Source organism: Runella salmonicolor, assembly GCF_024158025.1.
Classification (GTDB): domain Bacteria; phylum Bacteroidota; class Bacteroidia; order Cytophagales; family Spirosomataceae; genus Runella; species Runella salmonicolor.
In genome coordinates this window covers 57,672-115,342 of record NZ_JAMZEL010000002.1, presented here as the reverse complement: position 1 = coordinate 115,342, position 57,671 = coordinate 57,672, and the positions used below count along the sequence as shown (strand labels likewise).

Annotated in this window: 47 protein-coding genes (1 of these 47 only partly in view); 19 read left to right on the top strand and 28 right to left on the bottom strand. The window is 46.1% G+C overall.

Annotated features, from left to right (window positions below):
• From NCI00_RS06325 to NCI00_RS06290, 8 genes are all read right to left on the bottom strand, one after another.
• Positions 1-505, bottom strand: partial view of a GumC family protein gene (locus NCI00_RS06325; RefSeq protein WP_253526126.1) — the beginning only. It extends 1,868 nt beyond the left edge of the window; the window shows 505 of its 2,373 coding nt (coding positions 1-505); its start codon is at positions 503-505; its stop codon lies off the left edge, out of view.
• A 96-nt stretch (positions 506-601) separates the two neighbouring features.
• Positions 602-1,432: a polysaccharide biosynthesis/export family protein gene (locus NCI00_RS06320; RefSeq protein ID WP_253526124.1), complete on the bottom strand. Its 831-nt coding sequence runs from the start codon at positions 1,430-1,432 to the stop codon at positions 602-604.
• A gap of 700 nt (positions 1,433-2,132) precedes the next feature.
• Positions 2,133-3,449 (bottom strand): adenosylhomocysteinase, encoded by a 1,317-nt coding sequence (gene ahcY, locus NCI00_RS06315; RefSeq protein WP_166561167.1) that lies wholly within the window; start codon positions 3,447-3,449, stop codon positions 2,133-2,135.
• A 340-nt stretch (positions 3,450-3,789) separates the two neighbouring features.
• The gene (locus NCI00_RS06310) at positions 3,790-5,049 is read right to left on the bottom strand and encodes an asparagine synthetase B (protein WP_166559109.1); all 1,260 of its coding nucleotides are present in this window, start codon (positions 5,047-5,049) and stop codon (positions 3,790-3,792) included.
• 414 nt (positions 5,050-5,463) lie between these two features.
• Positions 5,464-6,066 (bottom strand): Uma2 family endonuclease, encoded by a 603-nt coding sequence (locus tag NCI00_RS06305; RefSeq protein WP_253526122.1) that lies wholly within the window; start codon positions 6,064-6,066, stop codon positions 5,464-5,466.
• Positions 6,067-6,176: 110 nt separating this feature from the next.
• Positions 6,177-8,369 (bottom strand): S9 family peptidase, encoded by a 2,193-nt coding sequence (locus NCI00_RS06300; RefSeq protein ID WP_253526120.1) that lies wholly within the window; start codon positions 8,367-8,369, stop codon positions 6,177-6,179.
• 58 nt (positions 8,370-8,427) lie between these two features.
• Positions 8,428-9,216 (bottom strand): M48 family metalloprotease, encoded by a 789-nt coding sequence (locus NCI00_RS06295; protein WP_114065824.1) that lies wholly within the window; start codon positions 9,214-9,216, stop codon positions 8,428-8,430.
• A gap of 118 nt (positions 9,217-9,334) precedes the next feature.
• The gene (locus NCI00_RS06290) at positions 9,335-10,573 is read right to left on the bottom strand and encodes a NupC/NupG family nucleoside CNT transporter (protein ID WP_253526119.1); all 1,239 of its coding nucleotides are present in this window, start codon (positions 10,571-10,573) and stop codon (positions 9,335-9,337) included.
• Positions 10,574-10,772: 199 nt separating this feature from the next.
• Between NCI00_RS06290 and topA the strand changes: the two genes are divergently transcribed.
• Both topA and NCI00_RS06280 read left to right on the top strand, forming a co-directional pair.
• Complete coding sequence (topA, locus tag NCI00_RS06285) at positions 10,773-13,235, top strand: type I DNA topoisomerase (protein WP_253526118.1); 2,463 nt, start codon at positions 10,773-10,775, stop codon at positions 13,233-13,235.
• Between the two features lie 131 nt (positions 13,236-13,366).
• A complete protein-coding gene (locus NCI00_RS06280; RefSeq protein WP_253526117.1) occupies positions 13,367-14,227 on the top strand; it encodes a dienelactone hydrolase family protein in 861 nt (286 codons plus the stop codon).
• Between the two features lie 86 nt (positions 14,228-14,313).
• Here the strand turns inward: NCI00_RS06280 and NCI00_RS06275 are convergent, their stop codons facing one another.
• Both NCI00_RS06275 and NCI00_RS06270 read right to left on the bottom strand, forming a co-directional pair.
• On the bottom strand, positions 14,314-16,998 hold the full coding sequence (locus NCI00_RS06275) for a TonB-dependent receptor (protein WP_253526116.1): 2,685 nt from the start codon (positions 16,996-16,998) through the stop codon (positions 14,314-14,316).
• A gap of 144 nt (positions 16,999-17,142) precedes the next feature.
• Positions 17,143-19,083: a putative porin gene (locus NCI00_RS06270; protein ID WP_253526115.1), complete on the bottom strand. Its 1,941-nt coding sequence runs from the start codon at positions 19,081-19,083 to the stop codon at positions 17,143-17,145.
• A 213-nt stretch (positions 19,084-19,296) separates the two neighbouring features.
• Here NCI00_RS06270 and NCI00_RS06265 point away from each other — a divergent pair, with 213 nt between their 5' ends.
• Positions 19,297-20,091: a pesticin C-terminus-like muramidase gene (locus NCI00_RS06265; RefSeq protein ID WP_253526114.1), complete on the top strand. Its 795-nt coding sequence runs from the start codon at positions 19,297-19,299 to the stop codon at positions 20,089-20,091.
• A 91-nt stretch (positions 20,092-20,182) separates the two neighbouring features.
• On the opposite strand, the gene NCI00_RS06260 is transcribed toward NCI00_RS06265, so the two are convergent.
• Positions 20,183-20,827: a 3-keto-disaccharide hydrolase gene (locus tag NCI00_RS06260; RefSeq protein ID WP_253526113.1), complete on the bottom strand. Its 645-nt coding sequence runs from the start codon at positions 20,825-20,827 to the stop codon at positions 20,183-20,185.
• Positions 20,828-20,965: 138 nt separating this feature from the next.
• A complete protein-coding gene (locus NCI00_RS06255) occupies positions 20,966-23,833 on the bottom strand; it encodes a T9SS type B sorting domain-containing protein (protein WP_374758833.1) in 2,868 nt (955 codons plus the stop codon).
• Between the two features lie 313 nt (positions 23,834-24,146).
• Between NCI00_RS06255 and NCI00_RS06250 the strand changes: the two genes are divergently transcribed.
• The 7 genes from NCI00_RS06250 to NCI00_RS06220 all read left to right on the top strand — a co-directional run bounded on the left by NCI00_RS06250 (position 24,147) and on the right by NCI00_RS06220 (position 31,318).
• Complete coding sequence (locus NCI00_RS06250; RefSeq protein ID WP_166559099.1) at positions 24,147-24,932, top strand: succinate dehydrogenase cytochrome b subunit; 786 nt, start codon at positions 24,147-24,149, stop codon at positions 24,930-24,932.
• 74 nt (positions 24,933-25,006) lie between these two features.
• Positions 25,007-26,995, top strand: a complete 1,989-nt coding sequence (locus NCI00_RS06245; RefSeq protein ID WP_253526110.1) for a fumarate reductase/succinate dehydrogenase flavoprotein subunit — start codon at positions 25,007-25,009, stop codon at positions 26,993-26,995.
• 103 nt (positions 26,996-27,098) lie between these two features.
• Positions 27,099-27,851 carry a succinate dehydrogenase/fumarate reductase iron-sulfur subunit gene (locus tag NCI00_RS06240; protein ID WP_253526857.1) on the top strand — a complete coding sequence of 251 codons (753 nt, stop codon included), beginning with the start codon at positions 27,099-27,101 and terminating at the stop codon, positions 27,849-27,851.
• A 90-nt stretch (positions 27,852-27,941) separates the two neighbouring features.
• The gene (locus NCI00_RS06235; RefSeq protein ID WP_253526109.1) at positions 27,942-28,802 is read left to right on the top strand and encodes a LytR/AlgR family response regulator transcription factor; all 861 of its coding nucleotides are present in this window, start codon (positions 27,942-27,944) and stop codon (positions 28,800-28,802) included.
• Between the two features lie 142 nt (positions 28,803-28,944).
• Positions 28,945-30,285: a hypothetical protein gene (locus NCI00_RS06230; RefSeq protein ID WP_253526107.1), complete on the top strand. Its 1,341-nt coding sequence runs from the start codon at positions 28,945-28,947 to the stop codon at positions 30,283-30,285.
• A gap of 153 nt (positions 30,286-30,438) precedes the next feature.
• The gene (locus NCI00_RS06225) at positions 30,439-30,720 is read left to right on the top strand and encodes a hypothetical protein (protein ID WP_253526106.1); all 282 of its coding nucleotides are present in this window, start codon (positions 30,439-30,441) and stop codon (positions 30,718-30,720) included.
• Between the two features lie 253 nt (positions 30,721-30,973).
• Positions 30,974-31,318, top strand: a complete 345-nt coding sequence (locus tag NCI00_RS06220) for a DUF7678 domain-containing protein (protein ID WP_253526105.1) — start codon at positions 30,974-30,976, stop codon at positions 31,316-31,318.
• 61 nt (positions 31,319-31,379) lie between these two features.
• On the opposite strand, the gene NCI00_RS06215 is transcribed toward NCI00_RS06220, so the two are convergent.
• Positions 31,380-32,060, bottom strand: a complete 681-nt coding sequence (locus tag NCI00_RS06215) for a DUF2461 domain-containing protein (RefSeq protein ID WP_253526104.1) — start codon at positions 32,058-32,060, stop codon at positions 31,380-31,382.
• 74 nt (positions 32,061-32,134) lie between these two features.
• Here NCI00_RS06215 and trpS point away from each other — a divergent pair, with 74 nt between their 5' ends.
• From trpS to NCI00_RS06195, 4 genes are all read left to right on the top strand, one after another.
• Positions 32,135-33,112 carry a tryptophan--tRNA ligase gene (gene trpS, locus NCI00_RS06210; protein WP_253526103.1) on the top strand — a complete coding sequence of 326 codons (978 nt, stop codon included), beginning with the start codon at positions 32,135-32,137 and terminating at the stop codon, positions 33,110-33,112.
• Positions 33,113-33,154: 42 nt separating this feature from the next.
• On the top strand, positions 33,155-33,730 hold the full coding sequence (locus tag NCI00_RS06205) for a phosphatase PAP2 family protein (RefSeq protein WP_253526102.1): 576 nt from the start codon (positions 33,155-33,157) through the stop codon (positions 33,728-33,730).
• Between the two features lie 75 nt (positions 33,731-33,805).
• A complete protein-coding gene (locus NCI00_RS06200; RefSeq protein WP_114462363.1) occupies positions 33,806-34,750 on the top strand; it encodes a ribose-phosphate pyrophosphokinase in 945 nt (314 codons plus the stop codon).
• 56 nt (positions 34,751-34,806) lie between these two features.
• Entirely contained in the window at positions 34,807-35,370 is a 564-nt protein-coding gene (locus NCI00_RS06195; protein WP_253526101.1) for a 50S ribosomal protein L25/general stress protein Ctc, read from the top strand.
• Between the two features lie 85 nt (positions 35,371-35,455).
• Here NCI00_RS06195 and trxA read toward each other — a convergent pair whose 3' ends face one another.
• The 4 genes from trxA to NCI00_RS06175 all read right to left on the bottom strand — a co-directional run bounded on the left by trxA (position 35,456) and on the right by NCI00_RS06175 (position 38,983).
• A complete protein-coding gene (gene trxA, locus NCI00_RS06190; RefSeq protein WP_114065843.1) occupies positions 35,456-35,791 on the bottom strand; it encodes a thioredoxin in 336 nt (111 codons plus the stop codon).
• A 118-nt stretch (positions 35,792-35,909) separates the two neighbouring features.
• Positions 35,910-37,166, bottom strand: a complete 1,257-nt coding sequence (locus NCI00_RS06185) for a serine hydrolase domain-containing protein (protein WP_253526100.1) — start codon at positions 37,164-37,166, stop codon at positions 35,910-35,912.
• A 6-nt stretch (positions 37,167-37,172) separates the two neighbouring features.
• Positions 37,173-38,096 carry a tRNA (adenosine(37)-N6)-dimethylallyltransferase MiaA gene (gene miaA / locus NCI00_RS06180; protein WP_253526098.1) on the bottom strand — a complete coding sequence of 308 codons (924 nt, stop codon included), beginning with the start codon at positions 38,094-38,096 and terminating at the stop codon, positions 37,173-37,175.
• On the bottom strand, positions 38,093-38,983 hold the full coding sequence (locus NCI00_RS06175; RefSeq protein WP_253526096.1) for a hypothetical protein: 891 nt from the start codon (positions 38,981-38,983) through the stop codon (positions 38,093-38,095). Before NCI00_RS06175 ends, miaA begins: the two co-directional genes overlap by 4 nt.
• Positions 38,984-39,118: 135 nt before the next feature.
• Here NCI00_RS06175 and NCI00_RS06170 point away from each other — a divergent pair, with 135 nt between their 5' ends.
• The 5 genes from NCI00_RS06170 to NCI00_RS06150 all read left to right on the top strand — a co-directional run bounded on the left by NCI00_RS06170 (position 39,119) and on the right by NCI00_RS06150 (position 43,450).
• A complete protein-coding gene (locus NCI00_RS06170) occupies positions 39,119-39,916 on the top strand; it encodes an SDR family NAD(P)-dependent oxidoreductase (protein WP_253526094.1) in 798 nt (265 codons plus the stop codon).
• Positions 39,917-39,918: 2 nt separating this feature from the next.
• Positions 39,919-40,815 (top strand): ROK family protein, encoded by an 897-nt coding sequence (locus NCI00_RS06165; protein WP_253526092.1) that lies wholly within the window; start codon positions 39,919-39,921, stop codon positions 40,813-40,815.
• Between the two features lie 47 nt (positions 40,816-40,862).
• Entirely contained in the window at positions 40,863-41,675 is an 813-nt protein-coding gene (locus NCI00_RS06160; protein WP_253526091.1) for a sugar isomerase domain-containing protein, read from the top strand.
• 16 nt (positions 41,676-41,691) lie between these two features.
• On the top strand, positions 41,692-42,180 hold the full coding sequence (locus NCI00_RS06155; protein ID WP_253526090.1) for a GNAT family N-acetyltransferase: 489 nt from the start codon (positions 41,692-41,694) through the stop codon (positions 42,178-42,180).
• Between the two features lie 241 nt (positions 42,181-42,421).
• The gene (locus tag NCI00_RS06150; RefSeq protein ID WP_253526089.1) at positions 42,422-43,450 is read left to right on the top strand and encodes a cobalamin-independent methionine synthase II family protein; all 1,029 of its coding nucleotides are present in this window, start codon (positions 42,422-42,424) and stop codon (positions 43,448-43,450) included.
• 53 nt (positions 43,451-43,503) lie between these two features.
• Here NCI00_RS06150 and NCI00_RS06145 read toward each other — a convergent pair whose 3' ends face one another.
• The 11 genes from NCI00_RS06145 to truA all read right to left on the bottom strand — a co-directional run bounded on the left by NCI00_RS06145 (position 43,504) and on the right by truA (position 57,490).
• A complete protein-coding gene (locus NCI00_RS06145) occupies positions 43,504-45,726 on the bottom strand; it encodes a DUF4175 family protein (protein ID WP_253526087.1) in 2,223 nt (740 codons plus the stop codon).
• Positions 45,723-46,943 carry a BatA domain-containing protein gene (locus NCI00_RS06140; protein WP_253526084.1) on the bottom strand — a complete coding sequence of 407 codons (1,221 nt, stop codon included), beginning with the start codon at positions 46,941-46,943 and terminating at the stop codon, positions 45,723-45,725. Before NCI00_RS06140 ends, NCI00_RS06145 begins: the two co-directional genes overlap by 4 nt.
• A gap of 94 nt (positions 46,944-47,037) precedes the next feature.
• Positions 47,038-47,898, bottom strand: coding sequence for a DUF58 domain-containing protein (locus NCI00_RS06135; RefSeq protein WP_253526082.1), 861 nt, complete (start codon positions 47,896-47,898; stop codon positions 47,038-47,040).
• A 2-nt stretch (positions 47,899-47,900) separates the two neighbouring features.
• Entirely contained in the window at positions 47,901-48,878 is a 978-nt protein-coding gene (locus NCI00_RS06130) for an AAA family ATPase (RefSeq protein WP_253526080.1), read from the bottom strand.
• Positions 48,879-48,881: 3 nt separating this feature from the next.
• Positions 48,882-49,499 (bottom strand): DUF4159 domain-containing protein, encoded by a 618-nt coding sequence (locus tag NCI00_RS06125; RefSeq protein ID WP_253526079.1) that lies wholly within the window; start codon positions 49,497-49,499, stop codon positions 48,882-48,884.
• 65 nt (positions 49,500-49,564) lie between these two features.
• Entirely contained in the window at positions 49,565-50,902 is a 1,338-nt protein-coding gene (locus tag NCI00_RS06120; protein ID WP_253526078.1) for a TldD/PmbA family protein, read from the bottom strand.
• Between the two features lie 37 nt (positions 50,903-50,939).
• Positions 50,940-52,580, bottom strand: a complete 1,641-nt coding sequence (locus tag NCI00_RS06115; protein WP_166559076.1) for a TldD/PmbA family protein — start codon at positions 52,578-52,580, stop codon at positions 50,940-50,942.
• A 255-nt stretch (positions 52,581-52,835) separates the two neighbouring features.
• Positions 52,836-54,152, bottom strand: a complete 1,317-nt coding sequence (locus NCI00_RS06110; protein ID WP_253526076.1) for a TldD/PmbA family protein — start codon at positions 54,150-54,152, stop codon at positions 52,836-52,838.
• Positions 54,153-54,171: 19 nt separating this feature from the next.
• Positions 54,172-55,818 carry a TldD/PmbA family protein gene (locus NCI00_RS06105; protein ID WP_166559074.1) on the bottom strand — a complete coding sequence of 549 codons (1,647 nt, stop codon included), beginning with the start codon at positions 55,816-55,818 and terminating at the stop codon, positions 54,172-54,174.
• Positions 55,819-56,047: 229 nt separating this feature from the next.
• Complete coding sequence (locus tag NCI00_RS06100) at positions 56,048-56,665, bottom strand: nucleotidyltransferase family protein (RefSeq protein ID WP_255455446.1); 618 nt, start codon at positions 56,663-56,665, stop codon at positions 56,048-56,050.
• A gap of 69 nt (positions 56,666-56,734) precedes the next feature.
• The gene (gene truA / locus NCI00_RS06095) at positions 56,735-57,490 is read right to left on the bottom strand and encodes a tRNA pseudouridine(38-40) synthase TruA (protein ID WP_253526075.1); all 756 of its coding nucleotides are present in this window, start codon (positions 57,488-57,490) and stop codon (positions 56,735-56,737) included.
• Positions 57,491-57,671: the final 181 nt, after the last annotated feature.

The window sequence follows — 57,671 nt, the reverse complement described above, 5'->3', positions numbered from 1 at the left end:
CTTTGGCCGCCCCGCCTTCGTCCTGTAATTCAAACTGATTGCGGTTGATGACTTTGATCCATAGTGGGTCTTTGTAAGCGGCCTCGGTGAGTTCTCCCGCCTGTACCCAAATCGGAGAGGTGCCAAATATTTCAACCGTGGGACGAATATCCCCTTTTTCAAAATAAGAAACCATCAAGTTTAGGTCGGTCACGACCCGTTCCAACAACGCCCGTGATTTCAAGACTTCCACTTCGTTTTCCACGAGTTTGTTGCCTGAGAAAAGCTCCAAATCTTTCAGCGCATCCATGCCCCCTAGGCCGCCTTTCTTCTCATCCTTGATGAGCAAAACGGCACTGGTACTGTAAATAGGCGTGGCATAACGCAGGTAGAAAAACGCCCCCAGCACCGCAAGCGCCACCGAGAGCACAAACCAGTACCAGTAACGAAGGTATTTGCCGATAACCAACTTCAGGTTAAATTCTTCCTCCCGTTCTTCCCAAAACTTTGATTCGTTATTCGTCATTTTTATTTCTTTTTCGTTGAGTATTCGATTGCTGTTAGGAGCTCATGGCTTCGGAATATCCCAGTTAGTAACCTTCACTGGTCTCCGTATGTTATTCTATTTCAACAAGTTCAAAATCACCACAATCGTGGTAGCAATGCCCGTGAAAATGGGGATGAGTTGCAATTGCTGAACGCGTTGGTCGGTAAATGTTACTTTCCCTTTACTTACATCCACATAAATCACGTCGTTGTTGCGTAGATAGTAGTAAGGTGAGTTAAAAAACTCTCGCGAGGTGAGGTCAATGCGTACCACTTCACGCTTATCTTTTTCAGTCCTAATCAACATGACGTTTTTACGCATACCATAAATGGTTAAATCTCCCACCATACCAAGAGCCTCTGGCAAGGAAGTGTGGTCATCAAGAAGGCTTATGACTGATGGACGATTAACCTCCCCAATGACAGTAAACTTATGGTTTAAGTACCGCACGTTTACTGTAGGCTCTTTTAAATAATTGAGTAGTCTTAGTTTGATACTATCACCTGCTTGTGCAAGATTCAAACCCATAACCTTGACTTTTCCCACCAACGGCATTTCAATTTGTCCTGTTGAGTCCACTAAGTAGCCTAAGGGTTGACGTCCTGTTTGCCCACCTCCTATTACTCCTGGATACACCGTCGTATTGAGGGCGTTGATGTTGGGGAAATTAAACACTACATTGGATTCTTCGCTCAAACTACTTACGGTCACGGCGAGGATATCATCGGGCTGAATGCGGGTTACCTGCGGGGTAATGGGCGGAAGTACCTGATAAGGCAGTGTATCTGCGCTTTGGAAATAGGTAATCTTGCGCGTATCTACGGTCACACAGGAAGTAAAAAACGTTGAGCTGATTATACCAAGGCAAATGCTCCAACCGCCCAGTATTTTAAAAAATTTACGCATGTATAGTTTGTATTATTTCAATAAATTTTCATAACAATCTCATGAAACCAAGTAACAACCCTGCACCAAAATGCACGGAATACTTTGTTCAGCCCCCTAGAAACTATTGGACTACCTGATTGAAAACAGTACGGATAGAAAAAAGCACAAATAGCCCTAAAAAGCTAATTTTAGCTTGTTTTCGTTCGATTTTGCGAAAGAACGTTTTAAAATACCCGTAAAGAACAAATGAATGATTTTAACGAAAGAAGTAGGGAAGTCGCCTTTGCTGGAAAGAGCGAGTGTGAAAGGACTAGAAATACTTTTCATAACGTTTAATTTTACCATAACAAGAGTGGAAGTACTTAATAGTAAAAAACAAATATGGACAAATATACGCTTATGTCAAGCAACAATGGTAAAAATATTTAAAAAATTTACCGAATGAAGGTCAAGTGCCCCCCAAATACGTATATTGAATATCCCAAAAAGTAAAGCAAAATGGGCTTCTGCGCTTCTATTGAAGGGGTTTTCTGGAAACACAATTTATTTACTAATCCGAATGGTATCTTTTTGAAATTTTGAAGCAAAATCGGCATGAGTCACCCTTTAGCACCTTTGCTCCTCCCCGCCTCTGCGTGAAAATGAAAGTCGACATTAGTCCAAAAAAAAGGTGTCGGCTCTAAAGAACCGACACCCAACAGAAGAAAAATGATAACTCCTAGTAACGATACAAATCAGACTTGAACGGTCCTTCCACGGTTACCCCGATGTAAGAAGCCTGCTCTTCATCCAAGGTCTCAAGCTGAGCACCGATGTGAGCCAAGTGGAGTTTCGCCACTTTTTCGTCCAAGTGTTTTGGTAAGATGTATACTTGCTTGTCGTATTTACCGGGGTTGGTGTACAGTTCAATCTGCGCCAAAGTTTGGTTACAGAAAGAGTTTGACATCACAAACGACGGGTGGCCCATGGCGCAACCTAGGTTCACCAAACGACCTTCGGCCAATACGATGATTTCTTTGCCGTCGATTTCGTACAAATCCACCTGAGGTTTGATTTGAATCTTGGTCTGTCCGTAGTTGGCATTCAACCAAGCCATGTCGATTTCGTTGTCGAAGTGGCCGATGTTACACACCACGGCTTTGTCGCGCATGGTTTTGAAGTGGCGTGGCTTGATGATGTTGATGTTACCCGTAGCAGTTACAAAGATGTTGGCGCGCGGAGCGGCTTCGTCCATTGTTACAACCTCAAATCCGTCCATTGCCGCCTGCAACGCGCAGATTGGGTCAATTTCGGTCACCAATACGCGGCAACCTGCTCCGCGAAGCGATTCAGCCGAGCCTTTACCTACGTCGCCGTAACCTGCCACCACGGCTACTTTACCCGCCAACATCAAGTCAGTAGCGCGACGGATAGCGTCTACCAATGACTCTTTGCAACCATATTTATTGTCGAACTTCGATTTTGTCACCGAGTCGTTTACGTTGATGGCTGGCAAATACAAGGTGCCGTTTTTCATACGCTCATACAAACGGTGAACGCCCGTGGTTGTTTCTTCCGACAAACCGCCGATTCCGGCGATCAATTCAGGATAGTTGTCAAACACCATGTTGGTCAAGTCACCACCGTCGTCCAAAATCATGGTGAGGGGATGGCGCTCTTCGCCAAAGAACAAGGTTTGCTCGATACACCAGTCAAATTCTTCGGCGGTCATGCCTTTCCACGCGTAGACCGAAATACCAGCGGCGGCGATAGCAGCGGCGGCATGGTCTTGGGTAGAGAAGATATTACAAGATGACCAGGTTACTTCCGCACCCAAAGCCGTGAGGGTTTCAATCAAAACGGCCGTTTGGATGGTCATGTGCAAACATCCAGCGATGCGTGCACCTTTCAACGGCTTTGATTCGCCATATTCTACGCGAAGGGCCATCAAGCCGGGCATTTCGGCTTCGGCCAAACGAATTTCTTTCCGGCCCCACTCGGCCAAGGTAATGTCTTTTACTTTGTACGGTACGTACGTTCCAGTTGCTGTTGACATGTGATTTATTTGGGATTTCTAATTTTCGATTTCTTAATGCTAATTTCCGACTTCTTATCTTGGGATTCAGATAAAAATCTCACAAAATTAACCGATAAATGAATGTGAATGCTACTTTGGAAGTGGATAAAACAGGGGGTAATTCTAAAAAAAGATATTTTTTGGCATAATTACCCCTAAAAGCCCCCGTTAATTAGACATTTAGTGGAGAATATAAAAATTAGAAAGATATTTTATCTATTTTAGGTTTTGCCATTGTTGGTGTTTTTTCACCAACAATTCGTAGCAGGGAAAAAGGGTTGGCGGAGAAAACTCCGCCAACGGCAGCAGGATGGTTTTTCTACGTTTTCCGTTTCTTTTTCTTTGCCGAAGGGAAAAGCACATTGTTCAGAATAAGCCGATACCCCGGGGAGTGCGGGTGGAGATTGAGGTCGGTGGGCATCCGGTGAAAACCACGCTGCCCTTCGGGGTCGTGGCCGCCGTAGAAAGTAAACTGTCCTCGGCCTAACTCACCGTAAATATAGCGGTCGGAGGATTTGCTTTGCCCCATCACCAACGCACTTGACTTAACGGTTTTCTTGTTGAAGGCGGTTGTTTGTCCCATAAACTCCCGAATCAGTGTTTCGTGGTTTTGGACGAGCATGGCAGGAATCACATCCCATTTGGCCGAAAAATCAAACAATGAAAAAAAGCTGTTGCTTTCGTCGTTCCATCCTTGGCCAGAAGAAGAATTGATGCTAGAAAATGACATCCCTCCGCGGTATTCGTCGTCACCAAGCTCCAATTTAAAATCTTCAAAGGCCAATGTTTTGCTAAAATCAAGTTTAGATTGCGCATTAGGGTCGATGCCATCCCCGTCAAAAATGGACGGTACGATGTCAACCCCCTCGGCCGCCAGGGCCACGTCCAGCGACTCCGCCCCTGAGCACATGGCAAACAAATACCCGCCGCCCGCACAAAAGCCCTTGATGGTACGGGCTACGTCGAGCTTGAGCTGGGAAACTTTCTTATAGCCGAATTTCTTAGCGATATTTTCCTGCGCCTGTAAATCTTCAAGGCTCATCCGGCGGCGATTGCGGCCAAATTGCCCCGTAAAATCTTCGTGGTGGAGGTGCAGCCAATCATATTTGGCCAAATCGCCTTTCATAATTTCTTCATCGTACACAATCTCAAACGGGATTTCGGCGTATTTGAGCACCAGCAAAACGGCGTCGGTATCCTCAAACGAGGCCCGCCCCACTTTGATGGGACTATACACCACGATTTTGGCGGCCTTGTGGAGCTTTACGGCATCCATGTTTACGTCGGGACTGGTAATGTAGGTCATCATCGAATTGACCGTGGCGTCGGAGATGACCTCATAGGATACCCCCCGCAAACGGCATTCTTTTTCCACCGCTGAGGAATATTTAATCAAAAAACTACCACCCCGGTAATTGAGCAACCAATCCACCTCTAAATCTTCTTTCAATACCCAATAGGCAACGCCGTACGCTTTTAGGTGGTTGGATTGCTTGTCGTCCATCGGAATGAGGACCGCGTTGGCTAGGCTTTTGGTGGCCGTCGCCAGAAGCAAAAAGAACAGATACCAAGTTTTCATATCGTCCGTGAGAGTTAACAGGTTTGTGGACTGGTCGTGTGGGGACTGTAAACGAAATGGTTAACGGGAATTGGGCCTTACAGAAACAGTGTACTGAGAAGGAACAACGGTGTGCATTTATGCCGCCTCAGTACCCGAAATTTCCTTAACAAAAATAGCAGAAAATTTTATTTTTTCAAGGAAGAAAAGGATTATACTTTTTCTGAAAATTAATTTAAAATGTCAGAATGACAAAAAGGCAAAAACGCTGGCAGTGAAGCAAATAGGCAGTAGAGATGCTCACGAGAGTTCCTTGCCTCAACGTGTGGCGGGCAAAGAAGAAAACAGACAACAATTATTGACGGAGACAACTACCCAAAAAGGGAAAAGAAGAAGCTAAATTTTGGCGGTGTTGTCACCGCCAAAAAGGGAAAGCTATAACAATTGCAAATTTTCAGGGTCAAAAGGCAGAAAATCAACGCCCATGTAAATATCAGCCATTGGAATTTCGATGTCCAATGAATGCAGCGGAATCATCCCTTCTAAGTCTGTATAAGCCCGGTATTCCCACGTATTCAATTCATTTTTATAGAATACTTCCACAAAAGGCAAGCTTTGGTCAATCAAGACATATTCCCTAAAGGACTCCATCATGCGGTAACGCATAAATTTACCCCCACGGTCGTAGGCCCTGGTTTCTTCCGACAGTACCTCAACAATCAACACGGGATTATTGGCCGCATTTTTAAGTTCCTCAAAAAAAGAAACCCTCCCGCACACCACAGACACATCTGGGTACACATATTTATTGCGCGACGTGGCCACGCGCAAATCGCTGTTGTACGCGAAACAACGTTTACCTAAAAGTGCATTTCCTAAGCTACGTCCTGCATTATTGGCAATCAGACTATGCGTAGGGGTTCCGCCGGCCATTGCATACACCTCGCCATCGTGGTATTCGTATTTTGTATCGGTTTCCTTTTCTAGCGCTAGGTACTCTTCAATACTTAAACGCTGCTGATATTCGGGCTGTCCCATAGTACTTTATGATTTCTTACCGTAAAAGTACAAAAAAAACCGATGGCTCTTTCGGTTTGAACAAACCGAAAGAGCCATCGCAAATCTCAAAACAAATCCCCTCTAACGCTCTACTTTGCGCCGGGTGGGCAATGCTCTTTTAAAAATTTAGTAAAAAGCGTATTTAAGTGGCGCGAAGTACCCTCACCTTCGTAAATACCATGCGAACGGTTGGGATAGGGCATAAATTGGAACTGTTTGTTGTACTTTATCAACTCATTGACCAATTTTTCGGCATTCTGATAATGCACGTTGTCATCGCCCGTACCGTGAATATACAAGAGATTTTGGGTAGGGCGTAGGTTCTTGGCATGGCTGAGTGGCGACCCACTAACAAAATCCTCCCGATTTTCCTGCGGAATTCCCATGTACCGTTCTTGATAAATATTGTCATAACTCAATTGATCAGCCACTGCTGCTACGGCAATGCCCGTTTTGAACAGGTCAGGGTATTGAAACAATAGGTTGAGGGTCGAAGAACCTCCCCCGCTCCAACCATGCACTGCTACGCGGCTGGTATCGATGAAGGCATTTTGCGCAAATAAGGTTTTGGCACCCATCGCCAAATCACGAATGTTAACGATGCCAATTTTACGGTAAATGGCTTTACGCCAAGCCCGTCCCTTCGGAGAAGGCGTACCACGGTTGTCGACGGAAGCATAAATGTAGCCATCTTTGGCCATATCTCCGATGTAAAGACCATTGCGGCCCGTGCCCCAACGGTCCATGACGGTAGAGCTAGCGGGTTCTCCGTAAACCGAGAATACAATCGGGTATTTTTTTGTCGGGTCAAAATTATCTGGCTTCACCATCCATCCGTCCAACTCCGTACCATCTTCGGTTTTTATCCGAAAGAATTCCACTTTTTTCTTAGCCGACGTTTGCGCGGCCAATTTTGCCGTAATATCATCACTCTCCTTCAGGGCTTTGTGGTCCGGAAGGCGCAACCACTCGTTCATGGGAGCCGTATTGGCATTGGAGAAAGAATGAGACGCCCACGCGCCGTTGGGCGAAATATCGTAGCGATGAGACCCCACCTGACTTGCAGGTGACATCCGTTCTGCTTTCCCACTTCCGTCCAATCTTACCCGAAACAGGTAGGTTTGGGTAGCGTTATCAGGCGACGCCATGAAGTACGCATAATTGTTTTTCTCATCAATTCGCACAATTCCAATCACATCGTAGCCGCCCACCGTGAGGCACTTTTCTGTTTTACCATCACGCGACACGCGGTAGAGGTGACGCCAGCCGTCTTTTTCACTCATCCACAAAAACTCTTTCCCACCGTTTAGCCAATCCCAACCCGCGGGGCTGTCGGCCCATGAGTAGCTGCTTTTGGTTTCGACCCAAGCATCGTCACTGTCGGCATAAAACTCGGTAGTGCGGCCCGTTTTTACGTCGGCATAGAGGCATTTTGCTTGATTCTGCTTCCGGTTGAGCTGTTCCAACACCAGTTCGTTGGCGCTGGCCCATTCCATGCGAGGAATGTACGTATTGCCCGGGTCGCCGGGGGTACTCATCCACTTAGTAGCACCACCGCTCGCACTCACCACGCCAATTTTATACGGAGAGGGGCGCTCTCCCACTTTCGGATATTCTACAGGCACATTGAAAGCGTAGGTAGAATCTGTATTATTAATCATCAGAAAATTACGAATCTTGGTAGCATCAATCTGCCAATAGGCTATGTTTCGGCTGTCTGGACTCCAACGGAAACCATCGCGGCAGTCAAATTCTTCTTCGTACACCCAGTCAAAGGTTCCGTTGATGAGGCGCGTGGTACCATCTTTGGTCAGCGGGGTGATTTTTCCCGTTGCGAGGTCTTCGGCAAAAATATTACGTTCGCTTACATAGGCTACCTTCTTGCCGTCGGGGGAGAATTTGGCAAACATCAAAGAAGAAACGGGACGTCCTTTCCCCACTTGGGTCAGGGTATTTTTGTCCAAATCCAACACCCAATAATCGCCCCGCGTGTCGTAGCGCCACACACGCGCGGTGTTGGTATAAATCAATGCTTTACGACCATCTTCCGAAAACTCGTAGCTCCGAACGGTCAAGGGTTCACTTTTCCCCGCAGGGGTCAACTGCTTAGCAGAAATCAACACCGTTTTTTGCAAATCGGGCAATGAATACTGGACAATTTCCTTGTTTTCAATACGGCGATAACCGTTGCCGTCTTCGGTCCACTGAACACCTCGGTTAAATTGCGCCCGCAGCGAAAGTTGTACAAGAAGAAAAAGTAGTAAGAAATGGATGCGTTTCATTCCAAAGGGTTTATTGATTTGTTGATAGAAAAATGATAAACGTAGGGGCAGGCTTCCCCTACGGGTTACGGTATTTAGCCATTGCGGCTTTTATTTTTGCAACTCGGTTCTCAGGACTTGGGTGGGTACTCTGAAATTCAGCGGGGCGATTCGGCCCACCTGCGGCGGCCAAAATTTCCATCACCTCCACCATAGCTTCGGGATTTCGGCCCGTTTGTATCATGTACTTTACGCCAAAATCATCCGATTCCAGCTCATCGTCACGACCGTATTTTAGGTTCATCAGGTTGGCTACGTATTGCGCAATGTAGGCACTGCCATTGGGAGAGTTGGGGTCGGATAAAGCCACCGATGCCGCCCCTGCCAATCCACCTACTAGCTCTTGCTTGGCCATTTGCTGCGCCGAATGTCGGCCTACCACGTGCCCAATTTCGTGACCAAGTACGCCTGCCAGTTGGTCTTCGGTTTTGAGGCGCTTCAACAGGCCCATCGTAATAAAAATCTGCCCTCCCGGAACGGCAAACGCATTGACCGTTTCGGCATCAGCTAAGACATGAAAATCAAATTGGTAAGGGCCGTCTTTTACTTCGGTATTCTGCACAATCCCCTGCCCCACTTTCTTTACCAGCGCCTGTACTTGTTCATCCTGATACAAGCCTCCAAATTCGGCAGCCATTTGCGGTGCGCTTTGAAGACCCAGCGTAATTTCTTCCTGAGGGGTAAGGCTTACCCGTTGCGTTTTGCCAGTAATTGGATTTACCTGCGACTTGTTAAAGTAACCAAACAATGCAACCACGGCCATGATTAGTCCAATCAGTAGCCTTCCACCAATACGAGAACGTCCCATTGTGTTAAAGTTTAAAGTTGAATAGTGTAGCCTTTGTTATAAAGGCATGTATTCGATAAGCGATAAAAAAATCATACCTGACTTTAATCGCTCTGTATTTTTTGTAAAAAGTCTATGATTAAATGAGCAACCCCGCCAAGGTTGCCGACATATAAGACGCTAAAGTTCCGCAAATAAGTGCTTTAAAGCCCAAACGTGCTAAATCCGAACGACGCGTCGGGGCCAATTCGCTGATACCACCCACCTGAATAGCAATCGAACTGAAATTGGCAAAACCACACAAGGCAAAGCTCGTAATGGCGATTGTTTTGGCATCTAGGGTATCTTTGATGTGTACCAAATCCAAGTACGCTACAAACTCGTTGATTACCATCTTGGTCCCCATCAAGGCCCCCGCTACTTCCACATCTTTGGAAGGCACGCCCATGGCCCAGGCAAATACCGAGAAAACTTTTCCGAGCAAAAAGTTAAGGCTCAACGTAGGAAAAGCAAAAAGGCCCCCTGCTTTCCCCAACAGAAAATCGACCAAGCCAATCAGGGCAATAAATCCAATTAACATAGCAATCACGTTAAAGCCCACTTTGAGTCCTTCGCTGGCTCCCGCTGCGATGGCATCCAACAGGTTGGCGTGCGCTTTTTTAATTTCTAGTTTCACCACTCCCTTCGTTTCGGAAGTTTCGGTTTCGGGAAACACAATTTTAGCAATCACCAACGCCCCCGGCGCCGCCATCAAACTCGCCGCAATCAGGTACGACGCAGGCACGCCCAACTTAATATAGGTAGCCATTACCCCACCTGCAATACAGGCAAAACTTCCCGTCATGGAAGCGAGCAGCTCGGAGTTGGTCATGCCTTTGAGGTAAGGCTTAATCATGATTTGGGCCTCTACTTGCCCCACAAACGCCGATGCCACGTTTGACAAGGCCTCGGCTCCACTTACGCCCATCAGCCATTTCATCAACTTAGCCAACACCGCCACGACTCGCTGCATGAGACCAATATGGTACAAAATATTAACGAGAACGGCCACAAAAATAATGGTTGGAACAATGCTGAAGAAAAAGATAAAATCGTTGCCTGCTCCGAAGGCCTTATTAAGTACGGAAGGTTTTACCAATGGACTAAACACAAACTCGGCACCGCGATCCGAAAAACCCAAAACTTTCTGAACACCCTTGCCTAGCCAATCGAACATTGTTTGTCCAATGGTGGTTTTAAGAATAAAGACGGCTAGTCCGAATTGAAGCGCCAGTCCTACACCAACGGTGCGGTAGTTAATCGCTTTGCGGTTGTTGGAGAGCGCGTAGGCAATACCTAAAATTAATACAATCCCAATAAGTCCAGTGAAACGTTCCATGAAGTGTGTCAGTAATATCTCTAAAGTGTAGGTTAGTTTTGGTTAAATCAAGTGGGTAAAGATAGGAATGACGTTTTATTTTTCGGTAATTATATCCTCATTTTACAAAAAATAAAGTCATTTACCCTCCGTTCAATTTTGTTTCCACTCAGATTCCCCCCTATATTTGACGGCAATATTGGGACTAAACACACCCACCATGTCAAAAAACTTAGTTATAGTTGAGTCACCGGCCAAGGCCAAAACCATCGAAGGATACCTCGGAGCAGATTTCACGGTCAAATCCAGTTTTGGCCACGTTCGCGATCTACCCGACAAAGATTTAGGGGTAGATGTTAAAAACGGATACGAACCTGCCTACGAAGTTTCTGCCGATAAAACAAAGGTTATCAATGAGTTAAAGAAGCTAGCAAAGTCTTCCGACGAGGTTTGGCTTGCAACTGACGATGACCGCGAAGGAGAAGCCATTTCGTGGCATTTGAAAGAAGCACTCGGCTTACCAAAAGATACAAAACGGATTGTTTTTCGGGAAATTACCAAAACAGCCCTGCAAAAGGCCATCCAAAATCCACGCCTTATCGACATGGATTTGGTCAATGCCCAACAGGCTCGCCGCGTACTTGACCGGCTTGTGGGCTATGAATTATCCCCAGTTTTATGGCGAAAAATAAAAATAGGCAACAGCAGCGCGCTGTCGGCGGGACGGGTGCAGTCCGTAGCGGTGCGCCTCATTGTTGACCGGGAGCGGGAAGTGGAAGCCCACGAGTCCAAATCCTCCTTTAAAGTCGTTGCCAAGTTTATTCTGGAAGGTGGAAAAGTCCTCGAAGCCGAGCTGCCCAAGAACTTCGAAACGGAAGCACAAGCCCGAACATTTTTAGAAAAATGCAAAGGCGCTACCTTTAAAATCAAAAATCTGGAAGTAAAACCTGGTAAAAAATCACCCGCACCGCCATTCACCACTTCTACTTTACAACAGGAGGCTTCGCGTAAATTGAGCTTTTCGGTATCGCAAACGATGACCGTGGCCCAAAAACTCTACGAAGCGGGTAAGATTTCATACATGCGTACCGACTCCACCAATCTATCGGAGGAGGCATTGCAAAAAGCAACCGACCAAATCAACAGCGAATACGGCGAAAAATACCACCAAAAACGCGTATTCAAAACCAAATCCGAATCGGCTCAGGAGGCCCACGAAGCCATCCGTCCGACCAACTTTGGGGAACTGAAAGCCAGCAGTGACCGCAATGAGCAACGCCTGTACGAATTAATCTGGAAACGCTCTATTGCCTCCCAAATGGCCGATGCGCAGCTCGAACGCACCATTGCCACCATTACCATTTCAACCACCAGCGAAGAATTGGTAGCCCAAGGTGAAGTCATTAAGTTTGACGGGTTTTTGAAAGTATACCTAGAATCTAAAGACGACGAGGAAGAAGACACCAAAGGAATGTTGCCTCCGCTCAACATTGGGCAAATCCTGAATTTGGATTTTCTGAAAGCAACGGAGAAATTTTCGCGCCCCAAACCCCGCTACACGGAAGCAAGTTTGGTGAAGCAACTGGAAGAAATGGGCATCGGACGTCCTTCTACCTATGCACCCACCCTCTCGACCATTATCAAGCGTGAATACGTGGTCAAGCAGGATAAAAAAGGGCAAGAACGGGATTATAAAGAACTGATACTAAAACAAAACGAACTAAAAGAGTCGGTTGGAAAAGAAAATTACGGCGCCGAAAAAGCAAAGTTATTTCCGACCAACACGGGCATGGTGGTGAACGACTTTTTGGTCGAACTGTTTCCCAACGTCGTTGATTTCTCTTTTACGGCCAACGTGGAGAAAGAGTTTGACGAAATTGCCGAAGGAAAACTACCTTGGCAACAAATGATTGATGGTTTTTACCAAGGATTTCACCAGAAAATCGGTGAAGTAGAAGGTTCAAAAGTACTCAAAAGAGCCGAAGCCCGTGAGCTAGGACTTGACCCCAAATCTGGGAAACCGATTTTTGCCAAGATTGGCAAATTCGGCCCGTACGTCCAAATCGGCGAAGCAACCGAAGACGCTAAACCCCAATACGCCAACCTCAAAAAAGGCCAACTCGTAGAAACCATTACCCTCGAAGAAGCCATTGAGCTGTTTTCGCTGCCCCGTGAAGTAGGGTTCTTTGAAGACAAACCGATGGTGGTAGGCGTGGGTAAATACGGGCCGTACGTTAAGCACGACGACAAATTTTACTCTCTCGACCGCGGTGACGACCCCTATACCATCGAAGCCGAGGCGTGCATTGCCGCCATCCGCCTCAAACGCGGCGACTTGGCTGGCGAAGGCGAAGGACTGGGATTTTTGGAAGAGAAACCCATCACCACGGGTATGGGCAAGTATGGGCCGTTTATCAAGCACGACGACAAGTATTATTCCCTCCCCAAGGGCATGAGCTTGCAACGCGTGACGCGGGAAGAAGCCCTCGAAATCATTCAGAAAAAACGGGAAGCCGAAAGCAACAAGGTCATTCGGGAATTTGCTGAAAACACCACCGTTAAAGTATTGCGTGGACCGTACGGCCCTTACGTAGCGGTTGGAAAACGAAATATCAAAATCCCGAAAGACACCGATCCCGCCGCCCTTACGCTGGAAGATTGTTTGAAACTAGCGGGAGGATAGTTTTTTTTAGGAGTCAGTGTTCAGAAGAGAGAACGCAACAATGAGTAGTTTATAAGTGGTAAATTGCTTTAGTTATTTACCGATTGTACTTATTTTCACTGCTTTCTACTCACTTCTCACTCCTACAAAACATGGACCAACGCATTATTAATCTCTTTGACGAGTATACACACAAGCCCCTCAAACGGGACGACTTTTTCAAGCGATTGACCCAACTCACTGGAAGCACGGCCGCAGCAATGGCCGTGCTTCCTTTGTTAGAAATCAATTATGCACACGCCTCCACCGTCAAACCCAACGACGAGCGTTTGACCATCGAAAACATTACCTACGAAGGAGATGGCACGCAAATGAAAGGCTATTTGGCGCGGCCAGCGGCCCCTGGCAATTACCCTGCGGTGGTGGTCATTCACGAAAATCGGGGCATTAACCCCCACATTGAAGATGTAACCCGCCGCGTGGCTTTGGCGGGCTTTATCGCCCTTGCGCCCGACGCCCTTTCTCCGTTTGGCGGCACACCTACCGATGCCGAGCAGATTCGCACGTATTTCGGACAGCTTGACGCCAAGAAAAACCTCAATAATTATATCAAAGCCTTTGATTATCTCAAGTCTCGCAAAGACTGTACGGGCAAAACAGGTTGCGTAGGGTTTTGCTGGGGTGGTGCGATGGCTAACCAACTGGCCGTAAACGTCCCTTCTCTCAACGCTGCCGTCGCTTATTACGGACGGCAAGCTGATGCCGCCGATGTACCTAAAATCAAAGCAAAACTGATGCTCCATTATGGTGCATTGGATGAGCGCGTCAACGCGGGAATTCCCGTCTACGAAGAAGCCCTCAAAAAAGCAGGTATCAAGTATGAACTGTATGTGTACGAAGGTGCGCAACACGCTTTCAACAACGACTCTGCCCCTACGCGCTACAACGAGGCCGTTGCAAAACTGGCATGGGAAAGAACCATTGGCCTCTTTAAGAAGGAATTAGGCAGTTAATTACTCCCCAACCCGTAAACAAAAAGCCCTTCCAATGACTTGGAAGGGCTTTTTTTATGGTGTGGATATATATCAAAAAAGCTATTCTATTTGCTTCCTCCGCGACGACCGCCGCCCGTGGCACCACCGCCAGCCGGCTGTCCTCCAGCGCTATCGCCTGAGTTATCACCGCCCTGTTTGGTATCGTCGTTGTTAACACTTTTCTTACGTTGGAAGAAATTACCGTCAAACGACATTTTACCAAAACGCTTACGGAAGGTAAGACGGAAACCACGGTTGTACATCAAGTTGACCTGCTCTTGGCTAAAGATATTTCCAGGAGTCGTGCTGTTGAGGTTGCTGCGTTGGCTGAATGCATTTTGCAAGAAGTTCTCCGCACCAAAACCTAAGCTGGCTTGTTGCTTCTTAAACTCTTTCAGAATGTTTAGACTGTATCCCATAAAACCACCACGGGTACCTTGCAACTGAATATCGCGTGCCCGACCAAAAGCATACATCTGAGCGCTCCAATCTTTGCCTAGCTGGTACTGAATCTGACCAAAGAGGTTATAAGTCCAGTTTTGGTTTTTAACCCCCAATGAAGGACTGTTCAACGTGATATAACGTACATCGACGTTTCCGTTGATGGTCATTCCTTTTACTGGTTTTACCATCGCAAATACGTTCAAACCATACGCACGGTTGCTGCCGATGTTTTGGAAAGTGGAGAGAAGCGTGTTATCATTTACTATCACACTTCCAACGTTTACCCCTTGCTGACTGGTCAATTGGTCAAACAATGCCTGTCCACCACGGTAACGCACGCTTTCAATCGAGCCCTCGGTCATACGGGTATAAGCCGAGAAATTAAGCGTTGTTGTTTTGATAAACGTACTCAGGTTAACTTCAAAGTTGTTGGTGTACTCAGGGTTAAGGTTCGGATTTCCGAAAGAAACGTTGAACGGATCACTCTGCGAAACGTTGGGGTTCAAGAACTGAATTGACGGACGCTGAATCCGGCGGTTGTAGCTGAAACGAATCGTTTTGTTTCCTTTCAGGCTTTTTGAAATCGTAATGCTCGGAACCAACGTTGCAAAGTTTGGCAATTCTACCGCTGGAGCATCTTGGTATTTGGCACCCAATTGCGTGTACTCATAGCGCAAGCCCGGTTTGAAACCCCACTTGTTGGTCGTTTGAAACAGGAATGAAAGATAACCCGCAAACACGTTTTGGTCATAGCTAAAAATATTGGTTCTCTGCGGATTAGGCGTATAAATGCCCCGGCCCGTGCTGTCATAATTGAAACGAAAATCACTTTCGATATGACGTAAAATCATTTTAGCTCCCGTTTCAATTTGGGCATATTTACTGATTGGATCTTGATAATCAACCTGTAAGGTGCGCTCCTTAGTTAAGCTTTTGTTGGGGTTACTTTCACGGTAAAACAATTCACCCTCCGTTGAGCCACGGTACTGGTCACGGGTATAGCTGTTGTCACCCGCATTTTGACTCAACTGCGCTAGGATGCTAAATTCCTTATTTTCTTTTTCGAACTTGCGGGTATAATCCAAGTTTACGTCAAGGTTGTTACCGATGTTTTTGGTATCAATCTTATTGGCAAATGTTGGATTAACGGTCGTACCAAAAAAGCTGTATGACTGCTGTGTATTGTCCAAGTTAAACGCCCGGCGGCTGTTGCGAACACTCAGTGTCACATTGTCCTTTGCAGTAGGTGAATAGTCGAGACTCAACTGCACATTTCCAAATCCACCCAATTGTTGACCATTGTTTTCTTGACGGGTTCTGACTACGTCACCATTGGCCAATTGACGACTGATATTGATATAGCCACCCGTTGGCGGGTACATCATACGTCCACCCGCGTTGACCGATACCCCCAACTTTTTAGTTCTCAGGTTTACGTTTCCGAACAAATTGCTCGACCGATTTCCGCCTGCAATATCAACCGAGCCTGTAATGCCCTGAAGCGTATTTTTCTTGGTAATGATATTTATGATACCCGCCGAGCCTTCTGCGTCGTATTTTGCCGAAGGTGAAGTGATTACTTCAACGGTTTTAATCTGGTCGGATGGAATCATTTTCAAGGCATCAGCCACACTGTTGGCAACGATAGTAGAAGGTTTGCCGTTAATCAATACACGGATGTTTTCACTACCGCGCATCGACACGTTTCCGTCCAAATCCACCGAAAGAAGGGGCACTTTGCGAAGCACATCACCCGCATCACCTCCTGAGTTTGAAATGTCTTTTTCGGCATTGTATACCAAGCGGTCCACTTTATCTTCGATGATGGCTTTTTCTCCCGTTACGGTCACTTCCGCCAGGGTACGCACATCGGGGGGAAGATTAAGATTCCCCAAATTTTGTTCTTTACTGCCTTTTCCAATCGTTAATTTGGCAATTTCGAAGTTTCTGTAACCAATAAAACTGGCCACAAACTTAAAATCTCCATCGGGTACTCCTTTTAATAAGAATGCCCCTTTAAGGTCTGTCACCGAACCGTCGACCGGTCTACCTGTCTTAATATCAAAAAGGGCAACGGTTGCGTATTCAACTGGTTTACCAGAAGCAGAATCGACGATGAATCCTGATACCCGCCCGTTTCCTTTGGGAAGGTCAGGCATAGCCTGCTGTTGTTGTTGGCCCATTCCGCCCGGACCACGGTCACCACCGCGACCACCCCCACCAAAGCCCCCGCCTCCGGGAAACTGCGCCTGAGAAGTGAAAGTAATCCCTAAAACGGCTGTTAAAATGTAAAATACTTTTTTCATTATAAATTGATTATGATAATTTGTCTACTACTTAAGACAATTTTAAGTATACAAATGTTACTCCTAAAGCGTTAGAAAGCACATAAAAACGACCAACTGTAAGGTCTAAACGACTAAATAGGGGAAAAACATAGACGAACGAAATCAGTCAAAGAGGGGCCAATTGACCCCAAAACCAAGCGACCGCCCCACAACGGGGTAAAAGGGAGTAGAGAAATACCCACGTATCAGTGCGCCCTGATAATTTCCTTGCGCGGCATTGGCCATTTTTACAAACAATCTGACCCGATTGATGCGGGCATTAAGGAAGACTTCTGTGTAGACCACACCTTCAGTTTTGAGGCGGTTTTGAAGGTAAAACTGCTGGGTCAGGGGCATGTAGGCATCGGCATAATAGGCCGACTTATAATGGATTTCTCCCCCTACCTGTAGAAAAAGAACTTTGGCATAAACAAAATCAAAAGTAGCCCGAAAGTTGGCAAAAAAGCGCGGAATACGCAAAATGTCATTGTTTGACACCAATGTATAGTAAGTCTGGGTCAAAAATTGAAATTTGCCCGGACGCCATTCGGCTTCACCTCCTACGCGCACCACACTAAACGCACTGGTGTATTGACGCGCCACGGCTGCGGTATCATAATAAAAATAGTTGTTGATTAAATGATAATCCAGCCGAGGACTCAATCGAAGTTGCTTTGTGTTGACGTTTATTTGGCCGTAGATGTTGTTTGAATTGACCAATCGGTTGGAGTTTGTCCAACGCAGGTGATTAGCATCGTACAATTGCTGTACAAAAGTAGGCGACGTAAACGTCGAAAGATAACCTACCTTAAACCATTTACTTACTACTTCTCCTTTGATTTTAAAATCACGACCCAACAGATATTCAAATTCGGCCGTGGCGCGTTGTGTGCTGTCTTTGAGGTAATAAGCAAGCCATAATCCCACAAAATTTTCAAATCGGCTGAGTCGATATGTCCCCGTTGTGCTGTCGCTTTTGGTATAAGCACCGTTCATATTGGCAATGCGCTGACGGTAATGAGCACGGTAATTAAACCCCTGAAAACGTCCTTTGATGCCAAATTTGTTTTCAAACAATCGAAACTTTACTTCCTGCCGGGTTTGCGTAGAATCGTAGTAATAATTATTGTAAAACCCGTACAAACGAGCATTGGTCAGGTCAGTATCGGAGAAAACATCAATACTGCGTTTGTAATCAAACACATGATACACCTGAAAACCCTGCGCCAAGACATACTGCTGGTAGGTATGCCAATTGTTGCGCCGCTCCCATGATTGCGCCGTCCGAAACGTAGCCGAAGGGTTATCGTATTCAATGCCCCGGTCGGTTTTGAAGTTAAGGCTGTCGGGCGACATCCCGCCTTGTTCGTACACGTGGTGATTCAGGTGGTTGAATTGCCCCAAAAAAGTGTATTTTTCATCCTTTGAGCGGTAATTTCCGTGAAAAACAAACCCCCAATTCTGGGCTAAATTCGTTTGGGAATCACTCTGCCCACTGGTTCCGAATTGTTTATTGGTGGTAAAACGCTGAACGTTCATTCCCAAATTTAAACGGGGAGAGAGGTTTTGGCTGTGGTCGAAACGAAGGATATTTTGCCCGCCGCCGCCCAACGTCAGGTAGAGGTTGGTATACGGAGATTTAGTGTCGTAGTATTTTACGTCGTTGATTTGGTAGGCATAGGGGGAATAAGCATCATAACCAAATTGAGTACCAAGCTGCTCGATGGGGCGAAAGAATACATTCCGCGAAGCCGTTCCAAAATTGCCCAAATCTACCAACTGAAAATCAGCACGTTGTACAAAGTTATAGCGATGAAAATCATCGTAGGATGTATCAATTTGATAGAGGGTTTTGTGGTTATTAAAAATATCCTCTTCCAAAAAATAACGCGCGGTACGGGGGCCATAAATCACCTTGGTAGAATCATCAATTTTGACCTGCCCCCCCTGCCCCAAGCCGCCCTGCTGACCTGAGCCTAAAGAGCCGCCCGTCGGCATCCTGATTTGGCCGTAACCCGCTACGGAGAAAAACCCGCAAAAAACAATGTATAACCACTTTTTCACGCCACAAAGTTAGTATAAGTTTTTAGTCTACCGTTCATCGTAGACCCTGAATTGCCCTTTATTTCACGCCCACTTTTTTATTTTATGCTGACTTTCAAGCAATTACATCAAACACTTTGACAAGAATTAACGATATTTAACCTTTTGAGTATTCGGTTAGGGTTTGTCATTCAAAGCATGTTAATTTTGTTGTAACCATTACTGAAGAGTCAAATGTCCAGATATTCCTTTACGTATCAGCAAGAAATAGGTCATCAGGGCCAAAGCCTGGTGCCCCATTTTCCGGGTGGTTTATCGGGAGTAACGATTGGTCCCGGCTATGACATGGGAAGCCGTACGCCCATGGAGATTTACGAAGACTTAACCAAAGCGGGCATTCATCCGCAAACCGCACAGGCGTTTATGGATGCAGCATCCAAAACGGGCGACGACGCCCAAGCTTGGGTCAATGAACACCGCCACGAGCTTTACATTACGGAAGAGCAACAACAGGCACTGTTTGACCATGTGCTCGTAGATGAATACGAACGCCGGCTGCGGTCGCAACTGGCCCAGTTTGCCGATGAAAGTGACACCGTAACGCATGACATGATTTCGTGGGAGAATTTATCTGAAAAGCAAAAACACATTCTGTTTGACTTTGCCTACAACCCCGGTCTAAGCAAGTTTCCTACCCTGACCGAGGCGGTATTGCGGGAAGATTGGGATACCGTAGCTCAGTCGTTTGAGCGTTTTTCGGGTGGAGAACCCTTGTCCTACCGTAACGATACATTCTATGCCACTTTTCTCGACCCCAACGCCCCGCCCATTGAAGCTGGCTCGGAAATTGCCGAAGTGATTGACGCGATTGAATTGCCTGAAAATGAGTCTATTGAAGTCGTAGAAACCATCTGGAGCAACGACCTTTACTCCGAAACGCCCATCATTGAAGAACACCCTTCCATTCCTCACGCGCTACCCGATACGCATTTGGAAAACTCCCTCAACGAGCAGGATTGGGATGTTTAATTCTATAAATCATTCATAAATGCACCGAAAAGCCGCACCCCTGACAAAGAGATGCGGCTTTGGTTTTTCTTCAAACAAATCGTAGGCCTATTTATTCGCCCAAGGGCTTAACCATAATATCTTTATAATAAACTATGCTTTTGGGGTCGTGGCCTTGCAACGCAAAAGTTCCACTGCTGATTTTACGACCACCATCTTTCACCTTCGTTGCTACCTCCTCAGGTTCTACGTAATCCACCACGGTTTTGTCGTTGATTTTGATGGTAATGTGCTTGCCCTGCACAATGATGTGCTCGGTGTACCACACGTTATCGTCCACAAAAACATCTTTTACATCCTGAACTCCGTAGAGGCTTCCCGTTCTGCGCCAGTCGGTATGTGAGTTATTTACCTGCACTTCGTAGCCTTTTGAAGGCCAACCGCCTTCTTGGTATTGGGTATGAAAATAGATTCCAGAGTTAGAACCTGGGGTAGTCATTACCTGGGCTTTAAATTCAAAATTCTTAAAGTTATGCTCTCCCACTTTGCCATCATAAAAAATATGCGCCCGGGGGCCTGCCACCTTGAGGGTACCGTTTTCAAGACTAAACGTAGAAGCATTCTCCCCGACTTTCCAACCGTCCATTGATTTTCCGTCAAAAATAGTAATCCAACCGTCTTTCTTCTTCTTCTGAGCAAAACTTACACTTACGGCCATTAAGAGCATCAGTGTTCCGAAATACAAAACTTTTTTCATGATTCTTCAATGATTAAGGTTTAAAATAACATAAGGATACACCCGCCTAATTACTACTTTTGATTGGAGTCGTTTTTCTGCCAAAATCCATAAAAAAGGGGCCGAAGCCCCTCTCTCTTTTTATCGTATCGGTTATAACTACCGAATAAGCTGAATCCATCCTTTGGTTGTAACAGGCTCACTTTCACGGGCCAGCGTCTTAAAACTCACTTTAGCCTGATAGAAATACGTTCCAGTGGGCAGTTCCTGTCCGTCGGTTGTTTTTCCATCCCAATTGAGGGCGGGGGTATTGGTTTCAAACACTTTTACTCCCCAACGATTGTAGACCACAAACGTAATCGATTCCACAAAAATGGAGCAGGTAAGCGGGATGAATAAATCATTCTTGCCGTCGCCGTTGGGCGTAAAGACATTGGGTACCCGAAAATCCTCACAGTTATTATTACAAACTACGTTGCTGCGGGTACTTTCTGACCCAAAACGTGAAATGGCCGTCACGTAATAACAACCCGCGTAAGAATCCAACCCATTGTGCTTGAAGGTGGTTACGGGCACGGTCGTTTGCCCTACGCGCTTGAAGTCATCTTCGGGATAACGCGCAAAGTACACATTATAGCTTGCCACCGCCGCGCAAGGTTGATTGGCCGAATTGGTAGCGGGAGAAGTCCAGTTGAGGGTGTTACTGACGGTTTCGGGGCAAGGCCCGCCCGAAACAGTTGCACAATCCAATACATCCAATTTTAACTCTGGAGGACAAGGCTTGGTACTATCGGATGGCACGCCACAGGCAATTTGGGAGAAATTGAACAATTGCCCGACCCGAATCCGTGGACTGTCGTAAGTTCCGACGGTCTCGACGCGATAACAGTAAGTGGAATCAGTCGATAACTTCTTGGATACATCTCCATCGGCCAAAAAGCGGTCAGTTCCGTCGTCGATGTAGGTAAAGGTATTAGGCCCTTGCACCGATACTTCAGCAATCAGGTTAAACGTACCTGGGCGCTCGCGGTTTTCACGGTACACGCGGTGCCGCTGGTTTTCGTTCCGCCAAGGCACAATCGCTTGCCAATTGAGGCGCAATCCTTGCGAGGCTGGCGACACATCCAACCGCACGCTGCTGGCGGGCTCGGTCGTTCCTAAGCTGGTCAAAGTACCATTGAGTGTATGAAAAAACTCCAACCGATAGCGGTAGCCGTTGAGGGAAGTATTTAAACCTCGATCTACATAAATCGTATCAGCATTGGGTTGGAGGGTCGTGTTGATGGTTGCGATAACGGTATAATTCGTTCCATTCAGCCCCGTTGCCCGAGAAAGACGGTATTGGTATGGCCCAGGCACATCACCGGGAGCAAACGGAGGCCGTGTCCATTTCACGGTGATTACTCCGCGCGTGGTGCTTGTCGTATCAACGGTTACATTGGTCAATACTGGAATTTGAGCGGGCAAGTCCAAACAAGTTTCGTCCGAAAGCGGGCTGTTTCCTCCCTGCGGCAAGGCATAAACGACCCGAATCCGGTAACTGTATTGAACTCCTCCCCGACGAAGCCCCATTCCATTGTTGTCATCCGTAAAAGTTGTAGTAGCCGCTGGTACACGACCGATTTCGGTATAACCCAGCGCCAACGGGTCGCCAGGATTGGTACAGGCACTAAACGTACCACCCGTACAACCTTCTTTGCGGTAAATGGCAATTTGTGCGCCGGGCAATTGACACAGATAAGACGTCCAAGTCAAGGTAAAGCCAGGAACTGCCCCCGTCGAAACCCGCGCCGCAAGCCCAGTGGGTTTGGGAGCTACCACCCGAATCGAAAACGACTCCAGCGAGGCCAATTGCAGGCTCATCCTACCGGGTAAATCTTCTACTTTAAAGACAACATCGTAAGGAGCCTCCCTCACATGGTTACAGTTGGTCAGCCAACGGAAAGTACCTATCGCAGGCGAACTCAGTGGCGTGGTAGGCGACGGCGTAAACGTAGCGAACGCAGGGGCTACTAGGAATTGGCTCGCATCTGTAATGGGTTTTCCATCAGGGTTTACGTTAAAGACCCCGCCATAAGCAGAAAGCACCATTCGGTTGTTATCGGGGTCGGTTGCCCGCACGGTTTGGGTCACGGTTTGGCCTGCTTCTACGCAAGTGTTGGCAATCGGGTCGAGCAGCGGCCTTCGGTTGGGGCTGTCGCCCACCACAATCTGCATGTCCCGTACTACCTCCCCAATTTTAACGCCGTCACGCCATTCTTCAATGATAAAGGCCACGTTATAAATACCCGCAACGGCGGGTGCATCCCAACATAAATCGCCGGTGATGGGGTTAATGGTGAAAGTAGCAGGCCCGTTTTTTAATTCATTTTGAGCGTCAGGATTCAATCCTAAGGCAGGGTCACGATAGCCATCTGCCACTCGGTTGATACACGTCCCCGGTTCGCCACGTTTGGGGGTCGAAAGTCGATACGCCAAGCTGTCGCCATCGGCATCAAATGCCGCAGGATTGTGGCAGAATTTCTGTCCGATGCGCGCCGAATCCAAGGGAGGGTTGAGCATCACAGGCGTTTTGTTCAAACCCAATGAGGCATTAATCACCAAAATCGTTTCTACGTAAAAAGGGACATTGACAGAATTGGTCAAATTGACCACCCCGTCATTACGGTTTTCTATCCCCACCGAAATAACATAAACACCCGGCGAAGAAAAAGTAAAATTAGCCTTGAAGGTATTGGCCGAAGTCGAGTTGGTGATGGCTTGTCTGCCAGTTCGCATCGCCAATAACGTTGAACCTACCCCCCCTACAAACGGACGGATACAAAAGGTTACATCGTTTTGCCCGTCACTGGCCATCCGTCCCCCAATTTCGTCGTGGTAGGTGGTAAGCAAAATTTCGTAGGTTAAATCTTTGTCGGTTAATCTTTTGGCCGTGATTTCACCTGCGCGAACGTGGGTAGCGTAAGAATAGTATGTGCTGAAGGCGCACAAAAGAAAAAGTAGAGAACGTAGAGTCAAATGCCTCATCGGTAGTAAAATATAAAATGGGGTCAAAAATACCTTGTAGTTAGGTCGTCGCATATTATCAATTAAAAAACGAAATATTTGCTCAAATGGTGTAAAAATTATTTGTTTTTAAAAGTAGAGGCATTTTTCTGATTCGTTTTTCAGTTTTTTATCAAACAAAAAATCTACACACAAGGTTAAAAAAACAAGCTTTAAATATCACTCGTTATTTAGCAAAAAAAGTTACACTTTAGATTGTTTCTAAATTGATTGAGACCTACTTTTGACCGCTGAAAACAGTATAATTTATCGTTTTAATTTAACATTTTTTGATATGTCTTGGCTTACCCAAACACTGACAAGCTCCATTGGCAAAAAATTAGTCATGGCGTTGACTGGCTTGTTTTTGTGCTCTTTTTTAATTGTCCACATGAGTGGGAACCTGCAATTATTCAAACAGGACGATGGCTTGGCTTTTAACGTCTACGCCGTTTTTATGACCACCAATCCGCTCATCAAAACCATCTCGTACGGTTTATACGCTCTGATTTTATTGCACGCCTTTGAAGGCTTGTATCTTGCGTACCAAAACCGTCTGGCACGCGGAGCCCAACGCTACGTAGCCTACGACGGAAAAGCCAACAGCTCGTTTTTTTCGCGTAACATGGCCGTTTTAGGAACAGTTTTGTTGGTATTTATCGTGGTACACATGTCCAACTTCTGGTTTGAATATAAGTTTGGATATGTTCCCTACACCAAATACGAACAAAATCTGGTAACGGGCGAAGTAACCGCAACGCCTTACGAAGGGGAAATCAAGAACAAACTGGAAGAATTTGTCCGTGAAGAAAGCAACACTCGCGTCGTAATCGTTAAGGATTTGTACCGTAGCGTGTTGGAAGGCTTCAAAAACCCCATCGTGGTTTTCTTCTACGTTCTTTCCATGTTTGCGGTATCTTTCCACTTGGTGCACGGCTTCAAAAGTGCATTCCAGACTTTGGGTATCAACCACATCAAGTACAATTCTCTGCTTACCTTTTTAGGGGTGGGAGTATTCGGAATCATCATCCCGATTGGCTTTGCTTTGATGCCTTTGTATTTTTTCTTTAAAAGTATGTAAATGAAGGGGTTTGGGTTATGGTGTATTTAGCCCAACGCCTCGCTAACGATTAACAATTCACAATTCACTTTTATATGGCAACCTCACCCAAATTGAACGCCAAAATCCCCGACGGGCCGTTGGAAACCAAGTGGACAAAATACCGTTCCACCGTTCCGCTCGTCAACCCGGCTAACAAGCGAAAACTGGAAATTATCGTAGTAGGAACGGGTCTTGCAGGTGCTTCGGCAGCTGCTACTCTGGCCGAGCTGGGGTATTCAGTAAAAGCTTTTTGTTTTCAGGATTCAGCCCGTCGTGCGCACTCTATTGCAGCACAGGGTGGAATCAATGCCGCTAAAAATTACCAAAACGACGGTGACTCAACCTACCGTTTATTTTATGATACGATTAAAGGAGGCGACTACCGCGCCCGCGAAAGCAATGTGTACCGTTTGGCAGAAGTGTCGGCGGGTATCATTGACCAATGCGTAGCGCAGGGGGTTCCTTTTGCCCGTGAATACGGCGGTTTGCTTTCAAACCGTTCTTTTGGAGGAACGCAGGTGCAGCGTACATTCTACGCCGCAGGACAAACCGGACAGCAGTTGTTGTTGGGCGCTTATTCTGGCCTTCAGCGTCAGGTGGGTTTGGGCGCTGTTAAAATGTACACCCGTCATGAAATGCTCGACGTGGTGGTGATTGACGGCAAATGCCGTGGAATCATTGCCCGTAACTTGGTGACTGGCGAAATCGAACGTCATTCTGCTCATGCAGTACTCCTTTGCAGCGGTGGATACGGAAACGTTTTTTACCTTTCGACCAACGCAATGGGTTCCAACGTTACGGCAGCTTGGAAAGCCCACAAAAAAGGGGCGTTTTTCGGTAACCCTTGCTTTACACAAATTCACCCTACCTGTATTCCAGTTTCTGGCGACCATCAGTCTAAACTGACGCTCATGTCGGAGTCGCTGCGGAATGACGGACGGATTTGGGTTCCTAAAAAACAAAATGACACGCGTCCTGCCAATCAGATTCCTGAAGAAGAGCGCGATTATTACCTTGAGCGTCGTTATCCTGCCTTCGGAAACCTCGTGCCCCGTGACATTGCCTCCCGTGCCGCCAAAGAGCGTTGCGATGCAGGTTATGGGGTAGGAACTTCCAAAATGGCGGTTTATCTTGATTACGCCGCGGCCATCGAGCGTTACGGCAAAGGGGAAGTAAACAAACTTAACCTTCATGACGCCACTCCCGAAAAAATCACAGAACTCGGCAAAGCCGTAGTAAAAGAAAAATACGGTAACCTGTTTGACATGTACAAGCAGATTACGGGCGAAGACCCCTACGAAGTACCGATGCGGATTTATCCCGCAGTACACTACACCATGGGTGGTCTTTGGGTAGATTATAACTTGATGACGACGGTACCAGGTCTGTACGCCCTTGGAGAAGCCAACTTCTCCGACCATGGTGCCAACCGCCTCGGAGCCAGTGCGTTGATGCAGGGCTTGGCCGATGGCTATTTCGTTATCCCTTATACCATTGGTTCTTATCTCGCCAACGAAATCCGCACTACACACATTTCTACTGATCAGGCAGAATTTGTAGAAGCAGAAAACAAAGTCAAAGAGCGCATTACAAAACTGCTTTCCATCAAAGGAAAAACATCTCCTGAAGTATTCCACAAGCGCCTCGGCAAAATCATGTGGGATAAATGCGGAATGGCCCGTAACGAGGCAGGTTTGAAAGAAGCCATCCAAGAAATTCAGGCGTTGAAAAAAGAGTTTTGGTCGGATGTGAAAGTAATGGGCAGTGCCGACGAATTCAACCCTGAGCTTGATAAAGCCGGCCGCGTGGCTGACTTCATCGAACTGGGCGAATTAATGTGTACCGATGCCCTCAACCGTAACGAATCATGCGGTGGTCACTTCCGTGAAGAATATCAAACCGAAGAAGGCGAAGCCCTTCGCGACGATGAAAACTACATGTTTGTATCGGCATGGGAGCACAAAGGTGAAAGCACTTGGGAGCTTCATAAAGAGGATTTGATATACGATAACATCAAAATCGCGCAGCGGAGTTACAAATAATAACCTTTGTCATGCTGAAAGGGTCTAAAAGTACAATCAATGCTATTTTTAGATGCTTTCAGGTTGACAATAATTATCCCCAAAAAAGATGTCAGCAGGAAATATGAATCTGACCCTCAAAGTGTGGCGTCAGAAAAATAAAAAAGATTCGGGTCGAATCGCGACCTATCAATTGACGGGTATCTCCCCCGACATGTCGTTCTTGGAAATGTTCGACGTACTAAACGAACAACTCATCAACGAAGGACAGGAGCCAGTTGCTTTTGACCATGACTGCCGCGAAGGTATTTGTGGGATGTGCTCAATGTACATCAACGGCCGTCCGCACGGCCCTAAAGGCGCCGTGACAACCTGTCAACTTCACATGCGTAGCTTCAACGACGGCGATACCATCGTGGTGGAGCCGTGGCGCGCCAAAGCATTCCCTGTCATTAAAGATTTAGTGGTTGACCGTTCGGCCTTTGACCGCATTCAATCGGCAGGGGGGTATATTTCGGTCAATACTGGAAATGCCCAAGATGCCAACAGTATTCCTATTCCGAAAGACCGCGCCGACGAAGCTTTTGAAGCCGCCGCTTGTATCGGTTGCGGAGCGTGCGTGGCCGCCTGCAAAAATGCCTCGGCTATGCTGTTCGTGTCGGCAAAGGTTTCTCAACTATCTCTTTTACCACAAGGCCAGCCAGAACGTAAGTTGCGCGTTGAGCGCATGGTCGCTCAAATGGATGAAGAAGGATTTGGTTCATGTACCAACACGGGTGCTTGCGCCGCTGAATGTCCGAAAGAGATTCCGCTCGAACACATTGCCCGCCTCAACCGCGAATATTTGGGCGCGAAGCTGACTTCGGAACGCGTTTAATTGCAATACAACAACCTCAATAAAGTGTCTGTCGGTTTGGGTTAGCCCATTCAAAATCGGCAGACGCTTTTTTTATGGGATTTTTCAACCATGTTATCCTATCTTTCACAACCCTACCCGCTCAATACCCTTCTGACAAGAAACTGGTTTCTGACCTCTGCGGGCACGGGTACTTTTATTGCCGTCTTTCTTATCCTTTTTCAACCCTTCGGCTCTGCTGGATGGCACGACCCCTATAAGCTGTCTATTCTAGCAGGTTACGGAGGTGTCACATTTGTCTGTTTAGCAAGCATCAGTTTAATCATTCCTCGTTTATTCAGAAATTGGACGGCGGAAAGCCAATGGACGATTGGTAGAGAAATTGTTGGAATCTTGTTTATTTTAACCTTTATCGCCGCCGGAAACCTGCTCTACAGCCAATGGATGTTCAACAATGCTTTCTCTCTGAGCGGCTTCTTTTTGTGGCTTGGCATTACAATATCCATTGGTATAATTCCTACCACGGTGCTTACCCTGCTTAACCATAGCCGACTGTTACGAAAATATACTACGGAATCGTTGAGGATAAAAAAAGACGACGAAGTTCCAGAAAAGGCCAATGTGAAGGGTTCAACCATTACCCTCATTGCCGAAAACGAGAAAGATTCACTGACGGTAGCAGTCGATGAATTGCTGTTTATAGAGTCGGCCAGCAATTATTCGGAAGTCGTATTTTGGCAAGGCCAAAGACACCAAAAAGTATTGATAAGAAGTAGCCTGAGCCGCCTTGAAGAACAAATTTCTCACGAAGATGTGATACGCTGCCATCGCTCTTTCATCGTCAATTTGGGGCAGGTTAACAAAATTTCGGGCAACGCCCAAGGCTATAAATTAGCACTTCACAACTGGGATAGTCCCCTGCCCGTGGCCCGTCGATATACCGACTTGGTTGCCAACTATTTCAGAAAATAGCCTTGTCATTCATCCCAAAAACGGTCAAAAAACCCAAAAAAGGGTCATTCTTCCCAAATTAAGGGCTATTATCCCTTTTTTTTGTAACGTTATTTTTAGGCCCCTAGGTTTGTGTCAGTCAAAACACAAACACTCATTCAGTATGAAAGCCCTAACGTATCGTGCAGCAATCAGCAACACCCTTTTTCCATTGTTTTTTCTCCTATCATTACTCCTTTGTTATTCGCCACTACATGCCCAAACCGCCGAAAAAGACACCACCGTTGAACGGTTGAAAATAAGGACCTCTTTTGCAAAATCATATTTTGGAATTGATGCTTTTTCCACCACAGGAGGCTCAACCCAATACGCCGTACAAGGCGGATTAAATTCAGTGGATTTTGGCGGAACCACCTCCCCCCGCATCTTACTTGGCGGTACCCACTTCTGGGGATATGCAGATTTTTACATCGCGATTCCCGTCGCAAAACTGGGAAATCGAGTTCCCGAAGAACTTCAAAATATCTCCTATACCGAAGGGGTAGAAACGGGCTTTCGGGTATTTCCGATGCCAATACAAGAAGGGAAATTGCGCCCTTTTGTAGGAATGTCGCTCAAAGGCATAAGTTTTGCCCAAATTTCCAACGAGCCAAATAAAACGTACAAAACAGTTCCTTCGGTCGCAAAAATCAAATTTCCCTTTCAGGCAGGCTTGGTCTATGCGCGCCCCAAAGTGCTGTTTCAGGCAGGAATCAACTATCAGAAAAACACCGATTATCAATACCCCATTTCCCGTACGGCATACGGTAACCTAAAACTATCGCCCTGGTCATTCAATATTGGGATGAGTTATTGGATTAATACAAACGGGGGGTTGGCTTCAAAAGGCGGCGAGCGCTACATGAAAACAGGAGTACGTAAATTAAGTGCCAAAAATCGGTTGAATTGCTGGTACTTCGGCATTGGCCCTTCAAGCTCCTTTGAACTCAGCAAATCTGAATACGTCAAAGCAAAATACCCGTTTTTGAAACAATCAAGCCCCGGAACGCTGATGCCCGACATCGCGGCTGGTAGATATATTCACAAAGCCGATATGAACGTGGGAGTATCTTACCGTAAACTGCGTTATGGCTCAAATGGGTACGATGTTAAACTAAACTACGAGCGCCGTTCATATACCTTCGAAATGTATAAATTTTTGGGCGACTACCACGGTTTTGTCCCCTACGTAGGCCCAACGCTCGCCTACGAAGCGTTAGCCTTTACCGATACCGACGGCGGCAATGTTCAAACTTTTAAAGCAAAAAAATTGGCCCTTGGCGTCATTTTCGGCTGGGATATTCGGATTACCCGGGCCGAAACTTGGCTTTTACGTACCAATCTGCGCTATACCCCAAACCTACATTTAAAAGCAGAGGATAAAAAAGTAATGTTTGACCAATTGGAGTTCAATTTCATTCAGTTCGTGTGGTTTGTGGGTAGAAACAAAGCACTGAAAGGATAAATTCTCCTCAACAAAACTGACATTGAACTACCCGCGAAAAGAATCATTCATACGATTTTGGCACATTATTAAACCGTTTATTTCAGAAGCGTTCTTTATAAATCTACCAATTCTTGTGAATTAGTAGTATATTGGAGTAAATACTCGGAATTGATGCTTGAAGAACTATTTGATATGGCGCAAAGAAATTTACCTAAGATACATTTTGACCTACACATCATCCGACACGAGCGCTTTCAAAAAGAAGCAATAAAGGTTGTGTGCACCGTAAATGACTTTTCAGCCTCCCGAATTATCCGTAAAACGTACGAAAACCCCTTCAGTATCAGTACCGCTTGGTTTATTAATGAAAGAAGAGTAAATCCTCACTATTCAACAATCCTTGAGAATATCTACGAAGCGCAAGTCAAAGGTATCGGTATCCTAGTCTATTGATGGCAAATTTATTTCCCTTTAGGGATATTGAAAGTCTTTTCTCATCAGAACCAATTGAGAATCACAAAAAGCTCACACGAGCAATACACCTCAATTTTATAACAAAATAGTTATAATAAATCTTTAAATTATTTTAACGAAAAAATAGACACAAAAAAATACATCCCATTTTAATTGACATATTGCGCTTTTAGGGATATTTGACATACATTTATGTATTAATTTACCCTACCCAATCTAAATATTGCTTTTTATGGATACTATTCATTATTTCGCAAGCTCACGAGATGAGCAGGATTATGGCTTATATTCCGAAATTGACAATGACTATTTTCTACAACTTAAAGCCGAGCAAGCCCTCGTAGAAGCCATGAATTGGCATGGAGGAAAGATTGCAAAATACCGATTTGAAGTAAATGTCCTCCCCAAATCTTCCAAGCTGGGAATAAACAACGGAAGAATCTGGAAGCTCCGAATTTGGGAGGGCGAAAAAGGGATGGCCAAAGGCAGTGTTGCCAATTATGACCGAGAATGGCAACTCCTGCCTTCAAAAGAGTTAGAGCCTCATATTAAGCGGATTTTAAAATTATACAATTAGCATTTTCAAAAAAGCCGCTCTCACAGCGGCTTTTTTGAAAATGGGCGTTTCTGGCAAATGGTTACAATTCAAAAGTTTCTTCCTGCTCATCAAAAAACAAATAATTCAGAAACTCACAATACGGCTTGATGAGGCGACAGCCCTTAACAACCTCAGTGGCGAAACCCGGCGAGGTAACCTCCGCATCGGAATATTTATGCATAAAAAATAATTGCTTCCGTTTCAACAGAGCAATGTCTGGGTGGTCGTCGGGGTATCCTTTAGGGGAACGCTGAAGGGATTCCCCCCAAATTTCGGGGAAATAATCGCGGAATTCGGGGGCTTCAATGATACTTTTCAGGCTTTGGGGATTAAAGTCAATTTCTTGCCGAAATTTGGCCAAATGCTTAGGCGTGGGTGCCCACATTCCCGCCCCTAAAAAGGATTCTCCGGGCTGGATATGCAGGTAAAAATCGGTACGGCCCGAATGACGCCCACCTGGCCCGATGGCCGCGCTAAACCATTGTTTATAAGGCGATTTATCCTTGGAAAAACGAATATCGCGATTGATACGAAAAATACAGTCCTTTACTTCGGTATTGGGCAATGATTCAAACTCACTCACCCCTTTCAGCACAGCGGCCACCAACTGTTCAAGGTCTTTTTTTGAGGTTTCATAACGTTTACGGTTTTCAGCAAACCAATCACGGTTGTTGTTTTCGGCTAAGTCTTTTAAAAAATGTAAGGTTGACTGCGTCAGCATAAGATTTCGTATTTTGGCTTAAAAATAGCAATTTTGCACCGCTTCGAAGGAAGAAGTACTGTAAACTACAAAAAATGTCACGAATTTTAACGGGTATTCAAAGCAGCGGCAAACCGCACCTTGGCAATATTTTGGGCGCCATTTTGCCCGCCATTCAACTTTCCGAACAAACTGGGAATGAGTCATTTTTGTTCATTGCCGATTTGCATTCCTTAACCACCCTCAAAGATGCCAACACCCTCAAGGACAATATCCGGGCCGTGGCAGCGGCGTGGTTGGCGTGCGGGCTAGATACACAAAAAGTGGTTTTTTATCGCCAATCGCGGGTGGCCGCCTACCATACCGAACTAACTTGGTACTTGTCGTGCATTACGCCTTACCCCATGCTGGCCAATGCCCACTCGTTCAAAGACAAGGCAGACCGGTTGGCGGATGTCAACGCGGGTCTGTTTGTGTACCCTGTCTTGATGGCTGCCGATATATTGTTGTACGACGCCCATTTTGTGCCCGTTGGAAAAGACCAAAAGCAGCACCTCGAAATGACCCGCGACATGGCCGAAAACTTCAATCGTACCTACGGCGAAACTTTCGTGGTGCCCGAAGCCCGCATTGATGAGCGAATGATGGTGATACCCGGCATCGACGGCCAAAAAATGAGTAAATCGTACGGGAATTACATCGATATTTTCTTGCCCGAAAAAGAATTACAAAAAATAACCAAGAAAATCATTTCGGATTCTACGCCACTAGAGGCTCCCAAAGACCCCGAAAACGATATTACTTTCAAGCTTTTTTCGCTCATTGCCAATGAATCTGACATTGAAACAATGCGTCAGAATTATCTCAAAGGCGGCTACGGCTACGGACACGCCAAACAGGCTTTGTTTGAAGCACTAAACAGTCGCTTTGGGAAAGAGCGTGAGCTTTTCAATTATTATTACCACGAAAACCCCGACGCTTTGGAGCAAAAATTGCAGGAAGGCGAGGAAAAAGCCCGCGCCGTTGCGGCAAAAAAAATAGCTGATGTTCGCCAGAAAATTGGTTTATCTTAACACACGCTAACCCAGCTTCCCACAAACAGAAGAGGGACCTACATGCTCCATCAAATTCAGGAAATCGACACTCGTATATTTTTAGCGCTCAATGGGTTACATACCCCTTGGGCAGATACAATTATGTATTGGGTAACGCAACGAAACACGTGGATTCCCCTGTACGCTGTGCTGATTGTCTGGCTCATTTGGAGGTATAATCAACGGGCAGCGGGGATGATTGGCGCACTGATTCTTACCATTGTTATTGCCGACCAAACGGCCTCGGGCCTGCTCAAGCCTTTTTTTGAACGTCTGAGGCCATGCCATGTTTTGTATTTACAAGATAGACTGCATTTAGTCGTAGAAGATTGCGGAGGCAGGTATGGGTTTGCCTCCTCCCACGCTGCCAATAGCTTTGGGCTGGCAATGGCGCTGTATTTACTGGTAGGAAAAAAGTACCCTTGGACCACTTGGTTCTTCTTTCCTTGGGCAGTGGCCGTCTCTTACAGCCGTATTTACGTAGGGGTTCATTATCCATTTGATGTAGCAGTTGGGGCATGCATTGGAGCAGCGGCGGCATGGATTGCCGTCAAAATTGTTGAAAGAATCCTCAGGTTACGAAAGAAACCCGCCTAAGATTCTTCAAAAAACATCCCAAACATGAATTCTGTAAAAGAAAAATCCGTACCTTTGCGCAAATTTTTTCAGGGCATGGCCTCATTTAATCCAATAAAAATATTCTCCGGTTCGCAGTCAAATTACTTGGCAGAAAAAGTTGCCCGTCATTATGGGAGAGACTTAGGCGGCTATAGTTTACGCAAATTCAGTGACGGTGAAATGTCTCCCAGCTTCGAAGAATCCATTCGAGGATGCGACGTTTACTTGATTCAATCAACCTTTAATTCTTCCGAAAATTTCATGGAATTATTGTTGATGATCGACGCCGCCAAACGGGCATCTGCTCACCAAATCACGGCGGTTATTCCTTATTTCGGATACGCTCGTCAAGACCGCAAAGACAAACCAAGGGTACCGATTGCCGCCAAATTGGTCGCAAATTTGCTCACCGCCGCAGGGGCCGAGCAAATCATGACGCTTGATTTGCACGCGGGTGCCATTCAGGGATTTTTTGACATTCCAGTGGTACACCTAGAAGGTACAAGCGTGTTTGTACCTTACATCAAGAGTCTGGAACTAGACAATCTGGTGGTGGCTTCTCCCGACGTGGGTGGTGCCGCCCGCGCCCGAAACTTTGCGAAGTTTTTCAACGCCGACATTATCCTTTGCGACAAATACCGCAAAAGAGCCAACGAAGTAGCCTCAATGCAGGTAATCGGTGACGTAAAAGACGCCAACGTGGTCTTCATTGATGATTTGATTGATACAGGAGGCACCATTTGCAAAGCCGCCGAGCTCGTTATGAGCAAAGGAGCCAAGTCGGTACGTGCCATTTGTACCCACCCAGTGATGTCAGGCCCCGCCCACGAACGTATTCGTACGTCGATGTTGGAAGAACTGATTGTGACGGATACCATTCCGTTGCGCGAAGAAAATGAAAAAATTAAGGTATTGTCGGTGTCAGAATTATTTGCCAAAGCCATCGGCCGTATCCGTGACCACGAATCTATTAGTTCATTGTTTATAAATCCTGCCTAGCAGGGGTTAATGAGTGATTCATTAGCTATTTTCAAACTATTTTAAATACAAAAATTATGAAAAGTACAGAGATTGTAGGGTTTAAAAGAGCGAATCTCGGCAAGAAAGAAGCACGCGAACTACGCCTTCAGGCAATGGTTCCATGTGTATTGTACGGTGGAGCGGAACAAGTGCATTTTGCGGCACCTATGTACCTCTTCCGTGAACTTCTTTTCTCTCCTAACGTTTACAAAGTGACGTTAAACATCGAAGGTGAAATTCATTACGGAATTTTGCAGGATGTACAGTATCACCCAGTGAGTGACATCATCCTTCACGCCGACTTTTTGGCCATTGACGATGAAAAAGAAATCAAAATTGAAGTACCTGTCCGTTTTACAGGAACTGCCATTGGGGTAACCAAAGGGGGTAAATTGGTACAGAAATTGCGTAAAATCAAAGTAATCGGGTTGGCAAAAAACATCCCTGATTTCGTTGACGTACCCGTAGGTGATCTTGATTTAGGAAAATCAGTAAAAGTAGGTCACTTAAAAGTAGAAGGGTTTAAAATCGTAAACAATGCTTCGCTACCAATCGCGGGTGTTGAAATCCCACGTGCATTGCGCGGTACGTTGAAGTAAGCTTTCCCCATAAAATGGCTAATAGACAAGAAGCCCCGCAAATTGCGGGGCTTCTCTTTTATATACCAGAATTTTAGGCTACAAATTAGGCCGTTACGGGCAACTGAGCTTTCAATTTGTCTTCCAATACTACTTGTGGTACTGCGCCTACTACGCGGTCTACTACCTCTCCATTTTTGAAAAACAACAAAGTTGGAATGCTACGAATACCAAATTTCATGGCTGTTTCGGGGTTCATATCCACATCTACTTTTCCGATAACTGCCTGTCCTTCATAAGCTTCTGCGAGTTTTTCTACTACAGGCCCAACCATGCGGCAAGGTCCGCACCATTCTGCCCAAAAATCTACCAAAACTGGTTTATCTGAACCTGCGACCAAGTCGCCAAAGTTTGCGTCTGTAATTTCGACTGCCTTTCCCATTTTATTATTGATGACCGGGTCGCCGGTACGATTAGTGAATGATTGTATTTAGTGAAGAAACCATTTTGCCCCCGGCAAAAGTTCCCAAACTTTAAAATCGACAATCTTCCTAAAGAGCCTAATGGGGTTCGGGATGCTCAATAGAAAGCGATGCAGATTCCGCACTTAACCGTGCCCCGCGCGCCTGCAACGCCTTGGCGTAGGCATTGTAAACAAACCCCACAATATTGCCGTCGTTAAACGGAAAAAGTAATGAACTATTTTTGTATTGAAGGGCATTGACAAACAACACACAGGTAAGATTATTGGGAAATTTGACCCATATCGTACGAAGCCCACGTCCAGCAGGAGTAAGCACTTCGTACCACCAACCATCATGATAAACCATCGTACCAAGGTTTGAGGTGGCTTTATAACAACCTAAGTTCTTCACTATCAGAGAGTCCGCCAAGGCGGGTGTAAGCACTTCATTGGCCCCCGACGACAAGGCCGATGCGTAGATTTTACCCGCTTCGGTCGCGGTCAGATACATGCCATAGGCGCCAAGTACGGGTCCGAAACTACCCGGATTCCAGCCTCTTTGGCCAGTAGTAAGGGGAAAGTTGTATGTGTACGTGGGATTATTGGCGGGAAAAGACGCGATGGCATTTTGAACTCCCGCTTTTTCAAAAATTTCCTGCTGTAAAAAAGCCAAATAGCGCTGTTGGGTTTGGGTATCGTCGGTGGCGTCATTGCCTGTAAAAGCATAGCCCAAAATACGGGGAATTAATATCCTAAACAGCCCAAAATTAGCATTTTGGTAGCAGTAATTTCCCCGCGAAGTTACCCCCAATGCCATCAAACTTTTTAGACCAGTGTATATATTTTCGCCGTAAGCGCCGTTCAGACACGAACCACCAAGGCCCCTTATTCCGCTTTTATGGGTTAATAAATCACCAAAAGTAATTTTATCAATCCCCGCTCCTAGCTTCCAGGAAGCAGGTAAATAGGGTGCAATTAAATCGCTGGTTTTCAGACCTTTTTGGGAAGCCGCTTTCAAAAAAGCCATTGCCGTAATCGTCTTGGTCATGCTGGCAATGTGCAGCTTTGTATCGGGTGTAAAGTCCTTTTGCCCTTCGGGGTCTGCCGTGCGGGATTGAAACCCACCGCTTCCTTCAGCCTTCAATTCCGTTCCCTCATAAATCGTAAAAGCGTAGCCCACTCCCCTATTTTGAAGCGTATCTTCCAGTTTTTGGGCAAACAAATCGGCTAAAGTTGCCGTCAGTGGTTCAGGCTCAGTCTCGCGGCAACTGTACACGCCAAGCGTTATCGTCACCACGACAAAGCAGAGTGATTGAAAAAGCGTTCTTGTTTTTTTTACGTTGTTGTTTTTCATAGATTTTTACAATCCTACCGTTGATTTTATCTCTCTTATTAATTCTTCCGTGGGCAAATGCGCATCCAACCAATGTATGACCAAACCATCCCGCTCCATTTTTCTAAAAAAAGTCATCTGACGTTTGGCAAATTGGTGAATCGCTACGTTTAATCGCTCAACCATCGTACCATAATCTAACAAACCGAGGAGATATTGGGTAATAAATTTATATTCCAATCCGTAATAAATCAATTGCTCGGCCGAAATACCCCGTTTTAACAGCTCCTGAACTTCATCAATCATTCCATTTTGCAATCGTTCGTGTAGGCGTCGGGTAATGCGGGCGCGCCGCTCCTCTATGGGCAGCGAAAGCCCAAATAAATGATAATCAGGAAGAGTTCCCTTCGTATTGGATGAAGAAGGAAAAGGATGATGGGTGAGAAAAACCGCAATTTCGATGGCTCGAATGAGGCGCTTTCGGGTGGACGTATCGGCCAAATGGGCGTACTCTGAAGGGGTATTTTTAAAATATTCCCGCAATTCTTCGTCCGACAACCGCTGAAGTTTTTCGCGAAACTCTTCATCAATGGGTATCGCCGTAAACTGATGTTCTTTCAACACCGCTTCGATGTACAACCCTGTTCCACCACAAATAATTGGCAATCTATTTCTAGCCTCAATCTCAGCGATGACTTCGTAACAATCCTGTTGAAAACGGTGAACATTGTACATTTCTCCCGCCTCTAGCACGTCTATCAAATGGTGCGGTATCTGTTGATTATGAACCACATACTCCTTCAAATCCTTTCCTGTTCCGATGTCCATCCCTTCATAAACCTGACGCGAATCAGCACTGATAATTTCCCCGTCCAACGCATACGCCAACTGCGTTGCCAAGTGGGTTTTGCCGCAGGCCGTGGGTCCGAGAATGACAATGATTGGCTTCATTTTGGATTCTTTAGGAGGTCAAGCAAATACTTTATGTTGCCCGAATTATAAACTTTTACGGCATTTTCAAGCTTACTTTCGGGCGTTGTGTATTCCCGCTCAAAGGTTTCAGGATTAACCAAAAACGCCTGAGGGGGTGTTGTTCCAAGCCGTTCAAAACCCAGTCGTTCGTAGCTTTGTCCGTTGGACCAATCGCGGTCGGCGTAGGTCATGATGTCGTCGGGATGCACTTCTTTGATAAACGCTTTTAACAATTTATCCAGCCCACCCACAACCGTCGCATCCAATACATTGGCAAAACGAATCAATTCAAACGAACGGTATGTTTGTGCGTTTCTAGGGATATTTTTTCCGCCACTAAAAGACGCCACCGCAACAAGAAGTGAAGATGGTTCAGGCCTGAGAAGTGAAAATTCAGGTTTTTTAGTCCATTTTTCCAATACCCTGAAATAACGTTGTGGCAAAAAAAGGCCGTACTTATACTTCGCCGTGGTCGAAACCTGCAAATGATTGATTTTTAGAAAGGCATCCAACGTCGGCTTGTCGATTCGGCGCACTTCCGTCAAGCGGGCGGGGATTCGATAGGAAAGTCCAAATAATGACCTCAATCTTGACTGCACAACTTCATTTTTTACCCGCCACACATCTTCCCAAATATGAACCACTTTTATGCCCATGGCCGCCCACGCATCAGATACGCTTACGCAGGTATCTGGCAAAATTTTCGTTAACCCTTTATTGAAGGGAATGCAGTGAATGATAAGGCGTTGCTTGGAGAAAAAAAAGTAAGGAAAGGGCATTTCAATCGAAACTGGCGGTGCTTCTATCTCCGCCAAAGTACGTAGAAAATCGGCTATTTCACGGATAAACGGCGGGGTTGATTCCAAAGGAAGTTGGTTAATTTTTCAAGAACATACGTTAGATAAAACGTTCTTCAACTTTTTATAATAAGTTGATATTTTTATCCCAAAATCAGCCCTATAAATCGGTCAAAACATATCGGGATTAATGACAAAAATAACATGGTTTCGGATAAGTGGCTTGAAAATAAAACAATTATTATCATCGGTGGAACCACTGGGTTGGGATTATCGGCGGCAAAAGCATTTGTAGCGCAGGGCGCCAACGTAGTGGTGGTTGGAAGAAACCCCGATAGCTGCGCCGAGGCCGAAAAAATCTTGGGAACCGCAAGAGCAACGGTACTTCAGGGCGACGCCACTCACCCACTTACGGCCGACAATGCCATTCAAAAAGGAATTCAAACCTACGGTGGCTTCGATGGATTGTACCACATAGCAGGCGGCAGCGGGCGCAAATATGGCGATGGGCCATTGCACGAGCTGTCGTTGGAAGGTTGGAACAAAACATTTGAACTGAACCTCACGTCGTTAATGCTTTCCAATCAGGCGGCTATCCGTCAGTTTTTAAAACAAAATACTGGGGGCAGTATCCTTAACATGGGCTCGGTACTGGGCTACTCCCCTTCTCCCAAATACTTTGTCACGCACGCTTACGCAGCCACTAAGTCGGCCATTATTGGGTTTTCTCAATCCATTGCGGCCTATTACGCCCAAAACAACATTCGCATCAATGTATTGGCCCCAGCTTTGGTCGAAACGCCTATGAGTCAGCGCGCGTCCAAAGATGAGGTCATCCTCAATTTTGTTAAAACAAAACAACCATTGGACGGTGGTCGCAACGGACAACCCGCTGATTTAGACGGAGCTGCGGTGTATTTCATGTCCGATTATTCAACATTTACCACGGGACAAATTTTATCGGTCGACGGCGGCTGGTCCCTTTCTGAAGGACAATATTGACTATGTACATCATCGGAATAGATCTTGGTGGAACCAACGTAAAAGGAATCATCATTGACGAAAAAGGGACCGTTTTGAAACAACATTACGTGGCAACGCACGACAATGGCGACACCACTTGGCGCGTAAATGTCTTAGAAATGGTGCTTTACCTCAAAAATTGGTTGCAAGAACCAGTCGCAGCCATCGGAATGTCGGCCCCCGGCCTGCCTGACGAACAGAATCAATGTATTGCTTTTTTGCCCAATCGTCTGAACGGGCTGGAAAATTTTGTTTGGAGCAATTACTTGGGTGAAACCAGTTACATCCTTAACGACGCCCATTCGGCATTGATGGCTGAAGCCACCTTTGGCGTGGCGAAAGGGCATAAAAATGTCGTTTTATTGACCCTCGGCACGGGAATCGGCGGCGGCCTACTCATCAACGGACAATTGTATCAAGGACTTAGTCAAATGGCCGGACATTTGGGGCACTTGTCGCTCAATGCCACCGACGACGAAGTCAGCATTGTAGGAATGCCCGGCAGTTTGGAATATGCCATCGGCAATTATTCCGTTGCCAAACGCTCCAAAGGGCGTTTTGAATCGACATGGGAGCTGGTAGAAGCCTACCGAAAAGGAGACGCATGGGCTACGCTAGTTTGGCTTTCATCCCTCCAAAAATTAGCCGTGGCACTTAGCTCGTTGGTCAATGCTTTTTCGCCCGAATTGATTGTCCTAGCAGGAGGAATCACTTTTGCCGACGATGCCCTTTTTGAACCCCTTAAACAATTCATGGACTTTTATGAATGGCGGCCCGGTGGGAAGAAAACGCCCATCGTTCAGGCCGAGTTTGGCGACATGGCAGGGGCCATCGGAGCCGCAGGTTTTGCCATGTCAAAAATCAAAAACACCTTGTAAATCAGCAGGAAGAGACAAAATTTTCGTCTCTACAAAAACAATCGTATATGTCAGTAATACAAGACTTTATCAATAAATCGCGGGGTATTTTAGATACCATTGAAGCGCAGCAACCGCAAATTGAGCAGGCCGCGCAATGGTTCGCGGCTTCTATTTTGGCGGGGCGAATGGTCCATGTTTTTGGCAGCGGACACAGCCGAATTATGGTAGAAGAAATGTGGCCTCGCTACGGTTCATTTGCTGGATTTAACCCCATTGTTGAGCTATCCCTTACGTTTCATAATCTCGTCGTTGGAGCAAACGGACAGCGGCAAGCCATGTTTTTGGAGAATGTACCCGGATTTGCCGAGCGCATATTACGCAATTTTGACCTTTCTGACACCGATACCGCCTTGGTTATTTCCTCTTCGGGCACCAACATTGTTCCCGTAGAAATGGCCGAAATTTTTCAACAGCGTGGCATCAAAGTCGTGGCGTTGGTGACTAGTCTACATTCAGCGGCGAGTACTTCCAAACGCGCCGACGGCAAGAAATTGACTGATTTTGCCGATTTGGTTCTCGACACGGGCGCACCCGCTGGCGATGCCATGGTTTACGTGCCCAACCTCGATACGCCCGTTGCCCCAGGCAGTACCGTGGGCGGAGCCACGCTCATCAACTGCTTGAAAGCAGAAACCGCCCGCCTCTTGACCGAAGCGGGGCAGCCGCCAAAAGTACTCAGCGCCGCCGCCGTGGTAGGCACCCAGCGGGCGGTAGAGCTTTTTGAAGGGGCTTATGACGAGCACGCTCACCGCATTGCGAAAATGTACGAGAAAGTAGGAATCCCTAGCTATATCTCTGAAAATAAAATAGTTAAATAGTATTTTTATTCAACCAATGTTAACCATACGCTCGGCCGAAATAAATGACCAAGATGCCGTTTGGGAAATTATAGAACCTGTCATTCGGGCGGGCGATACCTACATGTACGCGCCAGATTCTTCCAAAGAAAAAATGATGGGCATCTGGTTTGACCCCGAAAAGTACACCTACGTAGGCGAGAAAAAAGGTCAAATTGTAGGTACTTTTTTTCTAAAAGCCAATCAGCCCGACTTAGGAAATCACGTAGTAAATGCGGGGTATATGGTTCATCCAGCGTATCGCGGACAGGGCATTGCGGAGCAGTTGTGCCGTTTTTCGTTGGGCGAAGCCCGAAGACTCGGGTTCAGAGCCATGCAGTTCAATTGTGTTATTTCCACCAATACCGTTGCCGTCCGCCTTTGGCAAAAATGTGGCTTTGAAATCATTGGAACATTGCCCAAAGCCTTTCAACACAAGGAATTAGGATTGACCGACGCGTACGTAATGTACCAATGGCTAGAGTAGCAATATTGAATGGCAGTATAAAAATTTTGGGGGTTTAAAGGGTCGGGTTGTGAGCAACCCTCCGCACGGGACTTTTACATTTTTCAGTTCAACAAAACCTCCGCACCAAAACTTTTACATTTTTTGCAGGGCCGCCTGTACGGTTTGAAATTCACCACTTTTCGGTTTAAATTTTTACATTTTCGGTTCAACAACGCCTCCGCACAAAGATTTTATATTCTACTCAAAACACCTAAAGAATATGCAACCACTTCCCATAAAAACAACCGTTGTAGGCTCAATGCCTTTTCCCGGCTGGCTCGAATTTGCCAGTATGAATCTGGATAAATTTGGCCCCGCCGACATTGCCGAAATGATTGACGATGCCGTGATTGCGGCCGTGCATGACCAAGTAGCGGCGGGGCTAGACGTAATCACCGATGGCGAACAAACGCGTTTGGACTTTAATCTTTCCTTTTACGGTTTTATCAAAGGGATTGTTAACGACGGCACCGAAACCCGCAAATATGGCCCACCCGCCCATGACCAACGCGGCAAAAACAGCATCATTGAGCCTCTGTCTGCTCCCAAAGGCTTGGGCGTAGTGGAAGAATACAAGCGACTGAAACGCCTAGCCCCCGAAGGTCAACGCATCAAAATGTCTATTCCGGGGCCGTATACCCTTTCAGGACGGCTCAATCCGGGAGGGCTGTACAAAGACCGTTGGGAAGTGACAGAGGCTATTTTGCCGTTGGTTCGTCAAGAAATTGAAGACCTAGTGGCACTCGGTGTACCCGAAATCTGCGTCGATGAACCTTCCATGAGCTGCTACGCGTACCGCGAAGATACCCAGCGTTTTGCGGATATTTTTAACCGCACCGTGGCACCGGGCGTGGGCAAAACCCGCCTTTCCATGCACCTTTGTTTTGGAAATTACAAAGGCCGGTCGGTCGGTAAGAAAACCATTGCGCCCATGTTGCCTAGCTTTTTGGACATGACCGTGGACGAACTCCACAGCGAAATGACGGTACTCAACTTTACGGATGTACATTTATTGGAGCGCTTCGCCGAGAAATTTGACGTTGCCGTGGGCGTCATTGATGTAAAAAGTTACTACATCGAAACAGCCGAAGATGTAGCAGAGCGTATCCGTAAGGTGTTGCCCTACGTCCCTGCCGAAAAACTCGCCGTGGCTCCCGACTGCGGCATGAGCCAAACTGCCCGCTGGGCTACCAAACAAAAATTGAAAGCCATGTGCGATGGGGCAAAGCTGGTCAGAGCCTCTCTATAAAATCTTTCCCATGCCGCTATAAACTCGCGGTGTGGGAAAGATAAAAAACTTATTTACAGACTTTTCCAGAAAGCCTTCTCCAGTTTTTTATCACTTGCATACGATGACGGCGCGGCATTTTCGCGGGCAGGCAACGAACCGCCAATCAATTGATAAAGCTTTGTTTCTAAGTTTTTTTTCTCCGTTTCGGTGAGGGGCTTATCGTTTGCCAATTTTTGTAATGAACTTAAAATCGACCAGTTTGACAACCGACTATTCATCACTTTTGAGGTCAATACATTACCCAATTCGAGTACTTTTTGTTTTTGCCCCCCTTTAAGTTTTTGATTTTCAGACTCCTCAACAATCCCCAACACCTCCGAGACCAAACGTTCGACCTGTTGTTGGGAATAGTTTTTTTCGCTCCGATACGCTTCATTATAGTTTTTCAACTCTCCCGTCAGGCGCTTTTCACTTTCTTTGATGGGTGGCGGGTCATAACTCGTTTTTTTAACAAACGTCCTTGCTCGGTGCTGCGCGGATTTCAAGTATTCCAAGGCTTTTTTCTCAAACGGAATGGCCTTTTCTGGCTCATACAACCGCAAATGCAGTTCCGATTGCCACATCTGTTCCAACGCCATTTTCAAGAGTGAGCGCGTTGATTGTTCATAAAACGTATTGGCTTCCCCGTCATCGTGGGAGTGAACATATTCTTCCAAAATCGAAGCTACGGGGTCTTTTTCTTCCGTTTCGCTCTTTCCGCCTCCGCCGTGGTTATGCCCCTCGTGCGAATTTCCGCCCGATTCGCCCCCCGGTTCGCCCGTATCATGGGCGTGTACAAAACCATGCAATAAAGCAAACCCCACGACGGCATCGCCGTCATTGTCTTTGGGCAAGGCATTGCCTCCGCCGATAGAATTCTCAAATTCTTCACCCAAATATTGTCCATAGCGCAAACGAAGGGCTTTTTGGTCAAATCCAATTTCGTTTGAAGTGCTGTTATATTCTTTGGCCGCCAGTTTCTTTCGTTTGGCAATCAACTTCTCGGTATCAATGATAATTTGGCGCTGGCTTCTAAAATATTCGGGCAAAATATTCATCGCCATGGTTGCCAATTCTGATTCTTCTACGTTGGCGGTATCTTTATAGACCACGAAATAAGTATCTGACTTTGAATAGTTTGGCTCGGGACGTTTGTTGTCAATCGCCGCCCAATAATAATACAACTCATCGCCAGGTGTAAAATTGAGGGCTTTGAGGTCAATGTTTTTAACGATGTTTGTTTCCTTAAAATTGGCTTGACTAATGGGCAATTTCACTTCCCTAAATTTCACATTTTCGCCCGAACCTCGGGCCACCGTGGCCACGATAAATGCCTGTTGGACCGCAAAATCATCCGATATTTTGGCCGAAATCTGAAGGGTTTTAGGGTCTTTCAAGAAATGATATTGGTATAATTCTTTGGAGGCAGGCTCAATCTTGGGGGCCAAATCTGGAATAGCTTCTAGGCGATAATAGTCTGATTGATAGACCAATGAGTCTTTCCAATACGCCTTGATACCGTACAATCCTGAGTTGTACAATTGGTCGCGGTATTCAAATTGATTCCCTACTTTTTTAAAGGGTAATTCTTCCCCTCGGTTATTGGTTAATTTAATCGCCACATTTTGCGAATGACTAAACGACACCTGCCATATCAACCCCGAACCGCTGATGGAAGATGCGTTCAAATCCGTTCCCTCCCGAACGGGTAACTTAGTATACGCGGGCGGTGTAACGGTCAGTTTGGCCGAAACCAACGAAGGAATTACTACTTGATTTTCAAGGACTTGCCCTTTTGTAACTTCTTCAACTAATTCCTTAAATTTGTCTTTTTTCAGTAATGGCAATCCAAACCGCAAACCCAAACAAACTAAAAATAGGGCCACAAAAATCCCCCAATGAGACGGCAAAACGCGGGGTGCTTTCTGGCCTTGAATTTTCTCGGCTAAACGCTCCAATTGCAACTGCTGCGCGATATTAGGCCGCTCTATTTCAAGCAGTTGAAGGCTATACTCCGTGTCGTGAAGGTTCTGGTGAATGAGTTGAATCGCCTCCGCTCGTTTGCTTTGAAAAAGCCCTTTCCAGTACGCGCTCACCATAAATACCGCCAAAGCAGCAAGCGCAGGCACCATGACCGTGGATGTGACCAACGAAACCACTAAAAAAGCCGACCCAGCTAGCAGCACACTCGTCAGCAACGCGCCAGCGTAGAGTTGGTAAGTTACCCAAGTGATGATTTTATGGAGTTGATTCATGCGTTTTTTTGGATGGCTAACCAACGTTCAATGCCCAAAATAATGATAAAAAACAAAAAAATCCATTTCGAAAACTGCACCCCTTTTGTCTGATTTACAGCATATTGATTTTTAGTATCTAGCGTTTTAAACAAGGCATTAAGTTGCTGATTGCTTAATGTTTTCGAGACAGGATTCAGTTGAAAATGACTCACCAATACTTCCCCCAACCACTCGGGAAGACGCCCGTTTGTAAGCATTTCCCCCGAAAATTGCGCCGTTTTCCACTCTCCATTTCTCGGAATGTGGTTTGCCTCCGAAAAAATAAAACGCGTTTGGGATGAAAAAACTTTTACATCAAGCGGCAGTTTATTATCCATAAAAACCCAGTCGTACTGTTTTTGCGAATTTAATTTTTCGTCAATCAAAAACCCTATTTGGTACACCTCCGTCAATGCTTTCAACGCCGCCCAAATGGCCTGCTTTTCGGCTTTACTTTCCAGGGCGACCAATACATTTACCGCATTGTTGGGGAGGGGCTGTGATTCAAATTTTTCATTAGGAGGTAACACCGCCGCAACCGTCAATTGATTGGCTTGATTAACAAACAACTTATGTTTACCCGCAAATTCCAAGTAGGGTTTGGGGGTTTTTGAAAGTGTATCAACCACGGAATGTAGGGTGAACGTCCCCGGCACAAAGATGTTTGGCACTTGACTTAACCCCTGACTATTAACCAAATAAATCTCAAATTGCTTCGTTCGCACTTCCCGATTCAATTCATTGGCTTTATTGATATTCGTTTGTAATTCCAACGGATGCATCGCGCCAGAATAGGTCAGGGAGGATATGTCGTTCAATGACTCCAATGCTGCCCCTATTTTATATATTTTTTCCCCTTTTTTGAGGGCCTCTTCCAGTTCAAATTTATAATTGTCAACCACCAAAGGATTCAGTTGTACCAAGTGGATTTTTTGAGGGCTTTGAGTGCTTGTAGCCCAATGCAGGATAGGTTTTGCCAACAATAAAGCCAATAAAACCACCAATAAACACCTGATTATCAACAACAACACATTGTCTAGCCGAATCCCGCGTGAGGGTTGTAAGTCCTTCTCCGTCAGCCACTGCGTAGCCGCCCAATTAAGCAGTTGCCCCTTTTTCTGATGCCAAAAATGAAGGGCGATAGGAATGCCAACCGCCAAACTGCCCCACAACATCAAAGGGTTTAAAAATTCCATTTATCTTATTTTTATGTTTCCTGCCCTAAAGGACAGGACAATTCAAAAAATATCTTCCTTATTCTCAATAACAGGACAATTCAGAAATTTATCATCAAACTTTTCTCATTCTCAACGCCTCTGAAATCACCGACGCAATGGATTCGTGCAAAGTAGTCCGAATTAAATGTACGTGCGGGATTTGTAAGGCTTCGTCTAAATTGGCCAAATAGGCAGCGGCTTTTTTTTGAACCTCTTCTTTGATAGTCGATGCTTCGAGTTCCATTTCTTTTCCCGTCTCCAAATCCTTGAAACGATAAAAACCATTTAGGTTAAAATGCAATTCTTCGGCACCAAGTACCTGAAAAATAAGGATTTCGCGACGCGGATTGGCTACACTCTGAATGAGTTTCATCCATTCATCATCCACTTGCAGAAAATCAGACGCAAACACAAACAACTCTTTCTGCTTTTGTTGAAAATGCGGAAATTTAGGATGCTCGTTCTGCCACGTTCCCGTTGCTTCGGCTTTTTCCAACTCGTATAAAATCCGTTGAAAAGCCTGCTTTCCTGCGGGAACGAGGGTCTCTAAGTCTCCGTTTTGCAAGGCATACAAACTCATCTGGTCACTTTGTCGGTACCCCAAATAGGCCAACGACGCCAGCAGAATCTTGCAATAATTTAGGCGACTGATATTTTTTTCGGCATAATTCATCGACCCCGACAAGTCCAATACAAACCGAATATGGAAATTACTTTCCGTAGCGGATTCTCGTACCAAATGTTTTTGGGTACGGGCGTAGAGTTTCCAGTCGATGCGTTTTGGGTCGTCGCCGGGTTCGTAGTGGCGATATTGCTCAAATTCAATCCCAATCCCCGACCGTTTACTGCCATGAATCCCCAACATCAGCTCTTCACTGACCAGTTTTCCCGCGATTTGAAGGTTATTTAGTTTGATGAGTTCGGTGGTGAGCATGGCTATCCTTTCAACAGTTCTGCCACCACATCATCCGTTGTGACATTCTCGGCTTCGGCCCTGAAATTGAGCGAGATACGGTGACGCAATACGGGGTACGCTAATATTTGAATGTCTTCGGGGATAACCGAAAACCGTTGGTTCAACACCGCCCGGGCCTTAGCGCAAAGAATCAACGCTTGCCCTGCCCGTGGGCCTGCCCCCCATCCGCACCATTTTTTGACAAAGGCCGATGAAGTAGTATCGGGACGCGTGGAACGGACCAATTGATTCACTTTTACAATCAATTCATCACTGATATGAACCTGACGCGTCAGTTTTTGTAAATCAATAATTTCTTGGTCCGTAAGAATGGTTTGCAGGCTTTGACTGCCAAAACCCGTGGTATTTTTCAACACATCCAATTCCTCCTGTTCGGACGGATAGCCCAACTTGATATACAGCAGAAAACGGTCAAGTTGCGCTTCGGGCAAGGGGTAAGTACCCGCCTGTTCGATAGGGTTTTGGGTAGCAATAATCAGGAATGGGCGCGGTAAATCGTAATTTGTACCCGCATACGTCACCTTGTATTCCTGCATTGCCTCCAACAACGCTGCCTGCGTTTTGGGCGGTGTACGGTTGATTTCATCGGCCAAGACGATGTTGGCAAAAATGGGTCCTTGGTTAAACTTAAAAAACTTTTTGCCCGTTTCGTGGTCTTCCTCCAAAATCTCGGTCCCGATGATGTCTCCTGGCATTAAATCAGGGGTAAACTGCACCCGTTTAAATTTCATTTCGAGGGCTTCGGCCATCGTTTTCACCATGAGTGTTTTGGCCAATCCGGGCACGCCTTCCAGCAAACAATGTCCGCCAGCGAGTAAAGAAATCAGGATTTCATTGATTACTTCTTCTTGCCCGACGATTACTTTGCCAATCTCTTTTTTCAGGTGTGGTAGCTTCGATACCAGTGTTTTATAGTGGGTTAAGTCCTGCGTTTCCAATGCTTAAACAGTTGTTAATGCGTAACTAATAATGTTTACTCCAAATTTTGTATTGTCTTCGGCCAACCAACGCTTATTTCTAAAATCATAATCCCACTCGCAGCCATAATCTTTATTGCTGTACAAAACCCCGATTCGGCCGTTGATTTCAATGGCTTTCAGGTAATCATGGACCAGGTCATCGCCCCAGCCGTTGAGTTCAAAACTCGTCGTAGGCGGGCCTTCAAAATGAAAAAACGAATGATAAATCGGATGGTCGTTGGGGATTTTTTGTAAGGCCTTCGGCCCAAAAGTGCGCGCCATTTCTTGTTCAAACGACTTGGCAAACAGCCCGTCGATGTCGTGATTGCAATCATCCACAAACACAAAACCACCGTTTTCAACGTATTTTTTAAAATGGTCACGTTCCTGAGTGGAAAACTCCACCAATTTATGACCGCTCAAATAACAGAAGGGGCTCCTAAACAACTCAGTACCCGTCAATTGCACAATTTTTTCTTTTTCATCAATCGGAATCGTGGTATACTCCACCAACGAATTGAGGAGATTGGAAGGCATCCGTTGGTCGGTGTCCCAATCTCCCGAAGCATACTGGATCCGAGTAAAAAAAAATGGTCTCATGCGTGGAAAAGATTAAACCTCTCGGCTGCGGCCCGCAACGGCAGTCACGGGCCGTTGCCGTAAGGTTATACCGCGTCGGAAAGGGATGAAAAGGTAAACTCCCTGATTTTCATCGGTGGCAGAATATAATTTTGGTCTGATTCCGTACTAACCACCCGCTCTGGAATCCCTAAGGTTTCAAGATTATTCAGCATGATGATTGGGCTTTCGTTGAAACGGAAGTTTTTGATAGGGTATTTTATTTTTCCGTCTTCGATATAAAATGTCCCGTCGCGGGTGAGGCCCGTTAGCAAAAGTGTTTGGGGGTCAACGGGACGGATGTACCAGAGTTTGGTGACCAAGATACCGCGTTTGGTGCTTTTAATCATCTCGTCCAAGGTCGCCGTTCCTCCTTCCATAATCATGTTATTTGGGTTTGGAACGGGTTTCACCCCTTTTTTCTGCGCCCAAAAACGAGAGTAAGAAAGGTTTTTCACAACCCCTTTATCAATCCAAAGCGTTTTGGCCTGCGGCTGTCCATCTCCCGACCATGCAGCAGCGGGTAAATCAGGATGCGTTGGGTCAGAATAAAACGTAACACGCTCGTCTACAATCTTTTCCCCTAGCTTGGTTTTCCCTCCTGGCTTGCTGAAAAACGAGCGGCCTTCGTCGGCACTGCGGGCATCCATTCCAAAAAAGATACTTTCGAGCAATACCGCCGCCGCCGTTGGCTCTAAAATCACGGTGTATTTTCCAGGCTCAAGCGCCTTTGCTCCTTTGGAAGCCAACGATTTTTGAACGGCAATTTTGGTAGCCGCTGCCGTATCCAGTTTATTGAAATCATTATACCCTTTGGCTACGTAACCCGAGCCTGTTCCGTCGTCCGTTCTGACCGTAAGCGAAAAGTTAACGTTGGTATTTTTATAATACGCAAACAGCCCTTTCGAATTCATCATGGCGGTAAACCCTTTACGATCTTCCAAAAATCCCGCCGCTGCAAGGCCCTGTTTGCTCGACAATTCGAGGCTTTTCGCTACTGCTTCGGCCCGCTTGTCGGGGGTGATGCTGGCGGTAGATTCAAAATAACCGTTGGATTTAATGTATTGCTGCGGCTCCATGACGCCCACGTGTTCGGGGTTTTCGGGCGCAAGTCGGGCTAATTCTTCAGAGCGGCGCACCACTTTTTCGAGCGAGGCATCGTCAAATTCATCAATAGAGGCCACACCTACTTTTTTGCCGAAAGACGATTGGACCGAAATATCTTTGTTGGTCATTGCTCCACTGGTGGAAACTTCGTTGCGGGCATAGCGCAGATTTCCGCGTATTTCGCCCAGCAGATTCACTTCACATTCATCCGCTTTTGAAAAGCTCAACACCTTTTGTAGCAAGGCTTTGGCTTCCGCTTCAGTTAATATAACTGCCATTTTTTTTGATGTTAATTGTTGGAGATGAGGTCAATGCTTAAATTTTACGGGCGGTGTTAATGACATTTACGCCGTTAAAACGGGCCGTTGAGCTACCATGCGATACCGCACTGACTTGCTGCGGCTGGCCTTTTCCGTCAAAGAATGAACCACCCAAACGATAATCTCGCTCGTCGCACACTTTCACGCAAGAATTCCAGAACTCCTGCGTATTTGACTGGTATGCCACATCTTTGAGCATTCCAGCAATTTGACCGTCCTTGATTTCGTAGTACAACTGACCGCCAAACTGAAAATTATAGCGCTGCTGGTCAATTGAAAACGAACCGTCTCCAATAATATAAATTCCTTTTTTTACATCCTTAATCATTTCACTGACCGAGAGGGGCGTTTTCCCAGCCGCCAAAGAAACATTGGCCATGCGCTGAAACTGCACCGAGCCCCAACTGTCGGCGTAGCAACAGCCCTGTGATTCTTTTTCTCCGATGATGTGTACTTGGTCACGAATGGCCTGATAATTGACCAATGTTCCCTCTTTTACCAAATCCCATTGCTTGGTTTTCACGCCTTCGTCGTCCCAACCAACGGCCCCCAACGAGCCTACTTGGGTTTTATCAGCAAAGAGATTTACTTCTTTGCTCCCATAATTGAAGTTTTTGCTCTGCCATTTATCCAAGGTAGCAAAACTGGTCCCTGCAAAATTGGCCTCATAACCCAACACGCGGTCGAGTTCGAGCGGGTGCCCTACCGATTCGTGAATGGTTAGCCACAGGTGAGATGGGTCTAGCACCAAATCATATTTGCCTGCTTCCACCGATTTGGCCGCGAGTTTTTCTTTGGTTTGTTTGGCCGCCGAAATCACATCTTCCAGCATATCATAGCCCTTATTGTAGCGGGTAGTGATACCCGTTACTTTGTCTTTAGGGTTGGTTTGTAGGTATTCGTAACCCATTCCAACGGGGGCACTCAACGCCTGACGCGTTTCAAACTTACCCGTTTTGGGATCGATGGTGGTCACCGAAAAAATAGGCCAAATTCGGTGAATGTCCTGATCAATGTAAGAACCGTCGGAAGAAGCAAAATATTTTTGTTCATTGACCATAAACAACACCGAGTTCACGTAATTAGCGCCGTTTTTTAGAGCAGCATCGTTGACACCCAACAGCAAATCCACTTTTTCTTTGATGGGTACTTCAAACGAATTACGTTCGATGGGCGCTTTCCAACTTACTTCACCGTAGCCTTTTTGGGGAGCCAATTGCACCGGTTGCTTCATCAACCGGGCATTGGCTTTGGCAATGGCCACGGCTTCTTCGGCCGCTCTGGCGGTATCTTCTTCGGTTTTGGCGTCTACCACCGCCGCAAATCCCCAACAGCCATTGGCAATGACCCGCACGCCAACCCCATAAGATTCAGTGTTGACGATGTTTTGTACTTTGTCTTCGCGGGTAATCACAAATTGACGCAGATAACGGCCAATCCGTACATCGGTGTAAGTAGCGCCTTTGGATTTGGCGGCGTTGAGGGCAGCGTCGGCCAGACGCTTTTTGAGGGCAACATCAATGCCGCCTTCCAATAGGGCTTCGGGAGAAACTGAATTCCCCACAATCGGGATATTGGGCAACATCATTGCGCCAAATCCCATGCCCGACAATTGCATGAAATCTCTTCTTTTCAAGGCTTGGTTTGTTTATAGATGGTTGTATGGGTAATTGAAAAGACGTTTGAAATTGAATCATGTTTAATTCAATTTCAAAAATCCTGATAAATATAGTCTTAATTCTCCCCCAGACAGGGGGATTTTGATGAACGGCAAACGAATGTGTAAAGGTTGAAGCAACAGGGTCAGACGATAGGCAGACCGTACCCAGCACATCTACCTACTGACCCAGCTAATTACCTTACACTTTAACCTTTCTCACTTTACACTCAACTAGACTGCGTCCGATAAACTTGTAAAGGTAAAATCGCGAATTTTCAGCGGAGGAATCATGCTTCCATTTACGCGGGCGGGTACGCCCATCGCTTCAAGATTATTGAGCATGATAATAGGGCTTTCGTTGAAACGGAAGTTTTTGACGGGGTATTTTATTTGTCCGTTTTCGATATAAAACGTCCCGTCACGGGTAAGCCCAGTGTATAACAAAGTTTGGGGGTCAACGGCACGGATATACCACAATCGAGTCACCAAAATTCCTTTTTGGGTTCCCTTAATGAGGTCAGCCAGCGATTGCGTACCGCCTATCATGATGAACCCCTGCGGAGGGGGCACTGCTTTGACGCCCTGTTTTTGGGCCCAAAATCGAGAATACGCCATATTTTTAACCACTCCTTTATCGACCCAAGTCACTTTTTCTTGCGGACGACCGTCCAGTGAAAACCCTGCTTTGGGAATATCAATGTTGGTCGGGTCGGAATAAATGGTTACACGCTCGTCGAATAGCTTTTCTCCCAACCGCGTTCCGCCGCCTTTTTTGCTCAAAAAGCTGCGACCTTCATCGGCATTACGGGCGTCGATGCTACGCATCATGTTTTGAATCAAATCAAGGGCCGCCGTAGGTTCGAGAATAACGGTGTACTTCCCAGGTTCAAGGGCTTTGGCCGATACCGAAGCCATGGCTTTTTGCATCGCAATCTCCGTCGATGCTTTGGCATTGAGCTTTGCGGCATCATTAAAATCGCGGGATACGTACCCTGAGCCAGTTCCATCCGCCGAACGAACGGTGACAGAAAATTCGACCGACGTCGATCTGTTGTAACCAAAAAGGCCTTTGCTGTTGCCCATGGCAAAAAAATCAGTGGTATCTTCCAGATAACCCGCCGCCGTTAAGTTCTTTTTACGGCAAGGGTCGATGCTGTCAAACGCTACTTTTGCCCTATATTCGGGGTTAATATCGGCCGTACTTTGCAAAAAAGTATTACTTTCCAAATAGGTCTGCGGCCCAAGCATTGGCACATATTCGGGATTTTCGGGCGCTAATCGGGCAATTTCTTCGGCCCGCCGCACGGTTTTTTCCAACGATTTGTCATCAAACTCGTTGATGGTCGATGTGCCCGAGCGTTTGCCATACACGGCCGTCACCGACAAAGACAAGTCATAAGACTCACCGCTGGTCGAAACCGTATTACGGGCGTAGCGGATGTTTCCAGTGCGGCTGCCCGTCAGGTTCACGCTCATTTCGTCAGCTTTTGAAAAAGCCAACACTTTATCTATGATTTTTTTAGCTTCTTCTTTCGTTAAAATAGCCATTGTTGATGTCGTGGTTTAATTATCCGATTTTTCTGCCCGTATTGATGATATTCACGCCGTTAAAACGCGTCGTCGAACTCCCGTGCGAAACCGCACTCACCTGCGAAGGTTGCCCTTTGCCGTCAAAAAACGACCCAAACGTACGGTAATCATCCTTGTCACAAATCTGCACGCACGAATTCCAGAACTCTTGCGTGTTTGACTGATAGGCTACATCATCCAGCATTCCCACGATTTCTCCGTTTTTGATTTCGTAGAAAAGTTGGCCGCCAAACTGGAAGTTATAACGCTGCTGGTCAATCGAATACGAACCACGACCAATAATGTATATTCCTTTTTCAACGCCCTTAATCATTTCCTGAACGTTGAGTTTTTCTTTCCCTGGGCGCAGCGACACGTTGGGCATCCGCTGGAATTGCACCGAATTCCAGTTGTCGGCGTAGCAGCAACCGTGTGAGGCGTTTTCGCCCAAAATATTTACTTGGTCACGAATCGCCTGATAGTTCACCAAAATACCGTCTTTAATCAAATCCCATTCCTTGCAAGGAACGCCTTCGTCGTCGTAGCCAACGGTTCCTAAAGTGTAAGGTTGGGTTTTATCGGCCACGATATTTACCTGTTTGCTGCCATAATTGAAGCTCTTGGTTTTCCATTTATCCAAGGTCGCAAAACTGGTTCCAGCATAATTGGCTTCATACCCCAATACGCGGTCCAACTCGGTGGGGTGACCTACCGATTCGTGGATAGTCAATCCCAAGTGATTTGGGTCCAGCACGAGGTCATACTTACCAGGCATGACCGACTTAGCGGTCATTTTTTCTTTGGCTTGTTTGGCCGACATGATGGCATCTTCAACCATGTCGTACGAGTTGCGATACCCAACCAACCCATTCGGTCCCGCGATTTTTTCGCTGGCCAAACCATCAAGATATTCATAACCCATGCCCATCGGCGAACTGATAGCATCACGACTTTTGAATTTACCCGCTTGTTTATCAACGGCAGTTACGGTAAAAGTTGGCCAAATACGGTGTATGTCTTGGTCAATGTACGAGCCATCGGAGGATGCAAAATATTTTTGTTCATTGACAAAAAACAGGTTGGAAGTGACAAAACCGGCGCCGTTTTTCATTGCCTCGCCGTTTACTTTCATCAATAAGTCAATCTTTTCCTGAACCGGAACCTCAAAGGCATTTTTCTTGATGGGCGTTTTCCACGTTACCTCTCCCACTCCTTTTTGAGGAGCCAACACGACCGGCTCGGTCTGGATTTTTGAATTTGCTTTGGCAATGGCTACGGCCGTTTCGGTACATTTGGCAATGCCTTCGTTGCTCACATCGCTCGTAGCGGCAAAACCCCAAGTTCCGTTGGCAATCACGCGAATTCCTACGCCGTACGATTCTGCATTAACGATGTTCTGAACCCTGGTTTCACGGGTAAAGAGGTATTGTTGAAGATAACGGCCGATGCGAACATCGGTATAAGTTGCCCCTTTCGACTTGGCCACGTTGAGGGCCACATCAGCCATCTTTTTCTTAATGGCCGCATCGACGGCGGGTTCGAGCAGCTGCTCAACAGGAACCACATTGCCCAAAACGGGAATGGATGCGCCCATCATAGCCCCCAAGCCCATGCTTGACAACTGAATAAAATCCCTTCTTTTCATGCTTGGTCTAGTTTTGATGAATGGTTGTAATCGGTTGAAGTGAAAAAACTTCTTACCATCGGTTAGAACGTAACATTCAAAAATAAGGAAATTATAAAACCAGCCTATTATTCCGCGACAAATTTGCTTTTTTAAGCGACGTTATCGAAAAGCCATTACAGCACAACGAAATTTTCGCCGCGCAGTCCGCAGACGCGCAGTCCGCAGGCAACGCGTCATTAATAGGAAATTAGCCATTCTGAAAAGCTTTGTAATCTTCGGGGGTGTCCAAATCTACGCTTCCCGCCTCAAAAGTCACGAGGTAGGCTTCGTCCAAATGATTCATCACAACGGGTTTCGCCCCTTTATCACCCGTCAGGGTCAACAGTTCGTCAAATATTTTACGGTCAAACAAGGCAGGAACACCAATTTGGTCGCCGTACTTACAGGCGACAATCGGCGGTTGTTTTTCTTCATAAATTTTAATCATCCGCTCCAACAACGACACCGAAAGATACGGCTGGTCGCACACCAAAATCAGAACGGCATCCACGTCTTTGTAAGTCATATATAACCCTGCCATTCCCATCTTCACCGACGACGACATCCCTTCGGGCCACATGGGGTTATCAATGACGGTCAGCGGCAGGTTGATGATTTCGGGGGCAATTTGAGCCTTATTTGCCCCAATGACTAAGACAACAGGGTAACAATCAGTGGCTAAAGCCACTTCTGCCGTCCGACGCAGGAGGCTTTTTCCGTCAATGTCCAAGAGTTGTTTAGGCGAGCCCATGCGCTTGGATTCGCCAGCCGCCAATAATATAATCCCAATCTTCTTCAAATGAATATATACGTTTAAGTGTGTCAATTTTAAGAACGTTTGAGAACGTCGGCGAGGCTTAGAGCCTCGCCGACGTTCTATAAAGCCTCGCCAACGTTAAATATCGTCCATGACCGCCGCCCAATCATAGCCTACTTCCACCAAAAATAGCCCACAGGCAGGCGCTTGAGCAGCGGCATTTTTACGGTTCTTAGAAATAATCAACTGTTCAAAATCCGCGTACGACTTTTTTCGTTGCCCAACTTCCAACAAAGTACCCACAATGGCACGCACCATACCGCGCAAAAAACGATTGGCTTTGATGTGAAATACCAGTCCCAATCGAGTTTCTTCCCAATAGGCCTGCTCAATGGTACACAAAAAGGTTTTTACGTCGGTATGGATTTTACTAAAACATTCAAAATCGGTGTATTGAAGCAACAACGCGGCGGCCTCGTTCATTCGCTGAACATCCAACTCAGGTCGAAATACGTGGGCTAAATCAGTAAGAAAAGCGTTTTTCTGAAAAATAATTCGGTATTCATAACAGCGGTGCGTGGCGGCAAAACGAGAATGTACATCGGGTCTGACGGCCACAATTTTGGGAACGGCAATGTCTTTAGGCAAAAGGCTATTCAGCCCCAATGCCACCCGGTCGGGAGCAGCAATGGGATTTTCTACGTCAAAGTGCGCAAATTGCTGCTCGGCATGGACGCCCGCGTCGGTTCGACTACTACCGATGATTTCAACGGGCTGCCGCAGAATAATGGCCAACGCTCGCTCAAGTTCTTCCTGCACGGTATTGCCGTTGGGTTGCCGTTGCCAACCATGATAAATTGTTCCTTTATAACTTACTTCTATAAAATAACGCATATGCAAAGATAATGGCTAAAACAGATTGGCGGGGGTGAAAAGGAGGTATTGTTTAAACTTTCAGAAAGTTGGCGTAACTTTGCAAACTTCACAATAAATGAAGGCGCATTCCTGTTAAGATTTAAAAAGTTAAGATGAAGTATCGTTTTTGGGGTTTTATTGGCGTATTTATAAGTATATG

Excerpts from the sequence above, each read along its gene's own strand:
- NCI00_RS06235 (WP_253526109.1), top strand. The coding sequence starts at position 27,942 with ATGTTATCCTATCTTTCACAACCCTACCCGCTCAATACCCTTCTGACA.
- NCI00_RS06150 (WP_253526089.1), top strand. The coding sequence starts at position 42,422 with ATGCAACCACTTCCCATAAAAACAACCGTTGTAGGCTCAATGCCTTTT.
- NCI00_RS06300 (WP_253526120.1), bottom strand. The coding sequence starts at position 8,369 with ATGAAACGCATCCATTTCTTACTACTTTTTCTTCTTGTACAACTTTCG.
- NCI00_RS06125 (WP_253526079.1), bottom strand. The coding sequence starts at position 49,499 with ATGAGACCATTTTTTTTTACTCGGATCCAGTATGCTTCGGGAGATTGG.
- NCI00_RS06320 (WP_253526124.1), bottom strand. The coding sequence starts at position 1,432 with ATGCGTAAATTTTTTAAAATACTGGGCGGTTGGAGCATTTGCCTTGGT.
- topA (WP_253526118.1), top strand. The coding sequence starts at position 10,773 with ATGTCAAAAAACTTAGTTATAGTTGAGTCACCGGCCAAGGCCAAAACC.
- ahcY (WP_166561167.1), bottom strand. The coding sequence starts at position 3,449 with ATGTCAACAGCAACTGGAACGTACGTACCGTACAAAGTAAAAGACATT.
- miaA (WP_253526098.1), bottom strand. The coding sequence starts at position 38,096 with ATGAAGCCAATCATTGTCATTCTCGGACCCACGGCCTGCGGCAAAACC.
- NCI00_RS06195 (WP_253526101.1), top strand. The coding sequence starts at position 34,807 with ATGAAAAGTACAGAGATTGTAGGGTTTAAAAGAGCGAATCTCGGCAAG.
- NCI00_RS06240 (WP_253526857.1), top strand. The coding sequence starts at position 27,099 with ATGAATCTGACCCTCAAAGTGTGGCGTCAGAAAAATAAAAAAGATTCG.
- NCI00_RS06230 (WP_253526107.1), top strand. The coding sequence starts at position 28,945 with ATGAAAGCCCTAACGTATCGTGCAGCAATCAGCAACACCCTTTTTCCA.
- NCI00_RS06290 (WP_253526119.1), bottom strand. The coding sequence starts at position 10,573 with ATGGAACGTTTCACTGGACTTATTGGGATTGTATTAATTTTAGGTATT.
- NCI00_RS06200 (WP_114462363.1), top strand. The coding sequence starts at position 33,806 with ATGGCCTCATTTAATCCAATAAAAATATTCTCCGGTTCGCAGTCAAAT.
- NCI00_RS06110 (WP_253526076.1), bottom strand. The coding sequence starts at position 54,152 with ATGGCTATTTTAACGAAAGAAGAAGCTAAAAAAATCATAGATAAAGTG.
- NCI00_RS06245 (WP_253526110.1), top strand. The coding sequence starts at position 25,007 with ATGGCAACCTCACCCAAATTGAACGCCAAAATCCCCGACGGGCCGTTG.
- NCI00_RS06255 (WP_374758833.1), bottom strand. The coding sequence starts at position 23,833 with ATGAGGCATTTGACTCTACGTTCTCTACTTTTTCTTTTGTGCGCCTTC.
- NCI00_RS06145 (WP_253526087.1), bottom strand. The coding sequence starts at position 45,726 with ATGAATCAACTCCATAAAATCATCACTTGGGTAACTTACCAACTCTAC.
- NCI00_RS06165 (WP_253526092.1), top strand. The coding sequence starts at position 39,919 with ATGTACATCATCGGAATAGATCTTGGTGGAACCAACGTAAAAGGAATC.
- NCI00_RS06260 (WP_253526113.1), bottom strand. The coding sequence starts at position 20,827 with ATGAAAAAAGTTTTGTATTTCGGAACACTGATGCTCTTAATGGCCGTA.
- NCI00_RS06295 (WP_114065824.1), bottom strand. The coding sequence starts at position 9,216 with ATGGGACGTTCTCGTATTGGTGGAAGGCTACTGATTGGACTAATCATG.
- NCI00_RS06220 (WP_253526105.1), top strand. The coding sequence starts at position 30,974 with ATGGATACTATTCATTATTTCGCAAGCTCACGAGATGAGCAGGATTAT.
- NCI00_RS06280 (WP_253526117.1), top strand. The coding sequence starts at position 13,367 with ATGGACCAACGCATTATTAATCTCTTTGACGAGTATACACACAAGCCC.
- NCI00_RS06160 (WP_253526091.1), top strand. The coding sequence starts at position 40,863 with ATGTCAGTAATACAAGACTTTATCAATAAATCGCGGGGTATTTTAGAT.
- NCI00_RS06305 (WP_253526122.1), bottom strand. The coding sequence starts at position 6,066 with ATGGGACAGCCCGAATATCAGCAGCGTTTAAGTATTGAAGAGTACCTA.
- NCI00_RS06120 (WP_253526078.1), bottom strand. The coding sequence starts at position 50,902 with ATGGCAGTTATATTAACTGAAGCGGAAGCCAAAGCCTTGCTACAAAAG.
- NCI00_RS06310 (WP_166559109.1), bottom strand. The coding sequence starts at position 5,049 with ATGAAAACTTGGTATCTGTTCTTTTTGCTTCTGGCGACGGCCACCAAA.
- NCI00_RS06275 (WP_253526116.1), bottom strand. The coding sequence starts at position 16,998 with ATGAAAAAAGTATTTTACATTTTAACAGCCGTTTTAGGGATTACTTTC.
- truA (WP_253526075.1), bottom strand. The coding sequence starts at position 57,490 with ATGCGTTATTTTATAGAAGTAAGTTATAAAGGAACAATTTATCATGGT.
- NCI00_RS06250 (WP_166559099.1), top strand. The coding sequence starts at position 24,147 with ATGTCTTGGCTTACCCAAACACTGACAAGCTCCATTGGCAAAAAATTA.
- NCI00_RS06105 (WP_166559074.1), bottom strand. The coding sequence starts at position 55,818 with ATGAAAAGAAGGGATTTTATTCAGTTGTCAAGCATGGGCTTGGGGGCT.
- NCI00_RS06205 (WP_253526102.1), top strand. The coding sequence starts at position 33,155 with ATGCTCCATCAAATTCAGGAAATCGACACTCGTATATTTTTAGCGCTC.
- NCI00_RS06215 (WP_253526104.1), bottom strand. The coding sequence starts at position 32,060 with ATGCTGACGCAGTCAACCTTACATTTTTTAAAAGACTTAGCCGAAAAC.
- NCI00_RS06140 (WP_253526084.1), bottom strand. The coding sequence starts at position 46,943 with ATGGAATTTTTAAACCCTTTGATGTTGTGGGGCAGTTTGGCGGTTGGC.
- trpS (WP_253526103.1), top strand. The coding sequence starts at position 32,135 with ATGTCACGAATTTTAACGGGTATTCAAAGCAGCGGCAAACCGCACCTT.
- trxA (WP_114065843.1), bottom strand. The coding sequence starts at position 35,791 with ATGGGAAAGGCAGTCGAAATTACAGACGCAAACTTTGGCGACTTGGTC.
- NCI00_RS06135 (WP_253526082.1), bottom strand. The coding sequence starts at position 47,898 with ATGCTCACCACCGAACTCATCAAACTAAATAACCTTCAAATCGCGGGA.
- NCI00_RS06170 (WP_253526094.1), top strand. The coding sequence starts at position 39,119 with ATGGTTTCGGATAAGTGGCTTGAAAATAAAACAATTATTATCATCGGT.
- NCI00_RS06225 (WP_253526106.1), top strand. The coding sequence starts at position 30,439 with ATGCTTGAAGAACTATTTGATATGGCGCAAAGAAATTTACCTAAGATA.
- NCI00_RS06265 (WP_253526114.1), top strand. The coding sequence starts at position 19,297 with ATGTCCAGATATTCCTTTACGTATCAGCAAGAAATAGGTCATCAGGGC.
- NCI00_RS06155 (WP_253526090.1), top strand. The coding sequence starts at position 41,692 with ATGTTAACCATACGCTCGGCCGAAATAAATGACCAAGATGCCGTTTGG.
- NCI00_RS06185 (WP_253526100.1), bottom strand. The coding sequence starts at position 37,166 with ATGAAAAACAACAACGTAAAAAAAACAAGAACGCTTTTTCAATCACTC.